The sequence below is a fragment of the Pseudorhodobacter antarcticus genome (genome assembly GCF_900110135.1).
Classification (GTDB): Bacteria; Pseudomonadota; Alphaproteobacteria; order Rhodobacterales; family Rhodobacteraceae; genus Pseudorhodobacter; species Pseudorhodobacter antarcticus.
Map to the genome: position 1 here is coordinate 1 of NZ_FOCO01000003.1, position 57,671 is coordinate 57,671.

Annotated in this window: 53 protein-coding genes and 1 tRNA gene (1 of these 54 running past the window's edge); 14 read left to right on the plus strand and 40 right to left on the minus strand. The window is 58.6% G+C overall.

Annotated features, from left to right (window positions below):
* The 4 genes from BMY36_RS01805 to BMY36_RS01820 form a co-directional block, all read right to left on the minus strand.
* The coding region (locus BMY36_RS01805; protein ID WP_175469230.1) for a transposase at positions 1–253 on the minus strand (253 nt) is incomplete at its 3' end.
* A gap of 227 nt (positions 254–480) precedes the next feature.
* The gene (locus BMY36_RS01810; RefSeq protein ID WP_050520290.1) at positions 481–1,065 is read right to left on the minus strand and encodes an HNH endonuclease; all 585 of its coding nucleotides are present in this window, start codon (positions 1,063–1,065) and stop codon (positions 481–483) included.
* A 166-nt stretch (positions 1,066–1,231) separates the two neighbouring features.
* Positions 1,232–1,891 (minus strand): alpha/beta hydrolase, encoded by a 660-nt coding sequence (locus tag BMY36_RS01815; RefSeq protein WP_050520289.1) that lies wholly within the window; start codon positions 1,889–1,891, stop codon positions 1,232–1,234.
* On the minus strand, positions 1,888–2,517 hold the full coding sequence (locus BMY36_RS01820; protein ID WP_050520288.1) for a DNA-3-methyladenine glycosylase family protein: 630 nt from the start codon (positions 2,515–2,517) through the stop codon (positions 1,888–1,890). Before BMY36_RS01820 ends, BMY36_RS01815 begins: the two co-directional genes overlap by 4 nt.
* A gap of 138 nt (positions 2,518–2,655) precedes the next feature.
* On the opposite strand from BMY36_RS01820, the gene BMY36_RS01825 reads away from it, so the two are divergent.
* Positions 2,656–3,885 carry an MFS transporter gene (locus BMY36_RS01825; protein WP_050520287.1) on the plus strand — a complete coding sequence of 410 codons (1,230 nt, stop codon included), beginning with the start codon at positions 2,656–2,658 and terminating at the stop codon, positions 3,883–3,885.
* A gap of 84 nt (positions 3,886–3,969) precedes the next feature.
* Here the strand turns inward: BMY36_RS01825 and BMY36_RS01830 are convergent, their stop codons facing one another.
* From BMY36_RS01830 to cysS, 5 genes are all read right to left on the minus strand, one after another.
* The gene (locus BMY36_RS01830) at positions 3,970–4,758 is read right to left on the minus strand and encodes a bestrophin-like domain (RefSeq protein ID WP_050520286.1); all 789 of its coding nucleotides are present in this window, start codon (positions 4,756–4,758) and stop codon (positions 3,970–3,972) included.
* A 30-nt stretch (positions 4,759–4,788) separates the two neighbouring features.
* A complete protein-coding gene (locus tag BMY36_RS01835) occupies positions 4,789–6,033 on the minus strand; it encodes a lytic murein transglycosylase (RefSeq protein WP_050520285.1) in 1,245 nt (414 codons plus the stop codon).
* A gap of 79 nt (positions 6,034–6,112) precedes the next feature.
* Positions 6,113–6,889 carry a phytoene/squalene synthase family protein gene (locus BMY36_RS01840; protein ID WP_050520284.1) on the minus strand — a complete coding sequence of 259 codons (777 nt, stop codon included), beginning with the start codon at positions 6,887–6,889 and terminating at the stop codon, positions 6,113–6,115.
* Positions 6,859–8,487, minus strand: a complete 1,629-nt coding sequence (gene cimA / locus BMY36_RS01845) for a citramalate synthase (protein ID WP_050520283.1) — start codon at positions 8,485–8,487, stop codon at positions 6,859–6,861. The genes BMY36_RS01840 and cimA overlap by 31 nt, the downstream gene beginning before the upstream one ends.
* Positions 8,488–8,581: 94 nt before the next feature.
* Positions 8,582–9,973, minus strand: coding sequence for a cysteine--tRNA ligase (cysS, locus tag BMY36_RS01850; RefSeq protein WP_050520282.1), 1,392 nt, complete (start codon positions 9,971–9,973; stop codon positions 8,582–8,584).
* 132 nt (positions 9,974–10,105) lie between these two features.
* On the opposite strand from cysS, the gene BMY36_RS01855 reads away from it, so the two are divergent.
* Positions 10,106–10,990, plus strand: coding sequence for a TPM domain-containing protein (locus tag BMY36_RS01855; RefSeq protein WP_050520281.1), 885 nt, complete (start codon positions 10,106–10,108; stop codon positions 10,988–10,990).
* Positions 10,991–11,041: 51 nt separating this feature from the next.
* On the opposite strand, the gene BMY36_RS01860 is transcribed toward BMY36_RS01855, so the two are convergent.
* The 3 genes from BMY36_RS01860 to ndk form a co-directional block, all read right to left on the minus strand.
* On the minus strand, positions 11,042–11,641 hold the full coding sequence (locus BMY36_RS01860) for an outer membrane protein (protein ID WP_050520280.1): 600 nt from the start codon (positions 11,639–11,641) through the stop codon (positions 11,042–11,044).
* 178 nt (positions 11,642–11,819) lie between these two features.
* On the minus strand, positions 11,820–13,631 hold the full coding sequence (locus BMY36_RS01865; RefSeq protein WP_050520279.1) for an ABC-F family ATP-binding cassette domain-containing protein: 1,812 nt from the start codon (positions 13,629–13,631) through the stop codon (positions 11,820–11,822).
* Positions 13,632–13,713: 82 nt separating this feature from the next.
* The gene (gene ndk, locus BMY36_RS01870; protein WP_050520278.1) at positions 13,714–14,136 is read right to left on the minus strand and encodes a nucleoside-diphosphate kinase; all 423 of its coding nucleotides are present in this window, start codon (positions 14,134–14,136) and stop codon (positions 13,714–13,716) included.
* 128 nt (positions 14,137–14,264) lie between these two features.
* Here ndk and BMY36_RS01875 point away from each other — a divergent pair, with 128 nt between their 5' ends.
* From BMY36_RS01875 to BMY36_RS01885, 3 genes are all read left to right on the plus strand, one after another.
* Complete coding sequence (locus BMY36_RS01875; protein WP_050520311.1) at positions 14,265–16,109, plus strand: ABC-F family ATP-binding cassette domain-containing protein; 1,845 nt, start codon at positions 14,265–14,267, stop codon at positions 16,107–16,109.
* Between the two features lie 82 nt (positions 16,110–16,191).
* On the plus strand, positions 16,192–16,809 hold the full coding sequence (locus BMY36_RS01880) for a MarC family protein (protein WP_050520277.1): 618 nt from the start codon (positions 16,192–16,194) through the stop codon (positions 16,807–16,809).
* A 41-nt stretch (positions 16,810–16,850) separates the two neighbouring features.
* Entirely contained in the window at positions 16,851–17,423 is a 573-nt protein-coding gene (locus tag BMY36_RS01885) for a retropepsin-like aspartic protease family protein (RefSeq protein WP_050520276.1), read from the plus strand.
* 9 nt (positions 17,424–17,432) lie between these two features.
* Here BMY36_RS01885 and BMY36_RS01890 read toward each other — a convergent pair.
* The 10 genes from BMY36_RS01890 to iscR form a co-directional block, all read right to left on the minus strand.
* Positions 17,433–17,509: transfer RNA gene (locus tag BMY36_RS01890), tRNA-Arg, on the minus strand.
* A 68-nt stretch (positions 17,510–17,577) separates the two neighbouring features.
* Positions 17,578–18,798 carry a cysteine desulfurase gene (locus tag BMY36_RS01895; RefSeq protein WP_050520275.1) on the minus strand — a complete coding sequence of 407 codons (1,221 nt, stop codon included), beginning with the start codon at positions 18,796–18,798 and terminating at the stop codon, positions 17,578–17,580.
* Positions 18,799–18,801: 3 nt separating this feature from the next.
* Complete coding sequence (locus BMY36_RS01900; RefSeq protein ID WP_175469232.1) at positions 18,802–19,365, minus strand: Yip1 family protein; 564 nt, start codon at positions 19,363–19,365, stop codon at positions 18,802–18,804.
* 33 nt (positions 19,366–19,398) lie between these two features.
* Positions 19,399–19,827: a YIP1 family protein gene (locus BMY36_RS01905; RefSeq protein WP_082224880.1), complete on the minus strand. Its 429-nt coding sequence runs from the start codon at positions 19,825–19,827 to the stop codon at positions 19,399–19,401.
* A 48-nt stretch (positions 19,828–19,875) separates the two neighbouring features.
* On the minus strand, positions 19,876–21,168 hold the full coding sequence (gene sufD, locus BMY36_RS01910) for a Fe-S cluster assembly protein SufD (RefSeq protein WP_050520272.1): 1,293 nt from the start codon (positions 21,166–21,168) through the stop codon (positions 19,876–19,878).
* Entirely contained in the window at positions 21,168–21,923 is a 756-nt protein-coding gene (sufC, locus tag BMY36_RS01915; protein WP_050520271.1) for a Fe-S cluster assembly ATPase SufC, read from the minus strand. Before sufC ends, sufD begins: the two co-directional genes overlap by 1 nt.
* Positions 21,924–21,943: 20 nt before the next feature.
* The gene (locus BMY36_RS01920; protein WP_082224879.1) at positions 21,944–22,693 is read right to left on the minus strand and encodes an FkbM family methyltransferase; all 750 of its coding nucleotides are present in this window, start codon (positions 22,691–22,693) and stop codon (positions 21,944–21,946) included.
* On the minus strand, positions 22,693–24,213 hold the full coding sequence (gene sufB, locus BMY36_RS01925; protein WP_050520270.1) for a Fe-S cluster assembly protein SufB: 1,521 nt from the start codon (positions 24,211–24,213) through the stop codon (positions 22,693–22,695). Before sufB ends, BMY36_RS01920 begins: the two co-directional genes overlap by 1 nt.
* A 40-nt stretch (positions 24,214–24,253) precedes the next feature.
* Positions 24,254–25,297, minus strand: a complete 1,044-nt coding sequence (locus tag BMY36_RS01930) for a cysteine desulfurase family protein (protein ID WP_050520269.1) — start codon at positions 25,295–25,297, stop codon at positions 24,254–24,256.
* Between the two features lie 81 nt (positions 25,298–25,378).
* Positions 25,379–25,852 (minus strand): Fe-S cluster assembly transcriptional regulator IscR, encoded by a 474-nt coding sequence (iscR, locus tag BMY36_RS01935; RefSeq protein ID WP_050520309.1) that lies wholly within the window; start codon positions 25,850–25,852, stop codon positions 25,379–25,381.
* Positions 25,853–26,045: 193 nt separating this feature from the next.
* Here iscR and BMY36_RS01940 point away from each other — a divergent pair, with 193 nt between their 5' ends.
* The 4 genes from BMY36_RS01940 to BMY36_RS01955 all read left to right on the plus strand — a co-directional run bounded on the left by BMY36_RS01940 (position 26,046) and on the right by BMY36_RS01955 (position 29,418).
* Positions 26,046–26,705, plus strand: a complete 660-nt coding sequence (locus tag BMY36_RS01940; RefSeq protein WP_050520268.1) for an alpha/beta hydrolase — start codon at positions 26,046–26,048, stop codon at positions 26,703–26,705.
* The gene (locus tag BMY36_RS01945) at positions 26,702–26,968 is read left to right on the plus strand and encodes a hypothetical protein (protein WP_050520267.1); all 267 of its coding nucleotides are present in this window, start codon (positions 26,702–26,704) and stop codon (positions 26,966–26,968) included. The genes BMY36_RS01940 and BMY36_RS01945 overlap by 4 nt, the downstream gene beginning before the upstream one ends.
* 2 nt (positions 26,969–26,970) lie before the next feature.
* Entirely contained in the window at positions 26,971–28,110 is a 1,140-nt protein-coding gene (locus BMY36_RS01950) for an HD domain-containing protein (protein WP_050520266.1), read from the plus strand.
* Between the two features lie 93 nt (positions 28,111–28,203).
* Positions 28,204–29,418 (plus strand): NADP-dependent isocitrate dehydrogenase, encoded by a 1,215-nt coding sequence (locus BMY36_RS01955; RefSeq protein ID WP_050520265.1) that lies wholly within the window; start codon positions 28,204–28,206, stop codon positions 29,416–29,418.
* A 63-nt stretch (positions 29,419–29,481) separates the two neighbouring features.
* Here BMY36_RS01955 and BMY36_RS01960 read toward each other — a convergent pair whose 3' ends face one another.
* Complete coding sequence (locus BMY36_RS01960) at positions 29,482–30,279, minus strand: FkbM family methyltransferase (RefSeq protein ID WP_139193905.1); 798 nt, start codon at positions 30,277–30,279, stop codon at positions 29,482–29,484.
* Positions 30,280–30,436: 157 nt separating this feature from the next.
* Here BMY36_RS01960 and typA point away from each other — a divergent pair, with 157 nt between their 5' ends.
* Complete coding sequence (typA, locus tag BMY36_RS01965; RefSeq protein WP_050520263.1) at positions 30,437–32,254, plus strand: translational GTPase TypA; 1,818 nt, start codon at positions 30,437–30,439, stop codon at positions 32,252–32,254.
* 45 nt (positions 32,255–32,299) lie between these two features.
* Here typA and BMY36_RS01970 read toward each other — a convergent pair whose 3' ends face one another.
* From BMY36_RS01970 to recA, 5 genes are all read right to left on the minus strand, one after another.
* Positions 32,300–32,713, minus strand: coding sequence for a VOC family protein (locus BMY36_RS01970; protein ID WP_050520262.1), 414 nt, complete (start codon positions 32,711–32,713; stop codon positions 32,300–32,302).
* A gap of 36 nt (positions 32,714–32,749) precedes the next feature.
* Positions 32,750–33,544, minus strand: a complete 795-nt coding sequence (locus BMY36_RS01975) for a class II glutamine amidotransferase (RefSeq protein WP_050520308.1) — start codon at positions 33,542–33,544, stop codon at positions 32,750–32,752.
* Positions 33,545–33,724: 180 nt separating this feature from the next.
* Positions 33,725–34,015 carry a DUF1330 domain-containing protein gene (locus BMY36_RS01980; protein WP_139193906.1) on the minus strand — a complete coding sequence of 97 codons (291 nt, stop codon included), beginning with the start codon at positions 34,013–34,015 and terminating at the stop codon, positions 33,725–33,727.
* Entirely contained in the window at positions 34,016–36,673 is a 2,658-nt protein-coding gene (gene alaS, locus BMY36_RS01985) for an alanine--tRNA ligase (RefSeq protein WP_050520261.1), read from the minus strand.
* A gap of 138 nt (positions 36,674–36,811) precedes the next feature.
* Positions 36,812–37,885, minus strand: coding sequence for a recombinase RecA (gene recA / locus BMY36_RS01990; RefSeq protein WP_050520260.1), 1,074 nt, complete (start codon positions 37,883–37,885; stop codon positions 36,812–36,814).
* A gap of 403 nt (positions 37,886–38,288) precedes the next feature.
* Here recA and BMY36_RS01995 point away from each other — a divergent pair, with 403 nt between their 5' ends.
* On the plus strand, positions 38,289–38,891 hold the full coding sequence (locus tag BMY36_RS01995; RefSeq protein WP_050520259.1) for a hypothetical protein: 603 nt from the start codon (positions 38,289–38,291) through the stop codon (positions 38,889–38,891).
* A gap of 6 nt (positions 38,892–38,897) precedes the next feature.
* Here BMY36_RS01995 and BMY36_RS02000 read toward each other — a convergent pair whose 3' ends face one another.
* From BMY36_RS02000 to BMY36_RS02045, 10 genes are all read right to left on the minus strand, one after another.
* Complete coding sequence (locus BMY36_RS02000) at positions 38,898–41,177, minus strand: hybrid sensor histidine kinase/response regulator (protein ID WP_050520258.1); 2,280 nt, start codon at positions 41,175–41,177, stop codon at positions 38,898–38,900.
* Positions 41,178–41,304: 127 nt separating this feature from the next.
* Positions 41,305–42,468, minus strand: coding sequence for an RsmB/NOP family class I SAM-dependent RNA methyltransferase (locus BMY36_RS02005; protein WP_050520257.1), 1,164 nt, complete (start codon positions 42,466–42,468; stop codon positions 41,305–41,307).
* A gap of 3 nt (positions 42,469–42,471) precedes the next feature.
* Positions 42,472–43,920: an IMP dehydrogenase gene (guaB, locus tag BMY36_RS02010; RefSeq protein ID WP_050520256.1), complete on the minus strand. Its 1,449-nt coding sequence runs from the start codon at positions 43,918–43,920 to the stop codon at positions 42,472–42,474.
* A 102-nt stretch (positions 43,921–44,022) separates the two neighbouring features.
* On the minus strand, positions 44,023–45,015 hold the full coding sequence (locus BMY36_RS02015; protein ID WP_050520255.1) for a TDT family transporter: 993 nt from the start codon (positions 45,013–45,015) through the stop codon (positions 44,023–44,025).
* A gap of 91 nt (positions 45,016–45,106) precedes the next feature.
* Entirely contained in the window at positions 45,107–45,967 is an 861-nt protein-coding gene (locus BMY36_RS02020) for a hypothetical protein (protein WP_050520254.1), read from the minus strand.
* 166 nt (positions 45,968–46,133) lie between these two features.
* On the minus strand, positions 46,134–47,219 hold the full coding sequence (locus BMY36_RS02025; RefSeq protein WP_050520253.1) for an ABC transporter ATP-binding protein: 1,086 nt from the start codon (positions 47,217–47,219) through the stop codon (positions 46,134–46,136).
* Between the two features lie 18 nt (positions 47,220–47,237).
* On the minus strand, positions 47,238–48,860 hold the full coding sequence (locus tag BMY36_RS02030) for an alpha-amylase family glycosyl hydrolase (protein WP_050520252.1): 1,623 nt from the start codon (positions 48,858–48,860) through the stop codon (positions 47,238–47,240).
* A 10-nt stretch (positions 48,861–48,870) separates the two neighbouring features.
* On the minus strand, positions 48,871–50,001 hold the full coding sequence (locus tag BMY36_RS02035; RefSeq protein ID WP_050520251.1) for a carbohydrate ABC transporter permease: 1,131 nt from the start codon (positions 49,999–50,001) through the stop codon (positions 48,871–48,873).
* A complete protein-coding gene (locus BMY36_RS02040; RefSeq protein ID WP_050520250.1) occupies positions 50,001–50,993 on the minus strand; it encodes a carbohydrate ABC transporter permease in 993 nt (330 codons plus the stop codon). Before BMY36_RS02040 ends, BMY36_RS02035 begins: the two co-directional genes overlap by 1 nt.
* A gap of 70 nt (positions 50,994–51,063) precedes the next feature.
* Entirely contained in the window at positions 51,064–52,416 is a 1,353-nt protein-coding gene (locus BMY36_RS02045; RefSeq protein ID WP_050520249.1) for an ABC transporter substrate-binding protein, read from the minus strand.
* Between the two features lie 253 nt (positions 52,417–52,669).
* Between BMY36_RS02045 and BMY36_RS02050 the strand changes: the two genes are divergently transcribed.
* The 3 genes from BMY36_RS02050 to BMY36_RS02060 are packed head-to-tail and all read left to right on the plus strand — an operon-like array spanning position 52,670 to position 55,997.
* The gene (locus tag BMY36_RS02050) at positions 52,670–53,701 is read left to right on the plus strand and encodes a LacI family DNA-binding transcriptional regulator (protein ID WP_050520248.1); all 1,032 of its coding nucleotides are present in this window, start codon (positions 52,670–52,672) and stop codon (positions 53,699–53,701) included.
* Positions 53,702–53,704: 3 nt separating this feature from the next.
* A complete protein-coding gene (locus BMY36_RS02055; RefSeq protein ID WP_050520247.1) occupies positions 53,705–55,033 on the plus strand; it encodes a GH1 family beta-glucosidase in 1,329 nt (442 codons plus the stop codon).
* A 10-nt stretch (positions 55,034–55,043) separates the two neighbouring features.
* Positions 55,044–55,997 (plus strand): glucokinase, encoded by a 954-nt coding sequence (locus BMY36_RS02060; protein WP_050520246.1) that lies wholly within the window; start codon positions 55,044–55,046, stop codon positions 55,995–55,997.
* A 159-nt stretch (positions 55,998–56,156) separates the two neighbouring features.
* Here BMY36_RS02060 and BMY36_RS02065 read toward each other — a convergent pair whose 3' ends face one another.
* Both BMY36_RS02065 and BMY36_RS02070 read right to left on the minus strand, forming a co-directional pair.
* Complete coding sequence (locus tag BMY36_RS02065; protein ID WP_050520245.1) at positions 56,157–56,939, minus strand: FAD binding domain-containing protein; 783 nt, start codon at positions 56,937–56,939, stop codon at positions 56,157–56,159.
* Positions 56,940–56,950: 11 nt separating this feature from the next.
* A protein-coding gene (locus tag BMY36_RS02070) for a xanthine dehydrogenase family protein molybdopterin-binding subunit (RefSeq protein ID WP_050520244.1) crosses the window boundary here: on the minus strand, positions 56,951–57,671 show its 3' end. 1,655 nt of this gene lie beyond the right edge of the window; 721 of the gene's 2,376 nt are visible here — the last part of the coding sequence; its start codon lies beyond the right edge, outside the window — the gene reads right to left on this strand; the stop codon is at positions 56,951–56,953.

Genomic DNA, 57,671 nt, shown 5'->3' on the forward strand with positions numbered 1-57,671 from the left:
CGATCAGGTGCAGGAGGCTCTCGACAAACCCCGTCGTCTGCCGCAGCGCCATGCCGAACAGTACTTTCATCGTCAGACATGTCTGGATCGCAGCGTCACTGTAGTCGGGCTGTCGGCCACGTTTTCCGGTCGGCGCAGCCTCCCAGGCCATGGTGGGATCGAACCAAATCGTCAGCGAGCCACGACGCTTGAGCGCTTCGTTATAGGCGGACCAGTTCCTGGTCTTGTAGGCGAGGGGTGTGGGTTTACTCATACCACACAGCTACCATGCTGGATTCACAAGATGAATCCCTCATGGGATTTGTGCAACAGAGCCCCTATTATGGTCACCTTTACAATCAGACGTTTGCTCCCCAGGGATCTCATTCAGATACAACACAAAAGTATGGGCTGTTAATCCGATGCATCATTTCTGACATAAGAACCACCGTTTTGGTGCCTATTATGATCACCTCTACACAACGCGCCTGCAAACCCTGTTCAGGCGTCCAATTCTGCATCCCAATACAGAAAGTCCAACCAGCTTTGATGCAAATGGTTTGGCGGAAAGCGGCGGCCCGCTGCATGCATCCCTTCGGGCGACGGTTGGCGGGGCTTGCGGTTCAACTGCAACCCACAATCACGCAAAGACCGCGCCCCTTTGCGCAGGTTGCACGGGCTGCACGCAGCCACCACATTTTCCCAACTGGTCACCCCCCCCAGCGCGCGCGGCACCACATGGTCAAAGGTCAAATCGCCTTTGCCACCGCAATATTGGCAACAAAATTCGTCGCGCAAAAACAGGTTAAACCGGGTAAACGCCACGCGCTTTTGCGGTTTTACGAAATCCTTCAGGACAATCACAGACGGGATGCGAAACTCATCCCTTTGGCTGCGCACCGTCTGCTCATACTCGGCCACGATTGTTACACGGTCCAGATAGGCCGCTTTGATCGCATCTTGCCACGGCCACAGCGACAGCGGGTAATAGGACAACGGCCGATAATCCGCATTCAACACCAGCGCCGGAAAATGCCGCAACGCCACAGGTTCACGCACAAAATTCGTTCTGAAATCACCATCCATCGTCTTGACAAAATCCCCCAGCGGCGTCCAATCACAGGCGCAGCCGGGGTTAAGGGGCCCGGCCCCTGCCCATCAATTATATATCGCAGTTGCCGACTGACAAGCCCCTTATCTGCCCCGTTCCCTGCACCACCTGCGGCGCATCCGCACGGGGAACGGGCAGCGGTTATTTGGGCAAACGGTCGTTCAAAAACGCCAAGGTTGCCTGCAAGCCATCGGGCGCAATTCCATGCGCCGTACCCTTCATCACATGGCCGAACACTTCAAACCCTGCGGTGACCAAGGCATCCCCGGCAAGCCCCATATCGGCAAAAGGCACCACAGGGTCTTGATCGCCATGGATCAACATCACGGGCGGTTTTACCACCGCCTCCCCCAGTAATTCGGGGGCCAACAGCCGCCCCGAAATCGCCACCAAACCCGCCATCGCAGGGCTGCGGCGCGGGGCCACATGCAGGCTTATCATCGCGCCTTGCGAAAAGCCCACCAGCACCAGCGCGGCAGGTGTCAGCCCTTCTTCGGCCAGTTTGGTATCCAAAAAGGCGTTCAAATCATCGGCTGCGGCCAACAGGCCCGCGCGCGCTACCGCCTCGGATGATCCGTCAATCCACGGAATCGGAAACCATTGCCGCCCCATTGGCGCGCCGTTGCATGGTTCGGGCGCATCGGGCGAATAAAACACCGTCCCCGGCAAATGCGGTGCCAGCGGGTCCGACAGCCCCATCAGATCATCCCCATTGGCCCCGTATCCATGCACAAACACGACCATAGAGGTTGCTTTGCCATAGGCGGCACCCATGCGGGCGGAATTTAGGTTGCGTGTCATCGAATACCCTCATGTGCGGTTGAAACGCGGTAATAGGCCCAAAGCAGGGTCGCCGCAACCGATTGCCACGGTGACCATTGGGCCGCCATCGCGCGCATCGGTTTTTCCTTTGGGCGATCGGGCAGGTCAAACAGCCGCCGTGCCGCCTCTTGCAAAGCCAGATCACCGGGCGCGAACACATCGGCGCGCCCCAAACTGAACATGGCGTAAATCTCGGCGGTCCAGGTGCCAATGCCGGGCACCGCCGTCAGCACCGTCATCACTTGGGCATCGGGCAAATCGCGCAAGCCCGTATAATCAATCCGTGCCGCCGCCAGCGCGTGCGCATAGCGGATTTTTTGGCGCGACAGCCCGCAGGCGCGCAGCTCCTCTTCGCTTGCTGCCGCCACCCGCGCCTCATCGGTCAGGCCCGCTGCGGCAAGCCGCGCCCAGATTGCGGCGGCCGATTGCGTGCTAACCTGCTGGCCGATAATGGCATCCAACAGCGCCCCAAACCCATCCGGTTTCAACCGCAGCGGCAACGGCCCCGTCAGGGTCAGCGCATGGGCAAAGCGCGGATCATGGGCAGCCAACCACGCCGCCCCCTCTGCCACGCAAGCATCGCCTTGAATAAGTCGCCCAACCATCGCCACCTCCGCTTTGCGCAACGCTACCCCCGCAGGCGGTGGCTGAGAACCCCTGAAAACTGCGCGCGCTTTGGCCCCAATTGTAGCAATCACAATTTCTCCCTTGCCCCAAGGGCCGCGCCGGGCTTACGACAGATCATGACCCAAACAGACACCCTCCCCGCCTCCGACGCTCAATCTCGCCGCAACGTCTGGGTGCTGGTTGCTGCCCAAGCGATCCTTGGCGCGCAGATGCCGATGATTTTCACCATCGCGGGGCTGGCGGGGCAAACGCTGGCATCAAACGCGTGCTGGGCCACGCTGTCGATTTCGATCATGGTGATCGGGTCGATGTTTTCGGCCACGCCGCTGTCGGCGATCATGCAAAAATATGGCCGCCGCGCAGGGTTTTTGATTGGCACCACGGCGGGCGCGCTGGGGGCGGGCATCGGGGCTTATGGGCTTTATTCCGCCAGCTTTCCTATTTTCCTGTTCGGCGCGTTTTTCTCGGGCACTTATATGTCGGCCCAAGGGTTCTACCGTTTTGCCGCCGCTGACACTGCGAGTGAGGCGTTTCGGCCCAAGGCGATTTCATGGGTGATGGCGGGCGGTTTGTTGTCCGCGATCATCGGGCCGCAGCTGGTCAAAGTGACCGCGCAAGCCTTTGTCGTGCCGTTTATGGGCACTTATATTGCAGTGATTGTGCTGAATTTGGTCGGGTCGTTTCTGTTTTTGGGCCTGAACATCCCCAAGCCTGCCGTCCCCAAGCCGGGCGATGATAAGGGGCGCACCCGCTGGGAAATGATCAAGGAACCCCGCATCGCGGTGGCGGTGATTTGTGCGACCGTGTCTTATGCGTTGATGAATTTGGTGATGACATCGTCGCCGCTTGCGGTGGTGGGGTGCGGGTTCAAAACGGCGGATGCTGCCGATGTGGTCACGATGCATGTGCTTGCCATGTATGTGCCGTCGTTTTTCACCGGGCATTTGATTGCGCGGTTCGGGGTGGAAAAAATCATCGCCCTTGGCCTGACCATTTTGGCTGCGGCGGGTGCTGTGGCCTTGACGGGGGTGGAGCTGGTCAACTTTTTTGCCGCTTTGGTTTTGCTGGGCATTGGTTGGAATTTCGGCTTTATCGGGGCCACGTCGATGCTGGTTGGCACCCTTGCCCCGAGCGAGCGGGGCCGCATGCAGGGTTTGAATGATCTGTTGGTTTTTGGCGGCGTGACCATGGCATCGCTGTCATCGGGTGGGTTGATGAACTGTTCGGGCGGGTCGGTGGAGGAAGGCTGGGCGGCGGTGAACATCGCGATGCTGCCGTTCTTGGTGTTGGCGGGGGGCGCGTTGATTTGGCTGGCGCTGCAGCCCAAAGAAATGCGTGCGAATTGAGGTGAAAATCGCGCGCGATGCGCCGGGCAATGCGTTGAAAACATTGACTTTTGGTTTTTCTGTTAACCACATCGTAAGGTTTGATCAGCGCTGCATCGCACCCACAGCAGCGGCCAAAGGCGATTGATCCACCGCGATCAAGCCCCGGCGCGGGCGGTCCAGATCAATGATCAAAAACACCAAAACAGCGATAAGCAAGGTCATGGCATAGACCGGAACCCCCGGTCGCACGCCCGATATGGCCGATGAAAACCCAATAACCGCGCCCAAGACCACAAAGGTGCCGAACAGCAAAAACAGCACCAATTCCGGCACATGGCGGTCAATCGCGGAATTGCGGGTCGACAGCGCGTCGATCATATCATTCAGGCTGGCGGCAAACCCCATCGACACCGGGGTGGGAAATTCGCGCGCTTCATCCGCTGCGATTTGCCACAAAACATCGAACACCACGGCGGCACGCTGCACCATTTGGGCACGCGCGACATGATCGGCGGCCGAGATTTCGACCGCTGCCAACCGCGCATCACCGTATTGGCGCAGCAGCCCCTTGGCCGCATCGCGGCGCTTTTCGCTGATCAAATCGCTGCGCAGATAGGCCGTGCCCATTGTATTCGCCTCATGCACCACCGCGACGCTGCGTTCATCAAACCGCGACAACGACAGCGAAAAGGTAAAGCCAAGCAGCAAGGCTAACAGACCCAAAAGCGAGCCTTGGACAGCGCTGGCTTGTGCCACCGCTTCAGCGTCTGTGTTTAGTTGCACGCGTTTGCCCCAACCGCGCGCTACCATGCCCGCAAGGACCATGAGGCAAAACACCGAAACGGCGATCACATAGGATGGGATGTCATAGATCAATTCAGATTGTCCCATCCCATAGCCCTTTCACAGCAGGGCGTGCAGTTACCGCAGGCTGGCCAGCAAATCAAGGCTGGGTTCGCCCGTCACGCCCATGCCGCGGCTGGTTTGATAGGCGGAAATGGCAGCGCGGGTTTTGGCCCCGATCACCCCATCGCTGCCGCCTGTGTCAAACCCTTTGGCGGTCAGCAGCATTTGCATTTGCTTGCGGTCGTCAATGGTCATGCCGGTCGCATCGGGCGGGAACGCGCCGCGAATGGCGGGGCGGCCAAGGATACGGTCCGACAGATGCCCAACGCCAATCACATAGCTTTCGGAATTATTGTAGCGGGTGATGGCGGTGAAGTTGCGGAAGGTCATGAAGGCCGGGCCGCGCGCCCCTTCGGGGATAATGATCGAGGCTGCGCCATGGTTGGGCACGGTGCCCCCATCCATATCGCGCACGCCCATTGCCGCCCATTCGGACGGGGAGCGGGTGGATTTGCGCCCGGCAAGGCCTGCGTTAAACCCAGCGGGCAAGCGCACCTCGACGCCCCAAGGTTGGCCGCGTGTCCAGCCGGATTTGGCGAGGTAGGCGGCGGTGGAGGCAAGGCTGTCGGCGGGATCATCGGACCAGATGTCGCGCCGCCCATCGCCCGTGAAATCCACTGCGAACAGCTCGTACGATGTGGGGATGAATTGCGTGTGGCCCATCGCCCCCGCCCATGATCCCACCATGCGGTTTGCCGAAATATCGCCATTTTGCAAGATTTTCAGCGCCGCGATCAGTTGTTTTTCAAAAAACGCGCCGCGCCGCCCTTCATACGCCAGCGTGGCCACGGCGGAAATCACCGGAATATCGCCGCGCCGTTCGCCAAAGAAACTTTCCAGCCCCCAGACGGCGGCGACCACATGCCCTTCGACCCCATAGCGACGCTCAACCGCGTCCAGCGTGGCGCGCTGGCGGGCATAGGCCGCACGGCCCTTTGACACGCGTTCATCCGAGGCGGCGATGGCAAGGTAATCTTGCAAGCTGCGTTTGAATTCGGTTTGGTTGCGGTCGCGTTCAATCACCTCGGGCAGAAAGCCCACATTGGCGAAAGCGGCGGTCATGGTGGATTGGTTGATGCTGGTGGTGCGGGCGCGAAAGGATGCGACCCACGCATCGAACCCGGCGTTGGGCACGGGGGTGTAGGTGGGACCGGTGCTGGTTCCTATGCGCGCGGCCACTGGGCCGGAGCCGCCGCCCACGCATCCGGTAAGAAAGGCAGCGCCAAGCGTGGCTAAGGTGGTGCGGCGGGTGATCTGCATCGGTAACTCCTCAATTCCATGCGGGGCTTTGCCCGATTGCCTGCAAACTATCCGAAATCATGGGAGGGGGGAAGCGGGGTTACCAGCGGTGGGTGAAAGCTTGCCACAACAGGCGGCCCCGGCGGGAAAATTCGGACAGCTGCAGCGCCCCTTCGCCCACGCGGCCCGGTTCCGCCACCGCCATCTGCAGCAGGGGTTTGGCCTGCCAACCTGCCAGCAAAGCGGGATGGGCGTTGCGCAAAATGCCTTGGTTGCGGGCGGATTGCAGGCGGTCAAGGCCGCGCTGTGCCAGGGCCGCGATGCCCGCATCCCGCCCATCCAGCAGGGGGATGCGGCCGCGCTGTGCCAGTTCGGGCACCGCTTGCAGGTAGGTCGCAAGGCCAGCCGCCCAGCCGAAATCGCGCAAAGCGCCTTCATCCGTGCTGCCAAGCGTTTTGCCGGACAGCCACATCAAGGCGCCGCCCGTGTCATCCAAATAAGCGTCCATCGCGGTTTGATTTTCAAACGCATCTTTGTAAATATCCCAGCGCCGCGCCCCTGCCATACGGTCCAGCACCTCCAGCGGCAGGTCGTGGGCGGTGATCAGATCGGCCAGCGGTTGCATGATTTCATGGCCGCGAATGGTGCCGCGCGCCGTATCCTCCACCGCGTCACGCCACCATTGCAGGCGCATTTCGGCGATCATCGGCTCTTTGCTGGCCCAAGGCGCGCGCGAGATTTCGATGTTATAGACGTACAGCGTGGCAAGGGGCGCGCGGCTGTGCGGGGGGGCGGCCATAAGGGCGGCAAAACGAGTGGGGTCGGCGCGTTCGATATGGTCCAGCATCACGGCGCGCCATCGCGGATCAGCTTCCATGTCACCGCCTCCAGCAGCGCCTCAAAGCTCGCGTCAACGATATTGGCGGACACGCCGACGGTGGACCAGCGTTTTCCCTGCGCATCCTCGCTGTCGATGATCACGCGGGTCACAGCCTCGGTGCCACCTTGGGTGATGCGGACTTTGAAATCCACCAAGCGCATGTCGTTGATGTAGGATTGATAAGGGCCAAGGTCCTTTGCCAGCGCTTTCCACAGCGCGTTGACGGGGCCACGGTCGGTGCCGGTGGCGTCCATCGACTCGCTGACCGACAGCATCTTTTGGTCGCCGATTTTGACGACCACGACAGCTTCGGACAGGGTAATCATCTGATCACGCTTGTTTTTGCGACGTTCCACCGTGACGCGGTAACGTTTGACTTCAAAAAACGTGGGGCACAGGGTTAGGGCGCGCCGCGCCAGCAACTCGAAACTGGCCTGCGCGCCGTCATAAGCATAGCCCTGATCTTCGCGCAGTTTAATATCGTCCAAAATTCCGGCCAAACGCGGGTCTTTCGCATCAACCACAATCCCCGCCGCCGCAAGCCGCGCGCGCAAATTCGATTGCCCGGCTTGGTTTGACATGGGGATAATGCGCGCATTGCCGACCAAATCCGGCACAATATGCTCATACGTCGACGGATCTTTCAAAATCGCCGAGGCATGCAGCCCCGCCTTATGCGCGAATGCCGACGCGCCAACATAGGCCGCCCCCCGCTGCGGCACCCGGTTCAAAATATCATCCAACATCCGGCTGGTGCGCAAAATACCCGCCAGCGCGGCATGGCTGACCCCGGTTTCAAACCGACTGGCATAGGGGGCTTTCAACAACAAAGTCGGAATCAGCGAAATCAAATTCGCATTGCCGCAGCGTTCGCCCAACCCGTTCAACGTGCCTTGGATTTGGCGCGCGCCCGCATCGACCGCCGCCAGCGAACAGGCCACGGCATTGCCGGTATCATCATGGCAATGAATGCCCAAACGCGCGCCGGGAATACCTGCGGCAATCACCTCCGCAGTGATCCGCCCCACCTCCGCAGGCAAAGTGCCGCCGTTGGTGTCGCATAAAACAATCCACCGCGCGCCTGCATCAAACGCCGCGCGCAGGCACGACATGGCATAGGCGGGGTTCGCCAGATAGCCGTCAAAAAAATGCTCCGCATCAAACAACGCCTCACGGCCCTTGGCGACCACATGCGCAAAACTTTCCGCAATGGCCGCGCGGTTTTCCTCCAACGTCACGCCAAGCGCGGTGGTCACATGAAACTCATGCGTTTTGCCCACCAAACAGACTGATGGCGTGCCCGCGTCCAACACCGCCGCCAAAACATCGTCATTTGCCGCCGATCGCCCCACCCGCTTGGTCATCCCAAACGCCGTCATCACCGCGCGCGTGTCAGGCCGTTCAGTAAAAAACTCACTGTCGGTCGGATTGGCCCCCGGCCAGCCCCCCTCAATATAATCCACCCCCAACGCATCCAGCGCCCGCGCAATCTGCACCTTTTCAACCGTTGAAAACTGCACGCCTTGCGTTTGCTGCCCATCGCGCAAGGTGGTGTCATACAGATAAAGCCGTTCCTTCATCCCCGCCCCCCACATTCATCTTGGCAAAAATACCTTCGGGGGGGCTGCGTTGCTTTGCAAAGCAGCCTTGGGGGCAGACAGCCCCCAGCGCCGGCCACACAAACACACATCACTTCAACGCCTCCACCTTCGCCGCATCAAAGCCAGCTGCGGGTGTCAAAACCACACCGTCGCGACCCATTTGCACCAAAACACCGGCTGCCGCCAAATCCGCCTTCATCGCATCCACCGCACTGAAATCTTTCGATTGTTTTGCCGCAGCCCAAAGCACCTCTAGCCGTCCCCCCAATCCGCCCAAATGATATGCATCAACCCAATCCCCCATCCCGTCTTCCAACAACCCCATCAAACGGGCGGAGGCTAACAGCCCCGTATAATCGCCCTGCCCCGCTGCCACATGCAAAGCCGCCAGCGCCCCCGCCGTGTTCAGATCATCAGACAAAGCGTCGATCACAGGGCCCAACGGGTTTGGGGCGGGCTCAATGCCCTCCACAAACCCGCGCCACTTGCGCAACGCTGCCTCTGCCTGCGCGGCCTTCTCCGCCGTCCAATCCATCGTTTTGCGGTAATGCGTGCCCAAAAATACAAACCTGATCACTTCACCTGGCACACCCTGATCCAGCAAATCGCGCACGGTGAAAAAATTGCCCAGCGATTTGGACATTTTGCGCCCCTCTACCTGCAACATCTCATTGTGCAGCCAATAATTGGCAAAGCCCGCATCCGGGTTGGCGCAGCAGCTTTGCGCCACCTCATTTTCATGGTGCGGAAAGGTCAAATCGGACCCGCCGCCGTGAATGTCGAACGACGGGCCCAGCAGTGCCTGCGACATTGCGGAACATTCGATATGCCAACCGGGGCGGCCCCGGCCCCACGGGCTGTCCCAGCCCGGCGTCACGGCATCGGACGGTTTCCACAGCACGAAATCCATTGGGTCGCGTTTGTACGGGGCCACCTCCACCCGCGCGCCCGCGATCATATCATCGACCGACCGCCCCGACAGTTGGCCATAAGCCGGATAAGACCGCACATCAAACAGCACATGGCCCTGTTCGCCGTAGGCATGACCCGAGGCAATAAGGCGTTCGATCATCGCGACCATTTCCACGATATATTGCGTCGCGCGGGGTTCATGGTCTGGGCGCAGGTTTCCCAGCGCGTCCATATCGGCGTGATACCACGCGATGGTTTCCTCAGTCCGCTGGTGGATCAATTCCTCAAGGCTGCCCGGCTCGCCGGCTTGTTGGCGGCGCAAGCCTTCGGCGTTGATCTTGTCATCAACATCCGTAAAATTGCGCACATACGTGACATGATCTGCGCCGTATTCATGGCGCAGCACCCGGTTCAGCACGTCAAACATAATCACATTGCGCGCATTGCCCAGATGGGCGCGATCATAGACCGTTGGGCCGCACAGATAAATCCGCACATTGGACGCGTCAATCGGGGTGAAATCCTCTTTCACGCGGGATTTGGTGTTGTGCAGTTTGATCTTGGCCATGGGGCACCTTTACGCAGTCTTTACAGCTTTGGCATATCAACATCAGGCCCGATTGGAAACGGCTTACTGGCCCTTTGCAGGTTGCGCCTTGCTGTTGTAGACCCGCGCAAACCGCCGCAAAAGGATGCGCCCATGATCCGCCTGTTGATTTTGCTGTTGTGGCTGCCTGTTGGTGCAATGGCCCAGCCTTATCCTGCGCCCGTGTCGGATACGGTCAGTGATTACGCCAACTTGCTGCCGCCCGCAACGCAAGCGCGGATTTCGGCCAATCTGCAAGCGGCGCGGAATGAAACCGGGGTGCATATCGCCTTGGTCACCATCGCGCGCATGGCCGATTACGGCGGCGCAGGGCCAAACGCCACGCGGCGGTTTGCCGATTTTGCCACGGGCTGGTTCAACGCTTGGGGCATTGGGGACGCCGCGCGCCATGATGGGATTTTGATTTTGGTGTCGCAAGGCGATCGCGAAATGCGGATTGTTTTGGGCGATGCGTATGATGTGATTTGGGATGGGCGCGCGCAGCGGGTGATTGATACCGCCATGTTGCCCGCGTTTTCCGCAGGTGATTATCCGCGCGGCCTAGAGGCGGGGGCGCAATCGGCCATTGACCGTCTTGCGCGCCCTTTTGCCACGGGTGCGGCGGTGACGGCGGATAGCGGGTTTGCGCAGGACTCCGTTTGGGCGGGAATTACGGGCGTTTTGATCATCTTGGCCGCGGCGTTTGCAATGATCTGGATGATCTTTAAATCCAAATTGCGCGATCTGTTGGTGCGGTTGCGCGCGTGCCCCAACTGTGGCGCGCGCAAATTGCGGGTGAAGCGCGGCGTGACCGTGCCACCAAGTGAGGATATTGGCGGAACCGGCCAACGGACGCAGCGCTGTGACGCCTGCAATGATACCCGCGTTGAGGCGTATAATATCCCTTCAAGATCTGTGGCGCGGGCGGCAAAATCATCCAGCAAGCGGGGGTTTGGCGGGGGCCGTTCGGGCGGGGGTGGTGCTTCGGGCAAGTGGTGAATGGGGGCAAATGGTGAGGGGGGCAAGGTTTCCCCTGCCCCGCCCGTTACATCAGAATTTATAGCCGACTTTGATTTGCACCAAATTGGCGCGCAAATCGGCCCCGCTGTTGTCAAAGTTGTTAAAGCGGTGATGGGTGAATTCGCCGCCAACGGTCCACGCATCATTCAGCGCGTAATCCATGCCGACACCCAAAACCAAGCCGTTGTCGGACCGGCCAACGCCGCTCAAGGTCGCCTTGGCATGCGCGCCGCCCACTGTGGCATAAACCAAGGTTTGGCCCAGATCATAGCCGCCCATCAGTTTCAACTGGGTGACGCTGTCCAATTCCCCAACCGCGCCAAGGTCGATGTTTGCCGCGTTATACGCAAGCTCCACGCCCGTTACGAACTGGCCGTAGTCATATCGGTAGCCAGCATGGACGCCGCCGATCGCGCCATTGCCATCAAGGCTGACGGGGCCGGGCAGATCACCCGACAAATCGCCGTAGCCCAGCTGCGCGCCCGCGTAAAACCCAGTCCAATTGCCGGTTGGTGCGGGGGCGGTATAGACGGGTGTGATCATCGGCTCGGGGGTGGGGGTGTTCATGCCGCCCGCAAAGGCCGGCGCGCTGATCGCGGTCGCAAGGGCAAGAGATGTGATAAATTTCATGGGATTACCTTTCGTGTGGGTCCACGGCTTTGTGCCGCTTGTCCCATCAACGCATAGATAACCCTTTGGTTCCGTAGGGTTTAGCCCCCCTCACAGACCTGTGACCGCGCGTGTGTGTGACGGGGGAAATTCCGCCGATGCCGCGCGGATGTTCGGCGCAATCTGGCCTGTTTGGGGATTAGATCGCAGCCTTTTCTTCTAGCGCCATCCATTCCGCCTCTAGTGCTGAAAGTTGGGTCTGTCGTTCGGCCATCATCTCGGACGCTTTGCGGAATTTCACGGGTTCGCGTGAGAACAAATCATCCGCCTCCAGCAATTCGCCCAGCTTGCTGATTTCGACCTCCATCTTGGCGATCAGATCGGGCAGGTTTTCAAGGCGTTTGCGTTCGGTAAACGACAGCGTATCGGCGCGTTTGGTGTTTGATTTTTGCGCGGGCGCTGCGGCGGATTTGGCGGTAAATGTCGCCTCCGGCGCCCATTCGATGTCGCGCTGGGACATATAATCGGTCCAGCCGCCGGGGAACACGCCCACGCGGCCCTGCCCCTCCAGCGCCACGGTCGAGGTCGCCACACGGTCGATGAAATCGCGGTCGTGGCTGACCAGCAGCACGGTGCCATCGTAATAGCCAAGGATATCTTGCAGCAAATCCAGGGTTTCGACGTCCAGATCGTTTGTCGGTTCGTCGAGGATGAGCAGGTTCGACGGTTTTGCCATGATGCGGGCCAGCAAAAGCCGCGCCTTTTCACCGCCCGACAAGGAGCGCACGGGGGCGCGCGCCTGCGCCTCATTGAACAGGAAATCCTTGAGGTAGCCGACGACATGCTTGGGGTTGCCGCGCACCATCACTTGGTCCGAACTACCCGACACCGACATCGACGGGTCATTGGTCAAGTTGTCCCACAGCGATGCGTTGGGGTCCAGCTGCGCGCGGGTTTGGTCGAACACGGCGATATCGAGGTTGGTGCCAAGGGTGATCGTGCCGCTGTCGGGGGTAATTTCGCCTGTCAGCATTTTCAGCAAAGTGGTTTTGCCAATACCGTTCGGCCCAACAAAGGCAATCCGGTCGCCGCGCAGCACACGCAGATCAAGGTTGTTAACGATTTGCTGGTCGCCAAAGGCCTTGAAGATGCCTTTGGCCTCTACCACGCGCTTGCCCGATGTGGTGCCCGATTCCAGCGCCATGGCGGCGGTGCCTTGGCGACGGATTTGGCCCGCGCGTTCGGCGCGCAGATCGGCCAGCGCGCGCACCCGGCCCTGGTTGCGTTTGCGGCGGGCCGAAATCCCTTCGACCGCCCAACGCGCTTCGGCTTTGATCTTGCGGTCTAGCTTGTGGCGCTGGTCGTCCTCCTCGGCCCAGACGGTTTCGCGCCATTCCTCAAACCCGTCAAACCCGCTTTCACGGCGGCGCACTTGGCCGCGATCAATCCATAGGGTCGCGCGGGTGAGCGCCTTCAGGAACGCGCGGTCGTGGGAGATGAGGACAAAGGCGGTGCGGGTCGATCGCAGCTCCTCCTCCAGCCATTGGATGGCTTGGATATCAAGGTGGTTGGTCGGCTCATCAAGCAGCATCAACTCCGGCGCTTCGGCCATCAACCGGGCCAATGCGGCACGGCGGCGTTCCCCGCCCGAGGCAGAGGCCACAGGCGTTTCGGGGTTGAATTTCAACCCTTCGGCCACCATCGCAACCTTATATTCCTCACCCTCAGGCAAATTGGCAGCGGCGTAATCGCCCAGCGTTTCATAAGCCGACAGGTCGGGGTCTTGTTCCATATAGCCCACGGTGACGCCGGGCGGCACAACGCGCGTGCCCGCATCGGGCAGCGTGAGGCCGGCCATCACCTTCATCAAGGTCGATTTGCCCGACCCGTTGCGGCCCACAAGCGCCACGCGGTCGCCGGGGTGAACGACCAGATCAAGGTTATCAAACACAGGGTCGCCGCCAAAGGTCAGCATGATACCGGAAAGTTGCAACAAAGGGGCGCGGGCCATGGGACTGCCTTGAATTTTAGGGATTGGAAAAAGCCGCCCCCATTGGGACGGCTTTGGGATGCGTTAGACCAGATTTAGGCGATCAGCCAACCAGTTCAAGACCGGAGAAGTAGAAGGAGATTTCGCGCGCCGCAGCTTCTGGGCTGTCGGAACCGTGGACGGAGTTTTCACCGACGGAGAGGGCGAAATCCTTGCGGATGGTGCCATCTGCCGCGTTTGCGGGGTTGGTGGCACCCATCACTTCGCGGTTTTTTAAAATGGCACCTTCACCTTCCAGCACTTGCACGATGATCGGGGCGGAACACATGAATTCGCACAGTTCGCCATAGAACGGGCGTTCTGCGTGTTCTGCGTAAAACGCGCCAGCTTGGGCTTGGCTCAGGTGGATGCGCTTTTGGGCGACGATGCGCAGGCCAGCCTCTTCGAACTTGGCATTGATTTTGCCGGTCAGGTTGCGGTTGGTGGCGTCGGGTTTGATCATCGACAGGGTGCGTTCAACGGCCATTGTACTACTCACTTTGAAATTGGGTGTTTGTGGCGGCCTGCTATCACGGGCGGGCGGGGTTGAAAAGCCCACGTGGACGCCCACGCTAACGGTTGACGCCGCGCGCCACATCGGGCAAGGCAAGCGCCATGTTACGCATCAATGATATCAGCTATTCCGTCGAAGGTCGCCCGTTGTTGGTGAACGCTTCTGCCACGATACCCACAGGCCACAAGGTGGGTCTGGTTGGACGCAATGGGGCGGGTAAAACCACCCTGTTCCGCCTGATCCGGTCCGAATTGGCGCTGGAGGGGGGGGATATTTCCATGCCCGCCCGGTCGCGCATCGGCGGCGTGGCGCAAGAGGTGCCATCGTCATCGACCACGCTGTTGCAGACGGTGTTGGAGGCCGACACCGAGCGTGAGGCCTTGATGAAAGAGGCCGATACCGCCACCGACCCGCACCGCATTGCCGAAGTGCAAGCGCGTTTGACCGATATTGATGCCTGGTCTGCCGAAGGGCGCGCGGCATCGATTTTGAAGGGGCTTGGGTTTGATGCCGAAGCGCAGCTGCGCCCCTGTTCGGATTTTTCGGGCGGCTGGCGGATGCGCGTGGCGCTGGCGGGGGTGTTGTTTGCGCAGCCCGATTTCTTGCTGCTGGACGAACCGACCAACTATTTGGACCTTGAAGGTGCGTTGTGGCTGGAAAGTTATCTGGCGAAATACCCGCACACTGTGATCATCATTTCCCACGACCGTGGGCTGCTCAATCGCGCCGTGCAGGGAATTTTGCATCTGGACGAAAAAAAGCTGACCTATTGGTCTGGCCCTTACGATCAGTTTGCGCGCCAAATGGCGGAACGCCGAGCGGTGTTGCAGGCCGAAGCCAAGAAGCAAGAGGCGCGGCGGGCGCATTTGCAGTCGTTTGTGGACCGGTTCAAGGCGAAAGCCAGCAAAGCCGTGCAGGCGCAAAGCCGCGTGAAGATGCTGGAAAAGATGGAGACGATCACCCCGCCCGAAGAAGCGCGCAAGCAGGTGTTTACTTTCCCCGAACCCGAGGAATTGTCGCCCCCCATCATCAACATGGACGGGGTTGCCGTGGGCTATGATGGGCCGCCGATTTTGCGCAACTTGTCGCTGCGCATTGACCAAGATGACCGGATCGCGCTGCTGGGCCGCAATGGTGAGGGCAAATCGACACTGTCCAAGCTGCTGGCAGGCAAGTTGAAGCCGGCGCATGGCAAAATGACGCAAAGTAGCAAGCTGCGCATCGGCTATTTCGCGCAGCATCAGGTGGACGAATTGTTCATTGATGAAACCCCATTGCAGCATTTGCAGCGGATGCGGCCCGCCGAAGGGCAGCCGCGGTTGCGCGCACGATTGGCGGGTTTTGGGTTGCTGGCGGACCAAGCGGAAACGGTGGTGGGGCGTTTGTCGGGTGGGCAAAAGGCGCGCTTGTCGCTGTTGCTGGCCACGCTGGACGCACCGCATTTGTTGATTTTGGACGAACCGACAAACCACCTTGATATGGAAAGCCGTGAGGCGCTGGTGGAGGCGTTGACGACCTATTCCGGCGCGGTTGTGCTGGTGAGCCACGATATGCACCTGTTGGGGTTGGTTGCGGACCGGTTGTGGTTGGTCAAAGGCGGGGCTGTGATGCCTTATGGCGAAGATCTGGAGGCGTATCGCAAGCAATTGCTGGCAGGCGATGACAGTGCAAAGCCAGTGAAACCCGTTGAAAAGGTAAAAAAAGCCAGCCGCGAGGATGTAAGCCTGCTGCGCGCGGATGTGCGCAAATGCGAGGACCGCCTGACCAAGCTGAATGAGATGAGCGATAAGTTGGCGAAAAAGCTGGCAGACCCGGCCCTTTATGAACCCGCGCGCTTGGGCGAGATGGAAACTTGGCAAAAGAAATACGGCGAAGTGCGCGAAGCGCTGGACCGGGCCGAGGCGATGTGGCTGCGCGCGCAAGAAAAGCTGGAAGCGGCGGCCTGACGCCAGCCCTTGGGGTTGGCGTTTGCAGGTATTTGGACCAAGATGAAATCAAAGGGCGGTATTCGCCCGAAAGGACGCCGTTTTGGAAACTGCCTTTTTGATCACCGCTTTTGCCACCTTGTTTGTGGTCATTGACCCGCCGGGGTTGATCCCGATGTTTATCGCGCTGACACCCGGCATGACCGCCGAGCAACGCCGGGTGATTGGCGGGCGGGCGTGTGTGATTGCGATTTTCATTTTGACCATGTTTGGCCTACTGGGGGAAGCGGTTTTGAGCGTTATTGGCATTTCCATGTCGGCGTTTCGGATTGCGGGCGGGATTTTGCTGTTTTTGACAGCGCTGGACATGCTGTTTGAACGGCGCACCCAGCGGCGCGAAGGGCAGACCACCAATGCCGACCATGACCCCTCGGTGTTTCCCATTGCTATCCCCCTGATCGCGGGGCCGGGGGCGATTGCCACCATGATTTTGCTGGTGGGTGAGGCGGGCGGCACATGGCAAGGCACATTGACCGTGCATTTGGTGATGATTTTCGTGGTGTTTCTGGCGTTTTTGCTGTTTTTGATCGCGGGGCCGTTGGAACGCTTGCTGGGCCGGGTGGGCACTGTGGTGATCACGCGGTTGCTGGGGATGCTGCTGGCCGCGCTGTCGGTACAATTTGTGATTGATGGGATCAAGGGCACAGGCTTGATCGGGTAAAAGCGTCCCCATCTTGGGTTGATGACACGGGAAGGGTTGGCATGGACGGCGATATGATTGCGCGCTTGGGGTATTTGGGGCTGCTGATTGTGGCAGTTGGTGGGTATCTGTTGGTCGAATTTCGCGGGCGAATGGGGCAACTTGCGCGCGGCGTCATGTCTTGGGGCTTGATCTTTGTCGGGGTCATGGCCGGGTACGGGCTGTGGCAGGATATGGGCGGGCAGTATGTTGGCGGGCAAACTGTCACGGCGGATGCGGTCACCCTGCCCCGCGCAAATGACGGGCATTATTATGTGACGTTGGATATCGACGGCACGGATGTTGATTTCATGATTGATACCGGCGCGTCCAACGTGGTGTTGACGCGGGGCGATGCGCAGCGTTTGGGGATTGACCCGGCAGGGCTGGCCTATTTGGGCACGGCACAAACAGCGAATGGGTCTGTGCGGATTGCGCGGGTGATGTTGGAAAATGTGACGCTGGGCGGCTTTGTGGATGACGCCCTGCCCGCCTATGTCAATGAGGGCGAGATGTTTGGCTCTTTGCTGGGTATGGATTATCTGCGCCATTTCCGGGTGGAAATTGCCGATGGGCAGATGATTTTGCGCAGGTGATAGGGGATTTGGCGCACCCAGCACGATTCGAACGTGCGACCTCTGCCTTCGGAGGGCAGCACTCTATCCAGCTGAGCTATGGGTGCGTTGGGATTTAAGTACCCAAAGCGGGCGGCAGTTGCAACGTGTTATTTGCGGGTTGTTCCCGCGCGGGTCAGCCGAACAGCTCGTGGCAAAATTCCAGCGCGTCGACCAGTTTATCCGCCTCATCCGTGGTGTTGTACATCGCGAATGACGCGCGGCAGGTGGCCCCAACGCCCAAGTGATCCATCAAGGGCATCGCGCAATGGGTGCCCGCGCGCACGGCAATGCCGCGTTTGTCCAGAATGGTGGAAATGTCATGCGCATGCGCCGCCCCTTGCAGGGTAAAGCTGAAAATCGCACCTTTTGTGGTTGAATTTCCCTGCACATTCAACCAGTTCAGGCCCGCCAGACGGTCGTGGGTATAATCGCGCAACGCGCCTTCATGGGCTGAAATCGCGTCCATGCCGATGCCCATCATATAATCCAGCGCAACACCCATGCCGATTTGCTGGATGATGCCGGGGGTGCCCGCCTCAAACTTCATGGGGGCTGTGTTATAGGTCACGGTGTCGCGCGTCACCTCGCGGATCATATCGCCGCCGCCAAGGAAAGGGCGCATTTCATCCATGCGGTCGCGGTGAATATAGATCGCACCCGACCCGCTGGGACCATAGAGTTTATGCCCGGTGATTGCGTAAAAATCGCAGCCCATCGCGGTGACATCGACCGACATATGCACCGCCGCTTGCGACCCATCGACCAGCGTGGCCACACCGCGCGCGCGGGCCGCGTGGCAAATCGTGGCGACATCAACCACCGTACCCGTCACATTCGACATTTGCGTGATCGCCACCAGCCGCGTGCGCGGGCCAATCGCATCAATCACCGCCTGCGGGTCCAGATCGCCATTGGCATCACAATCGACCCATTTCAACACCACACCCATGCGTTCGCGCAGAAAATGCCACGGCACGATGTTGGCGTGGTGTTCCATGATGGACAAGACCACCTCATCCCCCGGCTGAAACCGGGGGGCGGCCCAAGCATAGGAGATTAGGTTAATCGCCTCGGTGGTGCCTGTGGTGAACACAATTTCATCCTCGGACCCCGCGTTCAGGAAGCGGGCGACCTTGCCGCGCACCGCCTCATATTTATCGGTCGCAAGGTTGGACAGATAGTGCAAGCCGCGGTGAACATTGGCATATTCTTGGGAATAGCCGATGTTCATCGCATCAATCACCACTTGGGGTTTTTGCGCCGATGCGCCGTTGTCCAGATACACCAGCGGGCGATCATTCACCTTGCGCGCCAAAATCGGAAAATCACCGCGGATTTTTGTGATGTCAAACATCAATCATACTCCTTCGCTTGGCACGCCGACCAACAAGGTGATCACGATGCTGAGCAAAAACACCGCGACAAAAGATGTGATCAACACGCCCAAAAATGTCATCGCCAGCGATTTGAACCCGTGCAACTGGGCGATAAAATTGGTCAACAGCCAGAAAAACGCGACCATCCCAGCGGTGCCCAGCACGCCAGCCAAAGGCGGCAAAATCGCGTCTGCCAGCAATTGGGCGATTTGGAAAAGCAACAAGATGAACTGCAACCACGCGACCAAAACCACAGCACCGTTCAGCGTGCCAGTGCCCCCACGCCACGCGCCGACCCGGTAAATGGCATGCACCGATACCAGCAACACCACCCATTGCAGCATCGCCGTGCGCACCGGGCCCCCAAACAGACCCGCCCACGCCTCCCGCGCCTCGGGCGGCAGGGAAGACAAGCTAAGATGCGTCAAAATGGTCGATGCAACCGCCATCAACAACAACGCCATCCACCCCACAAGCGGCGAAAAACCAAGCCGCAGCAGATGCGCCGCCCCCGCGCGGGGATCGCGCAAGGTTTCAAGTAACATCTGTTTCAAAAAGGCCGGGGTCAGGTCCATAGCTTAGCGTTCCGCTTCAATCAGGTTCAAAATCCAAAAACTCACGAACATAACACCTGTGATGATCGTGACCGAGGTCAAGCCCGGGCCGGGGCCAATCATGCCCGCAACCAAACCTTGCAGCAACATCAGCGGGCTAACCGTCACCAACGCCCAAAACAGCGCCAATCGCGCGCCGTAATGGTCGCCCTGCCCGCCCAGCAGTTTCGCAATCCAATGGCTGATCGCGGCCAGCGCGTACCACGCCGGGATCAAGGCCAAAATCCCCAGCGCAATCGCCAGCAATTGCGGTTCCAACGGGACCGCCGGGTTTTCAAAACTGGTGCGGCTGGCGCCCGGCCATTGCGCGATAAACGCCATGATCATAAAAGCCACCAGCAAGGCAAACACCCACGGCTCTGACCGTTCGCGCGCCAAATGCGATAGCATCATCACGCGGGGGCGGCGCCAAGCGGAAACTATGTCATTGGTAACAGGCACTTATTTTCCCTCATGCCGCGCCAGCCAATCTTCCATGCGCGCGCGCACATCCTCGGCCAGCGCCTCATCGTCGATTTCGGCAATCGCCTCGGCCAGAAAGGCCAGCACCAACAGGCTTTGCGCCGCACGTTTTGGCACGCCGCGCGATTGCAGGTAAAACAGCGCGTTTTCGTCAATCGCGCCCGAGGTGGAGCCGTGGCTGCAAATCACGTCATCGGCATAGATTTCCAGCTCTGGCTTGGCCAAAAACTGGCTGTCATCATCCAGCATCAACGCTTGGCTGATTTGATAACCATCGGTTTTCTGCGCGCCTTGTTTCACCAATATTTTGCCTTGAAACACGCCCACTGCACCGTTTTTCAGCACTTTTTTGAACACTTGGCGGCTTTCGCAGCGTTCCGCGTCATGCGTCACGAACACTGTGTCGTCATGGTGGAAATTCCCATCCCCCACCGCAGACCCGGCAATATGGGCCGTCGCATCATGGCCGGTAAATTCGATCACCGCCTCGTTGCGGGTCAAACGGCCGTTCATCGACAAAGTAAAGCTTTTGAACAGCGCATTTTGCGCAAGGCGCGCAAAAATATGGGTCAGCAGGTGCTTGCCATGCGCGCGCCCTTGGGGGCGGATGTGGTGCAGCGTGCCATTCGCGGCGATCTGCACTTCCATCACCACATTGCTGCGCGCCCCTGCGATTCCCGTTTCCAGCAGGGTCAACGCGGCCCCGTCTTCAACCTTCACGCAATGGTGTAACATCACATCCGAAGTGTTTGATGTTTGACGATAAGATATGTGCAACGGGCGCGGCGCTTTGCCCGTCACACGGATCAACAGCCCTTCTTGGGCGGCGGCAGTGTTCAGGGCCGCAAAAGGGCGCGGAACCGGGGTCTGGCCCACAGCCTCTAGGGTGCCATACAGCGGTTTCGCCCAATGCACATCTTGCGCATCTGCTTGCGACAACAGCGTAATTTCGACCTGCGCAAGGTCCAGCGGGTCCGAGGCGGCGGCATCAAAAACCCCGTCCACGAACACAATCCGCACTTTGTCCTTGCCCGTGAAAATCGGGGTTTCGGCGCGCAGCGCGTCAGACGGCTGCGGGGCGACCGCGTTCAAGGCTGCAGGGTCGGTATAGCGCCAATATTCATCGCGCTTGCCCGGCAGGCCCATATCCGACAGCCGCGCCAAGGCCGCACCGCGCGCCTGCGCCGACCAACCGCCCTTTGGCAAATCCAACCCAGCCAGCCGTGCGGCCAACGCGTCTTGTTTTGCTTGTTTTGCGTGCAGCTGTGCCATCAAACCGCCTCAGCCACGATATCGGCGTAACCGTTTTCCTCAACCTCCAGCGCCAACTCCGGCCCGCCGGTTTTGATGATGCGCCCATCGGCCATAATATGCACGAAATCAGGTTTGATATGGTCCAGAAGGCGTTGATAATGTGTGATAACCAGAAATGACCGCCCGGCACCCCGCAGCGCGTTCACGCCTTCCGACACCAGCTTCATCGCATCCACATCAAGGCCGCTGTCGGTTTCATCCAAGATGCACATCTTGGGTTCCAACATCGCCATTTGCAAAATTTCATTGCGCTTTTTCTCACCGCCCGAAAAGCCGACATTGACCGGACGCTTCAGCATCTCGGCGTCAATTTGCAACGCTTTCGCCTTTTCGCGGATCACTTTCAAAAACGCGCCCGCCGACAGTTCTTCCTCGCCGCGCGCTTTGCGCTGTGCGTTCACTGCGGTGCGCAAAAACGTCATATTACCCACGCCGGGAATTTCGACCGGATATTGAAACGCTAGGAACAACCCCGCCGCCGCGCGCGCCTCCGGCTCCATCTCCAGCAGCTCCACCCCTTCCAGCGTGGCAGAACCGTCCGTCACCACATACCCGCCCTTGCCCGACAGCACATAAGACAGCGTCGATTTACCCGACCCGTTCGGCCCCATAATCGCATGCACAGTGCCGGGCGCGATGGACAAGTCGACCCCTTTCAGGATCACTTTATCCTCTTCCTCAAGTTTAACGTGCAGGTTTTTGATCTCTAACATTTTATTCCCTTTCGTCTGCTCTAGGCCGCAGCCGTAATCAGATAATTCTTGTTTGTTTTATAGCGGACGAAAACCTGCGCCACATCGTAATGATGCGCCTTCACCCAGGCCAAAAACGCTGCATCATTGCGGGTGTCCACTTCGATCAGCATCACAGGCTTGTGCGCCGCTACCGTTTCCTCCAACCCCGCAAGCACCTCAATCTCCATGCCTTCCACGTCGATCTTGATCATATTGGGGACCAGCCCCGCCAAAATATCATCGCCGCGTTGCACGTTGATATCACCTTCGCCGGGTAACATCTTGGCCGCACCCACATTTTTGGTCCGCACTTCCATTGCAAAACCACCCGCCGCCCGGTCGGATGCGCCAATGCCAAGGCCGCGCAGATCAAACGTTCCCACCAGCCCATTCGCCACGATATTGGCAAGCAGCAGCGTGTACGACACCGGGTTCGGCTCCACCGGAACCACCTTTGCAGCGTGCAAAAACAACGCCGCGAACAAGCTGTGATTGCCCACATTCGCGCCAATATCCACAAAAACCCCACCTTTGGGGAAATAGGGCCGCAGCGCGCGCAAATCCTTGGCTTCGTAAAACTGCCCGGTTTGGTGGTTGCGCAAGATCGGATCGGGCACATCGCGGGTGCAAAACACCACCGCGCGGCCCCATTGCACCGACCGCGTCAGGCCCAGCGGCGGGAACGTCACCACCCCCGCCCCCAGCCCCGCGCGGGCCGCGTCCAAATCAATCGGCACGAACGCAGACATCAGCCAACGGACCCTTCCAAGGATATCGCAACCAGCGCTTGCGCTTCCATCGCGAATTCCATCGGCAAAGATTGCAGCACCTCTTTGCAAAACCCGTTCACAACCAGCGCCACGGCCTCTTCCTCATCCATCCCGCGCGACCGGCAATAAAACAGCTGGTCATCATCGACTTTGCTGGTTGTCGCCTCATGCTCCACGCGGCTGGAATTGTTTTTAACTTCAATATAAGGCACGGTATGCGCACCACAATTGCTGCCAATCAGCAAGCTGTCGCATTGGGTATAATTGCGCGAATCCAATGCTTTGGGGTGCATTGTTACCAACCCACGATAAGTATTCTGCGCCCGCCCCGCCGAAATCCCCTTGGACACGATGCGCGACTTGGTGCGCTTGCCCAAATGGATCATCTTGGTGCCCGTATCGGCCTGCTGGGCGTTGTTCGCAATCGCGATCGAATAAAATTCACCCTGACTGTCATCGCCGCGCAAAATGCAGGATGGGTATTTCCACGTAATTGCCGACCCAGTTTCAACTTGTGTCCACATCACCTTTGCCCGGTCGCCCCGGCAATCCGCGCGCTTTGTCACAAAGTTGTAAATCCCACCCACGCCATTTTCATCGCCCGGATACCAGTTTTGCACGGTGGAATATTTCACCTCCGCGTCCTCCATAATCACAATTTCGACCACGGCCGCGTGCAGCTGGTTGGTGTCGCGTTTCGGCGCGGTACACCCTTCCAGATAGCTCACATAGGCGCCCTTGTCGCAAATGATCAGCGTACGCTCAAACTGTCCGGTGTTTTCGGCATTGATGCGGAAATAGGTCGACAACTCCATCGGGCAGCGCGTGCCGGGCGGAATGTAAACGAACGACCCATCCGAAAATACCGCCGAATTCAACGTCGCAAAATAGTTGTCCGTCTGTGGCACCACCGACCCGATATATTTGCGCACCAACTCTGGATGCTCGCGCAACGCCTCGGAAATCGAACAAAAAATCACGCCCGCGCGCAACAATTCGGCCTGAAACGTGGTGCCCAGTGACACAGAGTCAAACACCGCATCCACGGCCACTTTGCGCCCATCGGCGGGCGCGCCCTCTGCCCCTTCAATCCCGGCCAGGATCATCTGCTCGCGCAGCGGAATCCCCAATTTCTCATATGTTGCCAATAGCTTAGGGTCCACCTCGTCCAGCGACTTCGGCTTGCCCTCCATGCTCTTGGGCGACGCGTAATAGTAGATATCTTGATAATCAATCTTGGGATAGCTGACCATCGCCCAGTCCGGCTCTTCCATTTCCTTCCAGCGCGCAAAGGCCGCCAAACGCCATTCCAGCATCCACTCCGGCTCGCCGTTTTTGCCCGAAATCAAGCGCACAATATCCTCATTCACGCCTTTGGGCGCGAAATCCATCTCAATCTCAGTCTCCCAGCCGTATTTATACTTGCCGGCCATCGCGTTCACGGTTTCCACGGTTTCGCGGTCCACGCCGTCGCGCACTTCGATATCAAGCTGTGTCATATCGCAAACTCCTTTTTCGGGCGTCAAACCCGCAATCCTTTCAAGCGTGCCGCGCGCGGTGCTTGTTATACTGTTTCGCCCAAATATCCGCAAACCGCAGCACTTGGTCCTCCGTCACCCCCGGCCCGATAGAAATGCGTACCGCTTGCGCGGCCAATTCCTCCTCAAACCCCATCGCACGCAACACGCGGCTGGCCCGCACCTTGCCCGATGAACACGCAGACCCTGCCGACACCGCGAACCCCGCAAGGTCCATCTGCATCACTTGCGTCTCGCCTTTCCACCCCGGCGCAATGAGGCACAGGGTGTTGGGCAAGCGCGCAGCGCCTTTCCCGACAAAAATAGTATCATTTGTCTGGGCAGACAATGCCTTTTCTAGAATATTTCTAAGTTGGGCCACTTCTTCCCAAATTCCATTGGCCAAATCGCGGGCTGCTGCCTCTGCCGCCGCCCCAAATCCCGCGATGCCAATGATGTTTTCGGTGCCTGCACGCCGCCCCATTTCTTGGCCGCCGCCCTTAATCTGCACCGCCAAATCCACACCGGGGCGCAGCGCCACCGCCCCAATCCCTTTGGGCCCACCCAGCTTATGCGCCGATACCAACCCCGCATCGCACTCCAGCCAATTGAACGAAAACGCCACCTTGCCAAAGGCTTGGGTTAAATCCGCGACCGCCACCCCTTGGGCCAATTCCTGCATCACCCCGGTTTCCGAATTGGCCAGCTGCACGGCCGCACACCCCGGCTCAGGCACCGCCACCGCGCCCAACGCGTCCACGCCCAAATCCGCCACACACCACGCGCTCACCGCGTCATGCTCCACATCCGAACAATGCAACCCCCGCCCCGCACAAGCCAGCGCAGCACCTTCGGTGGCCGATCCCACAAACACAATATCCGCGCCTTGCGCGCCCAACGCCTGCGCCACCTGCCCCCGCGCGCGCTCCAAAACCGCCTTGGCCCCGCGTCCTTCGGCATGCACAGATGATGGATTGCCCACCACATCCATCGCCGCGATCATCGCCAAACGCGCCTCAACCCGCAGCGGCGTGGTCGCATTCCAATCCAAATAAACCCGCTCCACCGCGCCTTTTTCCTTTTTCTGTTCTGAAATATCCCGGGGGGAATTGGCCGCAAGGCCAAGGGGGGCAGCGCCCCCGCGTCCCTAGTCCTCATCCACCACGCGAAACAGCGCAGGCACGGCGGGGCACGGCTGCATCTCGTTGCGGATCACATCCGACAATCGCGCTTGGTGCAAAAACACATAAACATGCGCCGACAGCCCTTCCCACAACCGATTGCTCAACGATTGCGCCCGGCTGCCCGACACGCCCCCCGATGCGCCCGCACCCGAATGCATCGCGCTCACCGTCTCTTCCACCGCTTCCAAAATCTCGCTGATCCGCACCTCCGCCGGGGGCCGCGCCAACCGATACCCCCCGCCGGGTCCGCGCACCGCCTTCACCAACCCCGCCCGGCGCAGCTTCACAAACAACTGCTCCAAATAGGGCAAGGAAATATCTTGCCGCTTGGAAATCTCGGACAGCGACACCAACTCCTCGCCGCCCGATTTGCCCTGCGCCAGCGCCAAATCCGTCAGCGCCACCATCGCATAGCGCCCTTTGGTCGAAAGTTTCATGCCCCATCCCCGCCAATTGCCCAAAAACACTGCACATTCGCACAGCATTTCCACCATACGCATTGACCTGCACCACCGTCGCGCTTAACTCAAGCCGAACCGCAGGCGTGGCAACAGGCCTGTTTTGAACCGTTCTAAATATGCGCACCCGCTTTGTCCACCAAAGCCGCCGCAGGAAAGTGACAAGGCCACGATGCCCGAAGTGATTTTTGCCGGCCCCGAAGGCCGCCTCGAAGGCCGCTACCACCCCCAAAAGGAACGCGACGCCCCCATCGCCATCGTGCTGCACCCGCATCCGCAATTTGGCGGCACCATGAACAACAAGGTCGTCTACAACCTGCATTACGCATTTTACAACATGGGCTTTACCGTGCTGCGCTTCAACTTTCGCGGTGTGGGCCGGTCCCAGGGCGAATATGATCAGGGCATTGGCGAGTTGAGCGATGCGGCATCCGCACTCGATTATCTACAATCCATGAACCAAAACTCCAAACATTGCTGGGTCGCGGGCTTTTCCTTCGGCGCTTGGATCGGCATGCAACTGCTGATGCGCCGCCCCGAAATCACGGGCTTTATTTCGGTCGCCCCGCCCGCCAATATGTACGACTTTTCGTTCCTCGCGCCCTGCCCCTCCTCGGGCCTTGTGATCAACGGCACCGCCGACAAAGTCGCCCCGCCAAAAGATACCGTGAACCTCGTGAACAAACTGCATGAGCAAAAGGGCATCACCGTGACCCACACCCAGATCGAAGGGGCCGACCATTTCTTCAAAGATGAAGTGTCGCACATGACCCCGATGATCGACACCGTCACTGGCTACGTCCGCCGCCGCATCACGGAACAAACCAGATGAATGTGGTAGAGGAGCTGGGCGATGCGTTGGCCAAATCGACGCTAGAAGCGATGGAAACCATTGATGATGATCGCTTTTATGAAAAGGTTAGCCGGGTGGTGGGCGCATCGTCCCCCACCTTGCAAGAGGCGTTTTTGACAGCGGTGCGCGTGCGCATGGCCGAACGCCGGGGCCGCGAATTTCTGGCCAAGGCGCTGGCCGCAGCCCAAACAGGTGCCGCAGCCCCCGACGCGCCCAAAGATTATGAAACGGGTGGCCACTAACGGTGCTAGATGCCCAATTCGCCTTCCTGAACACCGCAGACCGCCTGAAATCCGTCTTGCGCGCCAACGACCTGTTGGACGGCACGCGGCCTGAAAACAGCGCCGAACATTCTTGGCACGTTGCCCTGTGGGCGCTGGTGTTTGCGCATGACGCGCCCAACGGCGCCGACATTCCCCGCGCCATCACCATGCTTTTGCTGCACGATCTGGTTGAAATTGATGCGGGCGATCACCCTATCCATTTGCCCAACCCCGGCCAATCGCTGGCCGAGGCGCGCGCGGCCAAACGCCTCTTTGGCCTGCTGCCGCCCGCGCTCACCACCCTCACCTCCGATCTGTGGGCGGAATTTGAGGCGGGCGTGACCCCCACCGCCCGCTATGCCAAACAAATCGACCATGCCCAGCCGATGTTTCAGGCCCTTTGCGCCGCCACACCGCGCCCCGATCATGTGCAAATCGTGCGCGACAATCTCGCCACGGGCCGCGCGCGCGACATGGCCACCCGCTGGCCCGCAGCCCATGCCGCAGCCCTCATGCGGCTTGATAACATCCGCCCAGAACCCTCTGATTTTGAACGCACCCTTGATTTTCTGAACCAAGCCGATCAGCTTAAATCAGTGAACCGCGCCACCACGCTGTGCGACGGCTCCCGCTTTGAAAACTCTGCCGAACATTCATGGCACATCGCCCTTTACGCCCTGATCCTCGCCGATCAAGCAGGCGCAAACGTCGACATCGCACACGTCATTCAAATGCTGTTGCTGCATGATCTGGTGGAAATCGACGTGGGCGATGTGCCAATCCATTCCGCAGGCGGCACCGCGCACAGCTCCGCCGATACACTCGCGGCCGAAGCAATTGCCGCAAAACGCATATTTTCCCTTTTTCCCAACCCTTTGGGCGACACTCTTCATGCCTTGTGGCAAGAGTTTGAGGGCAATCAAACCCCCAGCGCCCAATTTGCCAAATCACTGGACCGCGTGCAACCCGTGATGCAAAACATCCAATCGGGCGGCGGGTCGTGGATTGAATATAACGTCACATTTGCGCAACTCGAATCCCGCGTTGGCGATAAAATCGCGCGCGGTGCGCCCCAGCTTTGGCCCTATATCCGCGCCCGCGCCTTGCCGTTCTTCAAATAGATCAAACGGTATACAATCGCATACCGCATCTTTCCAAACCTGCAAAAACCCGCTAAACCCGCGCCAAACCGAACCCATAAAAAGGCGTGACACATGACTAAGATCAAAGTCGCAAATCCCGTGGTCGAACTCGACGGCGATGAAATGACCCGCATCATCTGGGATTTCATCAAACAAAAACTGATCCTGCCACATCTTGATATTGATCTGAAATATTACGATTTGGGCATGGAAAGCCGCGATGCGACCGATGACCAAATCACCATTGACGCGGCCCATGCCATCCAAAAATACGGCGTCGGCATTAAATGCGCGACCATCACCCCCGATGAAGCGCGGGTGGAGGAGTTTGGCCTAAAACAGATGTGGCGCTCGCCCAATGGCACCATCCGCAACATTCTGGGCGGCGTTATTTTCCGCGAACCGATTATTTGCAAAAACGTGCCGCGCCTTGTGCCGGGCTGGACCCAACCGATCGTCGTGGGCCGCCACGCGTTCGGCGACCAGTACCGCGCCACCGATTTCCGCTTTCCGGGGCCGGGCAAGTTGACAATCAAATTCGTCGGCACTGATGGCGAAGTCATTGAACGCGAAGTGTTTGATGCCCCTTCCGCCGGCGTCACCATGGCGATGTACAACCTTGATGACAGCATCATGGATTTCGCCCGCGCCAGCCTGAACTATGGCCTAACCAAAGGTTGGCCGGTGTATCTGTCCACCAAAAACACCATCCTCAAGGCCTATGATGGCCGCTTCAAGGATTTGTTCCAACAGGTTTATGACACGGAATTTGCTGATAAATTCGACGCGGCGGGCATCACCTACCAGCACCGTTTGATCGATGATATGGTGGCATCGGCGATGAAATGGTCTGGCGGTTACGTTTGGGCCTGCAAAAACTATGACGGCGATGTGCAGTCCGATACCGTGGCCCAAGGGTTCGGCTCGCTTGGCCTGATGACCTCCATCCTCATGTCGCCCGATGGCCAAGTGGTGGAGGCGGAGGCCGCGCACGGCACCGTCACCCGCCATTACCGCCAACATCAGGCAGGCAAAGAAACCTCCACCAATTCCATAGCGTCCATTTTTGCGTGGACAGGCGGCCTGAAACACCGCGCCAAACTGGACAATAACGCAGAATTGGCGCAATTCGCCGCCACCTTGGAACAGGTTACCGTGCAATGTGTGGAGGATGGTCACATGACCAAAGACCTTGCGCTGCTGGTTGGTCCCGATCAAAAATGGCTAACCACGATCGGATATCTGGAAAAAGTGGCGCAATATCTCGACAAGGCGATGAAACCCTAACCAATTCGTCTTGGCTTAAATACCTAACGCTGGGGGGCACAAAGCCCCCCCGGCGCGCGCGCCTTAAACCGCCACCCGGAATAAAAAGTCATTGCGCGCCAACCGCTCGGCGGCATAGCCAAACCCAGCCAAATACGCCGCAGTCTCGTCAAACGCTGCGTCTTTTTGCAGCAATTCGACCCAAATCGCCGGGTGGCGCGCCGCGAGTATCCCCGCCGCCCCTTGCAAAACCGGGATTTGCATCCCCTCCACGTCAATCTTGATCAGGTCCAGCGCCGCCACCTCTGTAGCACTCAAAACCGCGTCCAAAGCCAGCATCGGCACCGTGCCCGCAGCATCTGCGACAAAGGATGTGCCACCCAAATTGCGCACATTGAACGCCGCCAGCGCCCCCATCCCCGCCTGCGCCCCCACCAAAGCGTTATGCGCCACCACGCGGTCGCCCAACCCGTTCAGCGCGATATTGGCCTGCAAAACCGCGTGGCAATGGCGCTGCGGCTCGAACGCAATCACCTGCCCCGCCCCCATCATAACGCCAAAATAAACAGTATGATTGCCAATATTCGCGCCCACATCACAAACCACCGACCCCGGCCCCACAATCCCCAACGCCTGCACGCGCGCCAAAATCTTGGCCTCATAAAACCCGCGGGTCTGCAAAATCACGCCTTGCACAAAGTCATCCACCGCGTCCGGCAGGCTCATCGCGATCCGCGCCATGCCCCCCGCGTTGAACCGCAAAATATGCCCATCCTCCAGCAACGCGACCCGGCTTAAATGCACCTGCTGCGTCATCACCCGCAGCAATTGCCCCATCACCTCGCGCGCGCCACCCGCATCCTCGACTGGCATTTTCGCCATAAATCCATCCTCAACTGCACCCAAAAACGCTACATCTTTGCAGCCCCGCGCGCAAACCCCCTAAAAATAGCGCAAGCCGCAAGGTTCCTCTGGCCTTTCCCGCCAACCTGCGTTACCTGCGCCCCAACCCTAATGAACTGAAAAAGAGATATCTCCGATGGAGCTTCGTAACATTGCCATCATCGCCCACGTCGACCATGGCAAAACCACATTGGTCGATGAGCTGCTGAAACAATCCGGCACCTACCGCGACAACCAATCCACCACCGAACGCGCGATGGACAGCAATGACATCGAACGCGAACGCGGCATCACCATTCTGGCCAAAGCGACCAGCGTGGAATGGGGCGGCATGCGCATCAACATCGTCGACACCCCCGGCCACGCCGATTTCGGTGGCGAGGTGGAACGCATCCTGTCGATGGTGGACGGCGTTTGCCTGCTGGTGGACGCGGCCGAGGGCCCGATGCCCCAAACCAAATTCGTGCTGGCCAAAGCGCTGGCACTGGGCCTGCGCCCCATCGTCGTGTTGAACAAAGTCGACAAGCATGACGCCGAACCTGACCGCGCACTGGACGAATGTTTCGATCTGTTCGCCAACTTGGGCGCAGATGACAAACAACTCGACTTCCCGCATCTTTACGCCTCGGGCCGCTCCGGCTGGGCCGATACCGAACTCGACGGGCCCCGCAAAGACCTGAACGCGCTATTCGATCTGATCGTAAAGCACGTTCCTGCCCCCGCGCAGGTCGCCCAAGCGAATGAACCGTTCAAAATGCTGGCCACCACCCTGTCCGCCGACCCGTTCATCGGCCGCATCCTGACAGGCCGTGTCGAATCTGGCACACTGAAAATGGGCACGCAAATCAAGGCCTTGTCGCGTACGGGCGAAAAGATTGAACAGTTCCGCGTCACCAAAATCCTCGCCTTCCGTGGTCTGAGCCAGCAACCGATTGAGGAGGCCGTCGCAGGCGACATCGTCACCATCGCGGGCATGACCAAGGCGACCGTGGCCGATACCCTCTGCGATCTGGCCGTTGACGAAGCGATTGAAGCGCAGCCCATTGATCCGCCCACAATCACCGTGACCTTTGGCATCAACGACAGCCCGTTGGCGGGCAAAGATGGCACCAAAGTCCAATCGCGCATCATCCGCAAACGTCTGATGGATGAGGCCGAAACCAACGTAGCCATTAAAATCGCCGACACAGCGGGCGGTGAAGCGTTCGAAGTGTCGGGTCGTGGCGAACTCCAGATGGGTGTGTTGATCGAAAACATGCGCCGCGAAGGGTTTGAATTGTCAATCTCGCGCCCCCGCGTGATCTTCAAAGACGAAGGCGGCGTGCGGATGGAGCCTGTTGAGGAAGTCACCATCGACGTGGATGATGAATATTCCGGCGCTGTGATCGAAAAAATCACGGGCGAACGCAAAGGCGATTTGCTGGAAATGAAACCCGCCGGCGTGGGCAAAACCCGCATCGTCGCCCATGTCCCTTCGCGCGGTCTGATCGGCTATCACGGCCAGTTTTTGACCGACACCCGCGGCACCGGCGTTCTGAACCGCCTGTTCCACTCCTGGACTCCGCACAAAGGCCCAATTCAGGGCCGGCGTCAGGGCGTTTTGATCTCGATGGAAAACGGCACTTCGGTATCCTACGCGTTGTGGAAGCTGGAAGATCGCGGTAAATTCTTCATCGGCGCGCAAGAAGCAGTGTATCAGGGCATGATCCTTGGCGAACATTCGCGCGACAATGATCTGGAGATTAACCCGCTGAAAGGCAAACAGCTGACCAACGTGCGCGCCAGCGGCACGGACGAAGCGGTGCGCCTGACAACCCCGGTGCGCATGTCGCTGGAGGAATCCATCGCCTATATCGCCGATGATGAATTGGTCGAAGTCACGCCCAAAAACATCCGGCTACGCAAACGCTTCCTCGACCCGCATGAACGCAAGCGTCAGTCGAAATCAGCCTGAATTGGAAAAGCCCGCAGCGATGCGGGCTTTTTTAGGGGCGATCAATTAATTCGTCCGTGACGGCTCCGCTGAATTGTTGCAAAACAGCGCGACTTTGTTGCCCTGCGGGTCGCGCAAATAGCCCACATAAAACCCAGCACTATAAGCGGGCCGAAATCCCGGCGCGCCTTCATCGCTGCCACCCGCCGCAACCGCTGCGGCGTGCATCGCGCGCACGGCTTGTTGGCTGGGCACTTCAAACGCGACCATCGCGCCATTCCCCGCAGACGCAGCATCTCCATCGAGCGGCGGTTTGACGTAAAAATCAGCGGGCAGATAGCGATTGTCGCCCGCCGGAACCGAAAAACTCAAACCTGCGTCCGACTCCGATAATACGAAACCAAGCTTGGGTAAAAACGCGGAATAAAACGTCTTTGCGCGCGCGATGTCATCAGCACCAACAGTGACATAGCCGATCATTTAATTTTCCTTTATACAAACGAAATCGAGGGCCCCTCACGCCGCCACCGCCACCCGCCCTGGCTCAAACGGCTGCATCGCCACACTCTCCCCATCGAACGTGCAAAACATCCCCGGCGGCACCAATTGCCAATCGGTCTCGTCCGTCTCCAATGGCTCGGACACCACGGCGCGGCCCTGATGCGTGTCGGACCAGCGGTGGTACAGCGTTGGCGCTTTATTATCGGTGGCATAGCGCACGGCGTACAGTTTTTTGCCGTCCGAAAACGCCGCCGTCATTCGAATATGCGGCGATGTTCCGCGCGCACGGCTCAGCGCCTCAAACCGCGCGGTGGACCGTTCCAACGCACCGCAAGGGTCCGCGTCCATCCCCTCCGACAGGGCCACCAAAAACAGCGCCTCACTGTCGGTCGCCCCGCGCCGTTCGCCATAAAACGCGTCCGGTATCATCATATCTCCCGCGCGGCGGAAATGTTCAAACCCGCCAACCTGCCCATTGTGCATGAACGACCATTGCTTGCTGGTGAACGGATGGCAATTGTTGCGGCTGGTCGCCGTGCCCGTCGAGGCCCGCACATGGGACAAAAACAGCCCCGACCGGACCTGCTGCACCAAGCTTTTCAAATTGCAATCAGACCAAGCTGGCGACACATCGCGGTACTGCCCCGGCTCGTCGCGCCCGTCATACCACGCCAGCCCAAACCCATCCGCATTGATCGCCGATTTACATTCGGTCGCACAATGGCTTTGGTGAATTAACGAATGGCGGGGGCGGCTGACCACCTCCTCCAGAAAAATCGGTTTGCCAATATAGGCGGCCCAACGGCACATATCACACCCTTCCTGCCACGCGCGGTCTGTCGCCACGCTATGCTGCCAGCATATCGCAAAGGAAGTGTTGACAGAAGGGGGAGAATTTCGCGCGATCCAAATATTAAAAAAGGGTAAAGGGAAAACACCTTTACCCCTTAAATCAATGGCTTAGTCGCCGCATCGCGCGCGATGCGCAGGCTACTCTGCCTCCTCCAGCACCATCAAATCGCGAATGCTGGCCCCTTTCGCATGGGCCAGCGCCGCCTGATATTCCGCCGAGCGGTAGCAGGCCACCCCCGCCTCTAGGCTCGGAAACCGCGCCACCACGTTGCGGGGCCGATCATTCCCCTCCAGCTGCACATACCGACCGCCGCGCGCCAAAAACACGCCGCCATGCGCCAAAATTGCAGGGCCAGCAAGGGCCGCATATTTCGCGTAAGCCTCCGCATCCGTCACCTCAACATGGGCAATCCAAAGGGCTGTCAGCATTTATTTCCCCTCCAAAATTGCTTCCACGGCGGCAATCGCAGCGTCCGCGCCCGCAATATCCGCGCCGCCCGCCTGCGCCATATCAGGCCGCCCGCCGCCGCCTTTGCCACCAAGGGCTGCCGCCGCCACTTTGACCAAATCGACCGCCGAAAGGGTCGCGGTCAAATCATCCGTCACCCCTGCCGCCACCGCAGGTTTGGCCCCAGTATCAGCGATCAAAACCACCGCACCCGACCCAATCCGCGCTTTCATCTCATCAATCAGCGCTGGCAAATCCTTGCCCGAAACCCCGGTCAACACCTGCGCAATCAGTTTGATGCCGCCAATTTCCTTCACCTCCGGCCCAGCAGCCGACCCGCCCATCGCCAGCTCGCGGCGCAGCTGCGCCACTTCATTTTCCAGCTTGCGACGCTCCTCTTGCAAGGTTTTCACCCGTCCGGGCAAGTCCGCCGGGACCGACTTCATCAAACTTGCGACATCATTCAAATGCCCCAGCTGTTCCTTCAAATAGGCCAGCGCCCCTGCCCCGGTCAGCGCCTCAATCCGCCGCACCCCGGCCGAGGATGCGCTGTCGCCCAGCAGAATAAACAGCCCAATTTCGCCCAATTGGCCCACATGGGTGCCGCCGCACAGTTCCAGCGAATAGGTCCGCCCATCGGCCCCTTTGCCAGACCCGTCAAGCAGCCCCATCGAAACCACCCGCACCTCATCGCCGTATTTTTCCCCAAACAAGGCTTGCGCGCCCAAAGCGCGGGCATCATCCGGCGTCATAATCCGCGTGGAAACAAGGCTGTTTTGGCGAATATACGCGTTCACCTCCGCCTCTACCTGCGCAAGTTCCGGCGCAGACAGACCTTGCCCGTGGCTGAAATCGAACCGCAAACGGTCCGCCGCATTCAAGGACCCACGCTGTGCCACATGATCGCCCAAGGCGCGGCGCAGCGCCTCGTGCAGCAAATGCGTTGCGGAATGGTTCGCTTGGATTGCCGCGCGGTGCGCAGGATCGACCGTCAACGTGGCCCCTTGCCCCGCCGAAATTTCGCCCTGCGTCACCTCTGCGATGTGAATGAACAAGCCTTGGCTTTTCTTGGTGTCGGTAATTTTTGCAGCACCGGTTGCGGTGGTCAAAATGCCCTGATCACCAATTTGCCCGCCCGATTCCGCATAAAACGGCGTCTGATTCAGAATGATTTGCACCGACTGGCCCGTGGCAGTTTTCGGCACCGCGGCCCCCGATTGCACCAAGGCAAGCACCTGACCTTCGGCAATTTGCGTATCATAGCCCAGAAATTCCGTGGCCCCATGCGCTTCGGCCAGATCATACCAAATCGCAGCATCCTTGGTTTCACCCGAGCCAGACCAACTTGCCCGCGCTTTGGTCTTTTGTTCGGCCATCGCCGCCTCAAACCCGGCGGTATCGACTGCGCGGCCTTGTTCGCGCAGCGCATCTTGGGTCAAATCCAGCGGGAACCCGTAAGTATCATACAGCTTGAACGCGGCTGCGCCCGGCAGGTTTGCCCCTTCGGGAATTTTTGACAGCTCATCATCCAGCAGCTTCAAACCGCGATCAAGCGTCTGGCGGAATCGGGTTTCTTCCAGCCGTAGCGTCTCCTCAATCATGGCTTGGGCGCGGGTCAATTCAGGGTAAGCGCCGCCCATTTGGCGCACCAAAGCAGGGACCAAACGGTGCATCACAGGGTCTTGCGCGCCCAATTGATGCGCGTGGCGCATGGCCCGGCGCATGATGCGGCGCAACACATAACCACGCCCCTCATTCGAGGGCATCACGCCATCGGCGATCAAAAAGGAGGTGGAGCGCAGATGGTCGGCAATGACGCGGTGGTGGGTTTTGCCCGGACCATCGGGATCGGAGCTGGTGGCATGGGCCGACGCCTCAATCAAACTGCGCATCAAGTCGGTGTCGTAATTGTCGTGCTTGCCTTGCAACAGCGCGCCAATCCGTTCCAACCCCATGCCCGTGTCGATGCTTTGTTTTGGCAACGGCGTCATGGAACCATCGGCATGCTGTTCGTTTTGCATGAACACGAGGTTCCAGATTTCGATAAAGCGATCCCCATCTTGATCCGGCGAACCCGGCGGGCCACCCCAGATTTTGTCGCCGTGATCAAAGAAAATCTCGGTACACGGCCCGCAAGGTCCGGTTGGTCCCATGCGCCAGAAATTGTCATCATTGTCGATGCGGATGATGCGGTCATCACTTAGGCCGGCCACCTTTTTCCAAAGGTTCGCCGCCTCATCATCGGTGTGATAGACGGTCACCAAAAGCTTGTCTTTGGGAATGTCAAAATCGCGGGTCAAAAGTTCCCAAGCATATGGGATTGCGTCAGATTTGAAATAATCGCCAAAGCTGAAATTGCCCAGCATTTCAAAAAATGTATGGTGGCGGGCAGTGTAGCCGACGTTATCAAGATCATTATGCTTGCCACCCGCGCGCACACATTTCTGGGCTGTCGTGGCACGGACGTAATCGCGCTGTTCCACCCCGGTAAAACAGTTCTTGAACTGCACCATGCCCGAATTGGCAAACATCAAGGTTGGGTCATTGCGCGGCACCAAAGGGCTGCTGTCCACAATGCGGTGCCCGTTGCGGTCAAAATAATTCAAAAACGTTGTGCGGATTTCGTTTAGCGATGGCATGAGGCGGCCCCTTGTCCAGCAAATTGCAGGTTGCATTTCATTTAGCGGGCCAAAGGCGCGGTGTCCACTGTCGCGGTGGCGCAAAAGAAAAGGCCGGGAGCGTGTCCCGGCCGATGATCTTGCTATTTGGCGGTCGTTTCATTCGTCCAGCACGGGATCGCTGGTGCCGGATTCGTCCATGTGAAAATCAAGCCCATGCGAGGCGCGAATTTTATCCTCTATCTCTTGGGCGACACCTGGGTTTGATTTCAGGAATTGTTTTGCGTTTTCGCGGCCTTGGCCGATCCGCTCATCCCCATAAGAATACCAAGAGCCCGACTTTTCAACCACGCCAGCCTTCACACCAAGATCGACCAACTCCCCAGTTTTGGAGATGCCTTCACCATACATGATGTCAAATTCGACCTGTTTGAAGGGCGGGGCAACCTTGTTTTTCACAACCTTAACGCGGGTTGAGTTGCCAACAACTTCGTCTCTGTCTTTGATAGCACCGATGCGACGGATATCCAAGCGCACAGACGCATAGAATTTCAAAGCATTGCCGCCCGTCGTGGTTTCCGGGCTACCAAACATCACACCAATCTTCATCCGGATCTGGTTGATGAAAATCACCATACAATTACTGCGACCGATGGATGCTGTCAATTTACGCATGGCTTGGCTCATCAAACGGGCTTGCGAACCCATTTGCATGTCGCCCATATCCCCTTCGATTTCAGATTTTGGCACCAATGCCGCCACAGAATCGACAACGATAATGCTTACCGCGCCTGAACGAACCAGGGTGTCCACAATCTCCAGCGCTTGTTCACCCGTATCTGGCTGGCTGATCAACAGCTCATCAAGGTTAACGCCAAGTTTCTTTGCATATTGCGGGTCAAGCGCATGCTCTGCATCGACGAACGCACAAACGCCGCCTTTCTTCTGCATTTCGGCCAGAACATGCAGCGTAAGGGTGGTTTTTCCCGAACTTTCAGGGCCATAAATTTCGATAATCCGGCCTTGCGGCAAGCCGCCAATCCCCAGCGCGATGTCAAGGCCAAGCGACCCTGTCGATGTCGCTTCAACATCCATGACAGCGTTTTCAGACCCCAGCTTCATGATTGAGCCTTTGCCGAATTGCCGTTCAATCTGCGCCAAGGCGCTTTCCAGCGCTTTTGCCTTATCCATCTCGCGTTTTCCGTTCAGATCCAAAAGGTTTGCCGTTGCCATTTCTATACCCTTTTATTTCACAGCCGCAAGATCACGGCAATCATGTCATTTTGTTCCCCTATTGTTCCCACAAAGCGCATGGGGAAACAAGAGCATTTGCAACAAAGTTTCACTCTAACGATTGAGTAAGGCGCGACTGGACGTGATCTTACTGCTTATCGTTTGTTAACCGTAGCAATTGCTGGTTAAGAATTGGTAAATCAGGCACAGACAGTGCGCGGACATCCGTTTTTCTGTGGCAATGTTTTGCGAACATCGTAAATCTGCGCCGCAAGGTGGCAATTGCGGCAGTCATGCTACGTTTTCGAAAAAATTATTGTTATGTTGCATTGAGTTGGGCTATGTGGCCCTTCTTTGCAGTATGCAACATTCACGAGCAAATCCAAAGTCGCAGGGAGACATAATGTTAGTATTTTGGGATCAGCGTTTGGCTTTTCTTGCGACGCCGAAAACGGGTTCAACCGCAATCGAAGCTGCTTTAGAATCACTTTCGGCAGTTGTTGTTCAACGCCCACCAATTTTGAAGCACACCAGCGTCCAGCGGTTTCACCGGTTCCTTGGCCCTTATCTTGAGGTCGCTTCTGGTCATCCCTTCACTGTCGCCGCAATGATGCGTGAACCGCGGGATTGGTTGGGCAGTTGGTTTCGCTATCGGCAGCGGGAAGATGTGACGGACGCCAAAAAAAGCACCCTTGGCAAAAGCTTTGATGAGTTTGTCACAGCATATTGTGACCAAGATCCGGCGGAATTTGCGGCCGTCGGGTCGCAATCGCGCTTTTTAAAACCTCGGAAAGATCGCGGCGTCGATCATCTGTTTCGCTACGAAGATATAGACAGCTTTGTCGCTTTTTTAGAGGAGCGCCTTGGCTGCGAAATCAATTTGCCGCGCCTGAATGTTTCGCCCCCAGGCAGTTTGGAACTTCACCACAAGACTGAGCAGATGTTGGAGAAATTCGCCGCTGAGGATTTTACGCTTTATTCTAGTATCTTAAAGACGTCGGGGTGAGGAGGGCTAGTGCAAAATCTGGTCTTGCACGACTGTCGCTAACTCATTGAGTGAAAAGGGTTTTGCCAAAAATACTGAATTTGGAATTCTGGCTTGATTTTCAGAAAGGCAATCCTCGGCATAACCTGACACAAAAACAACGCGGACGTCAGGGCGCGTTTTCAGCGCTTCGCGGACCCAAGCGGGGCCATCCATGCCCGGCATGACAACATCCGTTACAAAAACATCGACCTCCAATGTCGGGTCTTCCAATGTTTTAAGCGCCACTTCGGCATTTTCAGCCTCCAAGACTGTGTAACCCCGCAAACGCAAAGCGCGTGAGGCAAAGGCGCGAACGGGCGCTTCATCCTCGACCAGCAGGACAACCCCCTCGCCTGCTTTGGCGGATTGCACGGTCTTGGCGATCTGTGACAAAGTTGCGATCGGCAAATCTGCTTCGTTTACCGGAAAGTAGAGCGTGAAAACGGCGCCTTGCCCAACTTCGCTGTCGACGAACACAAACCCACCAGATTGCTTGACGATCCCGTAAACGGTGGACAGGCCAAGCCCAGTCCCCTTGCCGACGCCTTTGGTTGTCACAAACGGTTCAAATATCTTTTGCAACAGGTCGGCGGGAATACCGCAGCCTTCGTCCAAAACACGTACCACGGAATAGTCACCCGCAGGAATCAAAACCCGTTCGCGCGGCATGTCGTGCGCCAAGGTGACGGCTTCTGTTTCAATGCGGATAAGACCATTGTCAGACATCGCATCACGCGCGTTGACGACCAAATTCATCAAAACCTGTTCAAGTTGGCGTTTGTCAGCGCGGATCATGCCCAAATTCGGCGCATGCGTCAGTACCAACTCTACACGTTCCCCAACCAACCTGTTCAAAAGATGCGTCAAATCTGACAGCACATCCTGCAAATCAATGTGTTCCGGTTTCAATGTTTGCTTGCGCGAGAAGGCTAAAAGCTGCCCCACTAGGCTGGCTGCCCGGTTCACGTTCTGATGGATTTGCACAAGATCAGCATATTCGGGATCGGTCTGCGTATGACGTAGCAAAAGCAAGTCGCAATGGCCTGAAATGGCCGTCAGGAGGTTATTGAAATCATGTGCAATGCCGCCGGCAAGTTGCCCAATTGCTTGCATTTTTTGGCTTTGGACAAATTGCGCTTCAAGCGTTTTCAGTGCAGTCGCATCTTGCAAAATCGCCAATACGCCAGGGCGGCCATTCTCGACGATGCGGCGCAGAGCCACTTGCGCGAATTGTTCAGGACCATCGCGGTGCAAGCGCATCATTTCAGACGCGCCCGGCACCCGTTCGGTCAAAACGTCATTCATCCAATCGGAAACTGATCGACCAAGCCCTTCGAAAAGGTCATGAATCGGGAGCATTTCATCATCCGACAGGCGTGTCAAATCACGCGCATAAGCATTGGCCGACCGCATGGACCCATCAGCCCGAAACTTGATCAGCGCAATTGGCAAGTTTTCAAAATCGGCGACCATTTCTGTCCCATCGGGACGTTCGCGGACCGGAAGCAGATAGATTTCACGCCGTTCACCTGCCCCTGTGATTTCGGCAAGAATGGCCCGCACCGGGCCTTCAACCGACGCCACCTCAACCTCTTCGCCAGAGCGTAGCGTGGTGACAGTGAACACTCGATCGACCCGCTTTGGCCGCGCGCCGAGAAGCCGGCGCATCGCCTCATTTGTGAACAAAACAACGCCGGATTTGTTGGCAACCATCATGGGCAAGCTCAGCATTTCGGCGCCGCGCCCGGCGTGGGACCTGTCCACAAATTCCTCAAGGCGCCACAAGAAACGATCTGGGGCGAGGGCGTGAACGGAAAGGCGGGTGTGGCCGCGCCGTGTAACCACATCTTCACGCCCCGTGCCGGTGCTGCGCGCGCGACTTTGCAGTCGAAATAAAACCGAGGCCGGACTGGCAAAATGGTCTTTCAGCTTTGCGATCAAAGTGCTGCCTTCGATGCCTTCAAAACGCTCCTTGGCGGCGGTATTCATGAATAATACCTGCCCGAGTTCGTCTGTCGAAAAGCAAGGTGTCGCGTCTTTTCCAACCAGTTCTTGCAAGCTGCGCGCCCGCAACCTGTCGCCGCGGTCAGCGCCGTAAACCAACGCGCGCACCAACAGAACCACTGTCACCAAAGCGATGCCCGCAGCGGCAGCCGTTTGTCGATTGCCCTGATCTGTCGCCAGAACAGCAACGGCGACGCAGCCCAAGGCCGCAGCCACAAGCAACCACAGCTTTGCGCCAATATCGCGCGCAGCCTCGACCATGCCTTGCTTTATTTCAGAGGCTTTCGCCACAAACGCCGCTCCCCTACATCTTATGCCTGACAATAGCGGGCCATACGTTAACCAGCCCTTAATTCAGACAAAAAACAAGCTTGGGTTGCAGCCAGCTTTAAATTTTCCGCTTCAGACAGGCAATAAAGAACCCATCGCCCCCTTCCAAAGGGGTTAAGACACGCGCTTTTTTCAGGGTCCAGCCGGAATGACGGCCCAAAAACGCTGTGATCTGATCTTGATTCTCCATTTTAAGGAGCGCGCAGGTCGCATAAGCCAAGGTGCCACCTTTCGCCACCAGCGCGGCGGCATTATCCATAATCTGGGCTTGCAAGGCGCAAAGTTCGGTCAAACGGGCCTGCGACAGCGCCCATTTCGCCTCGGGCGCGCGCCGCCAACTGCCCGAGCCAGAGCAAGGAGCATCGGCCAAAACCAAATCAAAAGGCTCAGCCTTGGCCAAGGCGGCACTGGCCAACACCGTAACCTGCACGCCAGCCCGTTTTGCCCGCGCGGGCAGATCTTTCATCCGGGCGGGGGCGATGTCATGGGCGAAAAACTGCGCCGATGTTTGCGCCGCCATAGCCAGCGATTTGCCACCGCCACCCGCACAAAAATCAAGGACACGTTGCCCCGATCTGAGGGAGAGTTCATCAACAATGGCTTGCGATGCCGCGTCTTGCAGTTCCACCAAACCATCCAGATATGCGTTTGATGTCTGTACCTTGCGCGGGTTATTTAACACCTCTAGGGCGGTTGGTGACAAGGGGTTGGGCTGGGTTTCGATACCGTCAAGGGCAAGGGCCGCGACCGCACGCGCCATATCGCCTTTGCGCAGATTGACGCGCAAAAACACCGGGGCGCGCGATTGTAGCGTTTGCATCACGGCGGGGAAATTATCCCCCAATGATGCGAGCAGCGCCGGGGCCAACCAGTCGGGGCAATCCAGCGCATCCAGCCCTTCAGGCTGTGCGCCCGGCCCGTCTGCATCTGTCAAAGCGGCGGGGCCATAGCCTTGGCCCGTGAACACGTCGTCGGGCGCAATCCCTGCGGCACGCAAAGCGCCCAAGACCAACCCGCGCCCGGTTTTCGCCCCACCGCGCACGCCGTAAGACCGTTTGCAGCGCAGCACATCAAACACAATATCGCGCAGCGCGTGGCGATCGCCGGACCCGGCAAATCGGTTCGCGCGGGCCCAGTGGGTCAACGCTTTCTCCGCCGCCTCGCCCCGCAAAACCTTGTCCAGAATATCAATCGCGGCGGCATAGCGGGCGGCGGGGGTCATTGCTTACCCAATCCGGTAATTCGGGCTTTCGCGCGTGATTTGCACATCATGCACATGGCTTTCGCGCAAACCTGCCCCTGTGATGCGCACAAAGGTACAATTTTCGCGCATTTCGGCCACGGTGCGGTTGCCGGTATAGCCCATGGCCGCGCGCAAACCGCCGACCAATTGATGCACCACCGCCGCCGCCGACCCTTTATAGGGCACTTGGCCTTCAATCCCTTCGGGCACCAGTTTGTCGCTGGCCGCATCTTTTTGGAAATAGCGATCTGCCGATCCGCGCGCCATGGCGCCAAGCGACCCCATACCGCGATACGATTTGAAGCTGCGGCCTTGGTAAAGGATAACTTCACCGGGGCTTTCGTCCGTGCCCGCAATCGCCGAACCGACCATGGCGCAAGACGCGCCCGCCGCAATCGCCTTGGCAAAATCGCCGGAATATTTGATGCCGCCATCCGCGATAATCGGGTAATTGCCCGCCGCTTGTGCCGCATCCATGATGGCGGTCAGTTGCGGCACGCCCACACCCGCCACAATCCGCGTGGTGCAGATGGAACCGGGGCCAATGCCCACCTTGACCGCATCAGCGCCCGCACCAATCAAGGCGCGCGTCGCCTCGGCCGTGGCCACGTTGCCGGCGATCACTTGCACGGCGTTTGACAGTGCCTTGATGCGTTCCACCGCACGGGCCACCCCTTCGGAATGGCCGTGGGCGGTGTCGATCACGACCATATCCACGCCCGCGTCGATCAACGCGCAGCTGCGTTCAAACCCAGCATCGCCAACTGTGGTGGCGGCCGCCACGCGCAAACGCCCCATCGCATCTTTGCAGGCATTGGGGTTCAGCACCGATGTTTCGGTGTCTTTCAGCGTCAAAAGCCCGGTGAGTTTGCCCGCACCATCGGTGATCAACAGCTTTTCAATCCGCCGTGCTTTCATCAAGGAAATCGCCGCAGCCCGGTCCGCAGGTTCTTGCAAAATCGCCAAATTATCCGATGACATCATCACCTTAACGGGCGTGCGGTCATCAGAGGCAAAGCGCATATCGCGGTTAGTGACAATCCCCACCACGCGGCCCTGCGCGTCCACCACCGGAAAGCCCGTGACGTGATAGCGGTCTTGCAACGCCTTGGCATCCGCCAGCGTTTGGTCGGGGGTCAAGGTGATTGGCGCGTAAACGATGCCGGATTCGAACCGCTTGACGCGCCGCACCTCATGCGCTTGTTCTTCCACCCCCAGATTGCGGTGAACCACGCCAATGCCGCCCGCCTGCGCCATGGCAATTGCCATGCGGCTTTCGGTCACTGTGTCCATCGCGGACGACAGCAAAGGGATGTTCATCCGGATGGATTGGGTGACAAAGGTGGACGTGTCGGCGTCAGATGGCAGCACCGAACTTGCGGCAGGAACCAGCAGCACGTCGTCAAATGTCAAAGCCTCGCGAATCTCCATGAGATGCCTCCTTGGGAGCGGTCGTTTGACGATTTTCTGTTTCACGCATGGGGGGGGATGGCAAGCCCCAATCCCCCTTTTTGCGCGCAAGGCCCCACTGTTTCAGGCCGTTGCCGCGTTGGTTTTGGCGGCCAGCGTGCCCTTGGTCCACATCTGCAAAATGCGGATGGCAATGGCGGGCACGATGCCCAGACAGGCGATCAAGCAACCAAGCGCGGGCCATTCCAGCACCGGGTACGGACCCGCAAGCGCAAACAAAAGGCTGGTATAGGCCGCGAGTGGAAAGGTAAATGCGCCCCAAAGTGCCGAAAACCCCGAAACGGTAACCCAGCGGATGGTCACAACCAGCCCTGCCAAAATCACCGCGCCCAATACCGCAAACCCAACCGCCACGCCTTGCATCCCCAGCAGCCATGCCACCGTGCCCAACAGGCTGGCCGGGGCCAAGTGGATTGCCAATAACGGGCGCAGCGGCGCGGGCGGAATACGGCGGGCAAGCTGCACCAGACTGACGGCCCAAATGAGGGCGGCAACAATGGCACTGCCCACCAGCAGGGTCATGCCCAGCAGCCCGTACCCCAGCGGCCCCGCAACCAGCCCCGCGATGATAAAACCGACGAAATGCAAATGCCACGCGGGGGTGACATGGCGCCCTTCCTCGGGGCCTTTGGTAAGGACATACAGGATCAGCGCTGCGATCACGCCATGCAGCGCCAACCCGGCAAACATCAATGCAGCGGCCCCTTGGGGCATATAAGGCAGCAGAGTCGCGGCCAGCAGCAACAGCCCCAGCGACATCGCGGACAGGCCCGTGCGGCCTGGCAAAATCGCCAAATCGTCCAATATAACACCCGTGCGTTGGCGCAGTTTTACGCCATAAGCCAAAGTCGCTAGCACCCAAAGCAGGCTGACCCCGCCCAAGATCATTTCCGGCAACGCGGGCGGATAGCCGATCACATCAACCCCGCGCCGCAGCGCAAGCCCAAGGCCAAACAGACCCATGATGCCCGGAAAAACCGCAGGCGGCATCCGCGCAAAGGCGCGCGTTGGGGCGGGGGCAACAGGGGGCGGAGGGAAAAACGGCGCGCGTGCCATGTGGTGTCCTTTGATCAATATGCCGCATCCATATCCTATGGTGCGCAAAATGCCATCGTGGCGCGATGTCACCCCGCGTTGTCGCGGCAGATTACGGCAGCACCAAGCAAGTTGGCCCCGCCCATTGCACGCCTGCCCCTGTGCCCAGTTTGAACCGCGCAAGGCCTGCCCCCGCCTGCGTGTCAATTGCGCCCAAATTCAGGTCCATCACACCCCTGCCCCGCAAGGTTTGCGCCGCGTGCCACAGCATTGGCCCGTGGACAAAGGCCGCACGCGCTTGCGCAGACGCCCAAGCCAGAAAATAGCTGGCACTTTGCCCGTGGATCAAAAACACCATGCCCGCTTGCACAGCCCCTTTCCCCATCCATCCCAAAACCAGCTTTTCACCCGCCCAATGCTGCGCCAACGCACCCGGCAGATTTGCGTAACCGCGGGCCTGCCGCTGCGCGCCTTCCGCCGCGATAAGCTGTGCCAACTGGGTGGGTTTGCGCAGGTCGGTGATGCGGATATGGCGTTCCGCCACGGTCAGGCGATTGCGCCATTTGCCCCACATATTCTCGCGCAATTGCACAGGGTCGGGGCCAAGGTGCCAAACGGCATAGGCTTGTGGGGTGACGAATGGCACCATGCCAAAGCCGCCCAAGCCCGCGTCCGGCGTGGCAATCGTGGCCCCAAAATGGCAGGCAAGCCGTTGTAAAATTTGACGCTTTTGTGTTGTCGTCAAATCCGTCAGCCAAACCGGGCCTTGCGCCAACACCCGCAGCCCGCGCCGTTGCAACACCTGCACCAAGGCCAGTTCCACCCCGTTTTGCACCACCACCGCCCGGCCTACCGTGGCACCAAGCGCTGTCATTGCCTGCCCGTAAGCCCAATCTTGGCGCAGGCCAATCGCGCGGCCAGCAAGGCGCGCGTGCCAATCGGTGTGATCAAGATGGTTCCACAAAATCTGCATCTGTCGTTAAGACAGCATAAACCTTGATGCCCTATTAAGATTGCAGACCGCGCACAACAAAAAGGTGAACCATGCCCCCCATCCCTGCCCCGCGCTACACGCTGTGGCTGCCCGGATTGATCGCAACCGCGCTCAGCTTGCTGTTTCTTACGGCGCTGTGGCTGTTTTAGCGGTACAGCAGCGACAGCCCACCGTGAAACAGATGCACCTTTTTGGGGTCCGCGGTCATGTTCACCGTGGTCCGGCGCAGATTGGTATGGATGCCCGGCAGCTTGCCCACCACCTGCGCACCATCCCCCAGCCGCTTGAAATACAGCAGCGTCAATTCGCCCAAGGCCTCTGTGATCTCCACCTCGCCTGTGTAAATCGGGGCGGTGTTGGTGGCGACCCAATCTTCGGGGCGCACACCGATGTTGACCCGCATCCCCAAATCCGCCGCAAGCGTGGGCACCGCAGACAGGGCCACGCCGCCGCCGTCCAGTTTAATAGCCGTTTGCACCCCCGTCTGCGTCACCGCGCCGCCCAACAGGTTCATCGCGGGCGAGCCGATGAACTGTGCGACAAATTCGTTTTGCGGGCGTTCATACAGGTCAAGCGGCGTGCCAACCTGGCTGATGCCGCCGCCCGCCAGCACCACAATGCGGGTGGCCAGCGTCATCGCCTCCACCTGATCATGGGTGACGTAAATCATGGTGCTGTCAGGCATTTGTTCTTTTAACTGCGCAATTTCCAACCGGGTGGCCACGCGCAAGGCGGCATCCAAATTCGACAGCGGTTCATCAAACAAATACACTTTCGGGTCGCGCACAATCGACCGCCCGATCGCCACGCGCTGGCGCTGCCCACCCGACAGCGCCTTTGGCAAACGGTCCAAATAGGGGGTCAGTTGCAAGATCCCCGCCGCCTTATCCACCGCCGCCGCAATTTCCGCTTTGGTTTTCTTGGCAATTTTCAGCGCGAATTCCATGTTTTCGCGCACGGTCATATGGGGGTAAAGCGCGTAGGATTGGAACACCATCGCAATGCCACGTTGCGCGGGCGGCACATCATTGACCACCTGCCCGTCGATTTCCAGAACGCCGCCGGTAATCCGCTCCAATCCCGCAATCATCCGCAGCAACGTGGATTTGCCGCAACCCGACGGGCCGACAAACACAATCAACTCCCCCCGCTTGATATCAAGGTTGATGTTGGCAAGGACCTTCACCTCACCATATGATTTTTCGACATCGCGCAGTTGAAGATCGGCCATAGTTCCCCCCGCCTTCGTTTATTGCTTGACCGCAAGGCAGATTTGCCACGGACCCAAAGTGATCGCAGATGCCAACGTGTCGCCATTTTGCCCCTGCCACGCACCTTGCGGCAAGGCCACCTGCACTTGATCATCGCCAAGATTGAAGGCGCAAAACACAGCCCCTTCACTGTCGTGGCGGATGAACTGCAACAGATCACCCAGGGCCTGCATCGCTGATTGCGCGCCGTGGCGCAGCACCGGATACCGATTGCGCAGGGCCAGCGCCGATTGGTAATGCGCAAACAAACTGTCCGCGCCCTTTTGCCCCGCTTGGTTCAAATGCGCGGCGGGCACGGGCAGCCACGGCTTGCCCGACGTGAACCCGCCGGTTTGATTGTCCGATTGCCACACCATTGGCGTGCGGCAGCCATCGCGGCCTTTGAATTCTGGCCAAAACTCGATGCCGTATGGGTCTTGCAGGTCCTCAAAGGCGATTTCGGCCTCAGTCAACCCCAATTCCTCCCCCTGATACAGACAAGCTGATCCGCGAAGGCACATTAACAGTGTCGCATAAGCCTTTGCTGCATCAAGCGAAAGCGACCAGCGCGTGATATGGCGCTGCACGTCATGGTTGGAAAACGCCCAGCAGGCCCAACCATCAGGGGCTGCCGCGTCAAGGGCTGCAAACGTATCCACCACACGGGTGGGCGTTAACCGATCAGGGGCCAGGAATTCAAACGCATAGCACATTTGCATCCGGTCATCGCCGCGGGTGTATTCGCCCAAAATCTCCAATCCGCGCTGCGCATCGCCCACCTCGCCCACCGCCGCAGCGTTATAGGGTTTCATCACGGCGCGCAGTTTCTTCAAAAACTCGACATTCTCGGGCTGGCTTTTGTCAAACAGGTGCATTTGGTGGTTATAGGGGTTCACGGCGGGGGCGGTGTCGGCGTTGCGCAGTTCCGGCGGCAGGCCGGGATTGTCACGCAGGTATTTGTCATGGGTGTAAAAGTTAATGGTGTCCAACCGGAACCCGTCCACGCCCCGGTCCAACCAAAACCGCGCCACATCCAACAGCGCGTCCTGCACTTGCGGTTCGTGAAAATTCAGGTCTGGCTGCGAGGTTAGGAAGTTGTGCAAATAATACTGTTGCCTGCGCCCCTCCCATTGCCAAGCGGACCCGCCAAAGATTGACAGCCAGTTGTTCGGCGGCGTCCCGTCAAGTTTCGGGTCCGCCCACACATACCAATTGGCGCGGGGGTTGGTGTGGTCCACGCGGCTTTCCTTGAACCACGGATGTTGGTTTGAGGTGTGCGACAACACCAAATCAATCATCACCCGCAGGCCCAATTCATGCGCCGCCGTCACCACCGCGTCAAAATGGGCAATCGTGCCAAACATCGGGTCCACATCGCAATAATCCGACACGTCATAGCCGAAATCCTTCATCGGCGAGGTGAAAAACGGGCTGATCCAAATCGCATCGGCTCCCAGTTCGGCGATATGTGGCAAGCGCTGCACGATGCCCGCCAAATCGCCAATTCCGTCGCCATTGCTGTCTTGAAAACTGCGTGGATAGATTTGATAAATCACCGCGCCGCGCCACCAATCAACGTCCATTGCCCGCGTTGTGGCGTCCAATTTACTGTGCTGTCCCATCGTCTTATCCTTACTTTACAGACCCGGCCAACAGGCCACGGACCAGATATGTTTGCATGGCAAAGAACACGACCAACGGCACCGCAATGGTGACAAAGGCCGAGGTTGCCAGAATTTCCCAATCGCCGCCGCGCGACCCCATCAGGTTTTTCAATTGTCCGGTCATCACCAGTTGATCCTCGGAATTGCCAAGGAACACGATCGCGACCAGCAGGTCATTCCATGTCCAAAGGAACTGAAAAATCGCAAATGATGCCAGCGCGGGGAACGACAGCGGCAGGATGATTTTCAGGAAAATCTGAAAATCGGTCGCGCCATCGACCCGCGCGCTTTCAATAATCTCGCGCGGCAGGCCGATCATGTAATTTCGCAACAGGTATATCGCCAAGGGCAGGCCAAAGCCGGTATGCGCCAACCATATCCCGATATAGCTTTTGCCAATTCCAATCTCATTATGCATTTTTAACAGGGGGATAAGGGCCAATTGCAACGGCACCACCAACAGCCCCACCACAAGCGCCACGATCAACGCGCGGCCCGGAAACTCCATCCACGCCAGCGCATAGGCGGCAAAAGCGGCGACCAATATCGGGATAACTGTTGCGGGAATGGAAACAGTCATCGTGTTCAAAAACGCGCGGCCAATCCCTTCGGCCCCCATCACCCGGCCATAGTTTTCAAAGGTAAATTTGGCGGGCGTTACGGATGTGGCAAAAATCCGCATCCCACGTGTGCCTTCCATCGGGGCGGTCGATGAAATTCTGAAATCCCCGCTGCCTGCAACCGTGACCACTTCACCATCGTCCGTAACCACATCCGTCCCGACAATATGCGCACCGGGTTCGCGGATGGAGGTGCCAAAAGCGGTGACTTCGCCCGGCCCCCCATCAAAAATATTGCCTTCAATCACATAAAGCCCGTCGATCAGTTTTGCGGTATCGGGCCCCGCCGCACGGTATTGCACCGACGCCTCGGCCGGGAACATCGCCTTCCACCAACCGGAGGCGGAGATTTGGTCACGGTCGCGAAAGCTAGACACCAGCAGGCCAAAGGTCGGAAAGGTCCACAGCAAAACCAACACCAGCGCGCACAGGTTTACCGCCCAAACCAGCCGTGATTTCGTGCCAACAATGCCTTCCATCAGCGGGCCTCCCGTGCGGCGTTGCGAACGTTCCATATCATGATTGGCGTCACCATCAACATGATGACAATGGCCGCAGTCGAGGCACGCCCCGTGTCATTGCCACGAAACATCCAATCAAACATCAAGTTCGCCAACACCTGCGTGCCCCATTGCCCGTTGGTCATGGTCAACACAATATCGAACACTTTCAACACTGTAATGGTGATCGTGGTCCAAACCACCAAGATGGTGCCCCAAATTTGCGGCACTTTGATTTTCATAAAAATCTGCAAAGGCGATGCGCCATCAAGGATGCTCGCCTCGATCGTCTCTTCGGGGATGCCACGCAAGGCTGCCGACAAGATCACCATCGCAAACCCGGTTTGAATCCAGACCAGCACGATCATCAACAAAAACGAATTGATCACGGGTGAGGTGAGCCATGTCTGCGCCTCCCTCCCCATGCCCGTCCAAACCGCGTTCAAAATGCCGATCTGTTCTTGTCCATCGGGGCGGTATTCATAGACCAGTTTCCAGATCACTGCGGCGCCCACGAATGAAATTGCCATTGGCATGAAAATCATCGCTTTGGCAAAATTGCCCCAGCGAATGCGGTCGGTGACCGCCGCTGCGAGCAACCCGAAAAACGTCGAGGCAGCAGGCACAAATACCAGCCACAACGCATTATTCACCATGCTTTCACGGAATTTATCATCGGCAAACAACCAAGTATAATTGTCCGTGCCGACAAAATGCGTGCCTGTGGCATCCATAAATGACAGATAAATCGACACAAAAACCGGATACACCAAATATATGGTCAACAGCGCAAGGGCTGGAAACATAAACAGCCAAGGCCGGATTTGATTGGCGCGGTTGATGTTGCGGCCCGCATTGGGGCCGGTCGCCGGATAAATCCGGTCCAACGCCATATTCGACAAAAAGAAATAGCAGACACAGCCGAACACGCCGATCAAAATTGTCACAGCCGCCATTCCGAACTGTTCCATGCCGCCCCCCCCCCTTTTGCCGCGTAAAAAACCTGCCGCGCATCACCACGCGGCAGGCTCGAAATCAAATTTACTTAATGCTGTCCCAGGTTTTCTGAATATCGGCCGTCACAGTGGCCGCATCCTTGCCGGATGTATAATCGACCATCCCGGTCCAAAACACACCCGCCCCAATCGCGCCGGGCATCAGGTCCGAGCCGTCAAACCGGAACGTATCGGCCCCCAGCAAAATATCGCCCATTTTTTTCAAGGTTGGGTCGCCATAGGCATCCGGGTTCACGCCCTTATGCGGGGTCAGAAAGCCAGATTGCGCCATCCACACTTCATGCGCGATAGGGCTTTGCAAGAATTTCATGAACTCTTGCGCGACCGGGCTGTCTTGGGTGATCACAAACAAGGTGCCGGCGCCCAGAACCGGCCTACCCAAATCCTTGTCCGCATAGGCAGGGAAATAGAAAAAGTCGGCGTCTTGGCCCACAACCGTGCCTTCGGGGAAAAACGACGGGATAAAGCTGGCTTGTTTGTGCATGTAGCACGCGGGCGGCGAGGTAAACAAACCCTTGGGGCTGTCGCGGAAATCAGTGGACCCCACCGCCCCCGAACCGCCCGCCACATTGGCATCGGTCCGCGCGAACCAGCCAAAATCCTCAACCGCGGTGACCACTTTAGGGTCGTTGAATTTCATGTCATTGCTGACCCACGCATCATATTCCTGTGGCGTGTTGTTGCGCAGCATCATATCCTCAACCCAGTCGGTCGCGGGCCAACCCGTTGCGGGGCCGGACCCCAAACCGATGCACCACGGCGTGCCACCATCGGCCACGATTTGTTCGGTCAGCGCCTTCAGCTCCTCCATCGAGGTGGGGATGGCGTAACCTGCATCCTCAAAATTCTCGGGCACATACCAAACCAGCGACTTCACATCGACCTTGTAAAACATGCCATAGAGCGCCTTGGTGCCATCGGGGCCCGCATAGCTTGCCAAATCAACCCAAGACTGCCCAGCGGCATAGTTTTCCAACAACCACGCGCTGGTTTCGGCTGGCAATGGTGCGAGCTTGCCGCGTTTTGCCAAATCAGCGGCCAATCCAGGCTGCGGGATAACGGCGATGCCGGGGGGCGATCCTGCCTCCACATCAATCATCACGCGCTGTTCAAACCCGTCGCCGCCCGAATATTCAACATCTGCCCCGGTCGCCGCCTCAAAATAGGCGATCACGGATTCGAATAATTCCTTATCCACCCCACCCCAAGGCCCATCAATCTTCAAGCTTTGGCCCTTCAAATCCACCGATTTCAACGCTTCAAAACTGTCCCAATTGAACCGCGCATCTGCGCCCGGCTCAAACTTCAGGTCTTGCGCTTGTGCGGCCCCGGCCAGCAAGGCAATCGCCGCGGCCCCCATCAGATAGTTGGATTTCATCTCTTCCCTCCCGAAGAATTCACCCCCGACGTCTGCGCGTGGGCGATGTAGGTGTTGCCTAGCGGTAGAATCATATTCAAACCGCTTTGGAAGCCTTACCCTTATGGATTTGAAACACCAAGTCAATCCTGCGTTGCAGGGCATCGCCAATAAAACAGGGGATATTCTGCATTGCAGCAAGTCACTTTGGCTTTGACCCACTGCTTGACCGCCGTTAGGCTTACGTTAAATCCAAACCGCTTTGGGAACCTGCATGAACCTTAAGGACCTGTCGCAACACCTTGGCCTGTCGCCCACAACCGTCAGCCGCGCGCTGAACGGCTACCCAGAGGTGAATGAGGCCACGCGCGAAAAGGTCATGGCAGCGGCCAAGCGGCACAATTACAAACCCAACACCCGCGCCATTCGGCTGGCCACGGGCCGCGCGATGGCAGTGGGCCATGTTATCCCGATTGAAACCCGGCATGAAATTGTGAACCCGATCTTTGCCGATTTTATCGCGGGCGCGGGCGAGACTTATGCGCGGGCGGGATATGACCTAATCTTGTCGATCGTGCCGGACGGGGATGAGGCGCGCGCCTACCGCGAGATGAAATCGCGTGGCAATGTCGACGGTGTCATCGTCCATTCGCCGCGCCATGATGATTTTCGCATCGGTCTGCTGCATGACATTGCGATGCCTTTCGTGGTGCATGGCCGCGCGACCGGGGCCGCCCTGCCCTATGCATGGGTTGATGTGAACAACCGCCGCGCGTTTCACCGCGCCACAGACTTTTTGCTGGATTTGGGGCATCGCCGGATTGGGTTGATCAACGGGTTGGAATTTATGGATTTCGCCATCCGCCGCCGTGCAGGTTTTGTGCAGGCCCTAACCGCGCGCGGTATGACAGAAACCCCGGCCCTAATGCGCGCGGTAGAGATGACAGAGGCCAATGGTTACATCGCCGCGCGCGATATGCTGGCGCAAACTCCTGCCCCCACCGCGTTCCTTGTCTCGTCGATGATCATGGCCCTTGGCACCCGCCGCGCGATCGAAGAGCACGGGCTGATCATGGGCCGCGACATTTCGGTGATCATCCATGATGATGATCTGTCCTATATGCAAAACGGCGCGGATGTGCCGATTTTCACCGCCACAAGGTCTTCCGTTCGGGCGGCGGGGCGGTTGGCCGCGTCAATGCTGCTGGACACCATAGCGAACCCAACACCCACCCCCGCCACCCATCTGCTGGAAGCGGAATTGATCATCGGCCAATCGACTGGCCCCGCACCGAACAGGTCCTGACCCATGCTGCCCACCCGCGCTGATTTCCCCAAAGGCTTTTTGTTCGGGGCCGCCACCTCGGCCTATCAAATCGAAGGGCATGCCTTTGGCGGTGCAGGCCGCACCCATTGGGATGATTTTGCGGCCACCCCCGGCAATGTGGTTCGGGCGGAAAACGGCGCGCGCGCTTGCGATCATTATCACCAGTGGCAGGGGGATTTTGATTTGCTGCAAGCTGCGGGGTTTGATGTCTACCGTTTTTCCACCTCTTGGGCGCGGGTGATGCCAGACGGGCGCGGGGCGGTAAACCAAGCGGGCTTGGATTATTACGACCGCTTGGTGGATGGCATGTTGGCGCGTGGGTTGAAGCCTGCCGCTACCTTGTATCACTGGGAACTGCCTTCGGCACTGGCCGATATGGGCGGCTGGCGCAACCGCGATATTGCCGATTGGTTCGCCGATTACACGGCGGTGGTAATGGCCCGCATTGGTGACCGCATCTGGTCCGCCGCCCCGATAAATGAGCCGTGGTGCGTATCATGGCTGTCGCATTTTCTGGGCCACCACGCGCCGGGCTTGCGCGATATTCGCGCCACCGCCCGCGCGATGCATCATGTGGGGCTGGCGCATGGGCTGTCCATCGCCGTGATGCGCGAGCTTGGGATGGGCAATTTGGGGGCCGTGTGCAACATGGAATATGCCGCCCCCGCCGATGACAGCGCGGCATCGGCCGCTGCTGCCAGCCTCTATGATGGATATTACAACCGTTGGTTTTTGTCTGCGATGTTCAAAGGCGAATACCCGGCGGATGTGCTGGCGGGCCTTGCCCCCCACATGCCGCAGGGCTGGCAAGATGATATGGCCACCATCAACGCCCCGGTCGATTGGGTCGGCCTGAATTACTACACCCGCAAGCTGATCGCCGCCGATCCTGGCCCATGGCCACATCTGCGCGAGGTGGACGGCCCCCTGCCCAAAACAGAAATGGGGTGGGAGATTTATCCAGAAGGTTTGGAGCATTTCATCCGCCGCACCGCGCGGGATTATTCCGGCGATGTGCCGATTTATGTCACCGAAAACGGCATGGCGGGCGCGGACCGTTTGATCGCGGGCGCGGTGGATGATCACCCCCGCATTGATTATCTGGCGCAGCATTTGGCCGCAGTGCAGCGCTGCGCGGCCGATGGGTTGCCCGTACAGGGGTATTTCACTTGGTCGCTGTTGGACAATTACGAATGGGCGCTTGGATATGACAAACGCTTTGGCTTGATCCATGTTGATTTCGAAACCTTGCAGCGCACCCCAAAAGCATCCTATCACGCGCTAAGGGCCGCCTTGTCGCGCCCGAGTTGAGGAGCGTGCCATGACCCTGTCCCTTGTCGCAGATATTGGCGGCACCAACACCCGCCTGGCGCTGGCCAAAGATCGGACCTTGCAGCAAGGCACGATCCAGCGGTTTCGCAATGCGGATTTTTCGGGGCTGGAATCGATTTTGCGCGCCTATCTGGACGGATTGGGTGGCGCGGACTGTCACGGCGCTTGTGTGGCCGTGGCGGGACCTGTGGCAAATGGTGTGGCCACAATGACCAATCTGGATTGGAAAATTGATGGGTCCGTTCTGGCACGGGCCACCGGGGCTGCGACTGTGGCGATTTTGAATGATTTGCAGGCGCAGGGCCATGCTTTGGGGCATATTGATGCTGCAAATTTGGCCCCCGTGATGGGGGTTCCGGGGGATGGGACCAAGTTGGTGATCGGGGTCGGAACCGGATTTAATGCGGCCCCTGTCCATGAAACGCCTTGGGGGCGGATTGTGGCTGCGTCCGAATGTGGCCATGTGAACTTGCCTGTTCGCAGCGCGGAAGATTTGGCACTGGCCCAATTTGTGGCCGCCGCCCACGGCTTTCCGGGCGTAGAGGATGTGCTGTCGGGGCGCGGGTTGGAACGGTTGTTTGCCTTTGTTGCAGGCCAAGCGGGCGTGCCTGCGGAGCGCAGTGCCGCCCAAATTATGGACAGTTTGGCGACGGAGAATGGCACGGGTTTGGCATCTGATACCGCCCGTTTGTTCGTGCGGTTGCTGGGGGCCGTGGCGGGGAATTTGGCCCTGACCCACCTGCCTTTTGGCGGGATTTATCTGTGTGGCGGCGTGGTGCGCGCCTTTGCCCCCCGTTTGGCCGCGATGGGGTTTGAAACGGCATTTCGCGACAAAGGCCGGTTTGGCAGTTTTATGCAGCAGTTCAGCGTTTGTGTGATTGAGGATGATTATGCAGCGTTGACGGGCTGTGCTGTGTATTTGGATCGCGGTGCGCAAGAGTGAAATCGCGCGCGATGCGCGATGTAAAGTGCTGATTAAACACACAATCGTCTTTTATGTTTACTGAAAATTAACCCGTTATCGCAGTCCAAATGTGCAGTCCTGCGCCTTTGTGCGCAGCGGTTTGGTGGGCCCTTGATGGGCCCACCAAACCGGGCTGCTTCAGGCCGCCATCACGGCGCGTTTGACCATAACCCCGCACAGATGCGCGCGGTATTCGGCGGTGCCGTGCAAATCGCTGATCATATCATCCGCAGGCAGGGTCAACCCCATCAACGCTTTGGGCGCAAAATTGGCCGACAGCGCCGCCTCCGCCTCCGCCCAGCGGAATACGCCATTGTTCGACGCCCCGGTTATTGCCACCCGCACCCCGTCTGCAAATTGCGCCACGAACGCGCCGACAAGTGCGAAACGGGACGCGGGTTGCACGAATTTGATATAAGCGGCTTTTTGCGGCACCGGGAATTTAACGCCGGTGACAATCTCTCCCTCATGCAGCGCGGTTTCAAACATGCCGCGGAAATAATCATCCGCTGCAATTTCGCGCGTGTTGGTTTGAATGATAGCGCCGGAGCCAAGGGCCGCCGCTGGATAACACGCCGACGGGTCATTGTTGGCGATGGAGCCGCCAATCGTGCCCCGGTTGCGCACGGCGGGGTCGCCGATTTGGTTGGCAAGGGCGGCAAGGGCTGGGTAATATTTCGCAGCCTCCCGCGCCACAACCGCGTGCGGTGTGGCCCCGCCGATGATGATGCCGCCATCACCTTTGCACACGCCGTGCAATTCGGGGATGCCCGACAGGCTGACCAGCGTGCCGGGGTCCGCCAACCGTTGTTTCATCGTGGGCAGCAAGGTTTGCCCGCCCGACAGCGCTTGCGCGCCATCCGCGATTGCGGCCACCGCATCGGCCAGATTTTTGGGTTTTACCAGTGTAAAGTCATACATTTCGGCGGTCCTTATGCTTGGTTCATCGCGGCCCAAACGCGGGCGGGCGATACGGGCATGTCGATATGCGTGACGTGGCTGTGGCCCGCGCGGTGCAGCGCATCAATCACCGCATTCACCACGGCGGGGGGGGAGCCGATGGCCCCTGCCTCACCACACCCCTTGGCCCCCAGCGGGTTGTGCGTGCAGGGCGTGTTACAGCTGTGATCGACGGTGTAATAGGGCACATCGGACGCGCGGGGCATGGCATAATCCATGAATGACCCGGTCAGGAGTTGACCGTTTTCATCATAGGTCGTGTTTTCCAGCAGCGCTTGGCCGATACCTTGGCCCACGCCGCCGTGGACTTGGCCATTCACGATCATCGGGTTCATCACATTGCCAAAATCATCGGCGCAAGCAAAGGACGCGATAGTGACATGCCCGGTGTCTGGGTCCAGCTCCACCTCGCAGGCATAAGCGCCGGCGGGATAGGTGAAGTTGGCGGGGTCGTAAAACGCCGTCTCCTCCAGCCCCGGCTCGAGAGTTTCGAGTGGGTAGTTGTGGGGAACGTAAGCCGAAAAGGCGATTTCGCCAAAGGTTTTGGCCTTGTCGGTGCCTGCCACGCTGAACGATCCATCCTTGAATTCGATGTCGTTTTCAGACGCTTCCAGCATATGGGCGGCGATTTTCTTGCCTTTGGCGATGATTTTATCGACCGCCTTGGTCATGGCCGAGCCTGCCACCGACAAG

Coding starts and splice junctions, on each gene's coding strand:
- BMY36_RS02005 (WP_050520257.1), bottom strand. CDS start 42,468: ATGACCCCCGCCGCCCGCTATGCCGCCGCGATTGATATTCTGGACAAG.
- BMY36_RS02035 (WP_050520251.1), bottom strand. CDS start 50,001: ATGGAAGGCATTGTTGGCACGAAATCACGGCTGGTTTGGGCGGTAAAC.
- BMY36_RS01860 (WP_050520280.1), bottom strand. CDS start 11,641: ATGAAATTTATCACATCTCTTGCCCTTGCGACCGCGATCAGCGCGCCG.
- BMY36_RS01840 (WP_050520284.1), bottom strand. CDS start 6,889: ATGGAAGCTGATCCGCGATGGCGCGCCGTGATGCTGGACCATATCGAA.
- BMY36_RS01835 (WP_050520285.1), bottom strand. CDS start 6,033: ATGCAGATCACCCGCCGCACCACCTTAGCCACGCTTGGCGCTGCCTTT.
- BMY36_RS02025 (WP_050520253.1), bottom strand. CDS start 47,219: ATGGCCGATCTTCAACTGCGCGATGTCGAAAAATCATATGGTGAGGTG.
- BMY36_RS01855 (WP_050520281.1), top strand. CDS start 10,106: ATGATCCGCCTGTTGATTTTGCTGTTGTGGCTGCCTGTTGGTGCAATG.
- BMY36_RS02015 (WP_050520255.1), bottom strand. CDS start 45,015: ATGGCACGCGCGCCGTTTTTCCCTCCGCCCCCTGTTGCCCCCGCCCCA.
- BMY36_RS01865 (WP_050520279.1), bottom strand. CDS start 13,631: ATGGCCCGCGCCCCTTTGTTGCAACTTTCCGGTATCATGCTGACCTTT.
- BMY36_RS01940 (WP_050520268.1), top strand. CDS start 26,046: ATGCCCGAAGTGATTTTTGCCGGCCCCGAAGGCCGCCTCGAAGGCCGC.
- cimA (WP_050520283.1), bottom strand. CDS start 8,487: ATGTGGGGGGCGGGGATGAAGGAACGGCTTTATCTGTATGACACCACC.
- BMY36_RS02020 (WP_050520254.1), bottom strand. CDS start 45,967: ATGCAGATTTTGTGGAACCATCTTGATCACACCGATTGGCACGCGCGC.
- BMY36_RS01955 (WP_050520265.1), top strand. CDS start 28,204: ATGACTAAGATCAAAGTCGCAAATCCCGTGGTCGAACTCGACGGCGAT.
- BMY36_RS02065 (WP_050520245.1), bottom strand. CDS start 56,939: ATGTATGACTTTACACTGGTAAAACCCAAAAATCTGGCCGATGCGGTG.
- sufB (WP_050520270.1), bottom strand. CDS start 24,213: ATGACACAGCTTGATATCGAAGTGCGCGACGGCGTGGACCGCGAAACC.
- BMY36_RS01905 (WP_082224880.1), bottom strand. CDS start 19,827: ATGATGCTATCGCATTTGGCGCGCGAACGGTCAGAGCCGTGGGTGTTT.
- BMY36_RS02045 (WP_050520249.1), bottom strand. CDS start 52,416: ATGAAATCCAACTATCTGATGGGGGCCGCGGCGATTGCCTTGCTGGCC.
- BMY36_RS02030 (WP_050520252.1), bottom strand. CDS start 48,860: ATGGGACAGCACAGTAAATTGGACGCCACAACGCGGGCAATGGACGTT.
- BMY36_RS01980 (WP_139193906.1), bottom strand. CDS start 34,015: ATGCTGACAGCCCTTTGGATTGCCCATGTTGAGGTGACGGATGCGGAG.
- iscR (WP_050520309.1), bottom strand. CDS start 25,852: ATGAAACTTTCGACCAAAGGGCGCTATGCGATGGTGGCGCTGACGGAT.
- BMY36_RS01875 (WP_050520311.1), top strand. CDS start 14,265: ATGTTACGCATCAATGATATCAGCTATTCCGTCGAAGGTCGCCCGTTG.
- BMY36_RS01920 (WP_082224879.1), bottom strand. CDS start 22,693: ATGTCTGCGTTCGTGCCGATTGATTTGGACGCGGCCCGCGCGGGGCTG.
- BMY36_RS01995 (WP_050520259.1), top strand. CDS start 38,289: ATGTTAGTATTTTGGGATCAGCGTTTGGCTTTTCTTGCGACGCCGAAA.
- guaB (WP_050520256.1), bottom strand. CDS start 43,920: ATGGAGATTCGCGAGGCTTTGACATTTGACGACGTGCTGCTGGTTCCT.
- alaS (WP_050520261.1), bottom strand. CDS start 36,673: ATGCCATCGCTAAACGAAATCCGCACAACGTTTTTGAATTATTTTGAC.
- typA (WP_050520263.1), top strand. CDS start 30,437: ATGGAGCTTCGTAACATTGCCATCATCGCCCACGTCGACCATGGCAAA.
- BMY36_RS02040 (WP_050520250.1), bottom strand. CDS start 50,993: ATGGAACAGTTCGGAATGGCGGCTGTGACAATTTTGATCGGCGTGTTC.
- sufC (WP_050520271.1), bottom strand. CDS start 21,923: ATGTTAGAGATCAAAAACCTGCACGTTAAACTTGAGGAAGAGGATAAA.
- BMY36_RS01970 (WP_050520262.1), bottom strand. CDS start 32,713: ATGATCGGCTATGTCACTGTTGGTGCTGATGACATCGCGCGCGCAAAG.
- BMY36_RS01810 (WP_050520290.1), bottom strand. CDS start 1,065: ATGGATGGTGATTTCAGAACGAATTTTGTGCGTGAACCTGTGGCGTTG.
- BMY36_RS01945 (WP_050520267.1), top strand. CDS start 26,702: ATGAATGTGGTAGAGGAGCTGGGCGATGCGTTGGCCAAATCGACGCTA.
- BMY36_RS01960 (WP_139193905.1), bottom strand. CDS start 30,279: ATGGCGAAAATGCCAGTCGAGGATGCGGGTGGCGCGCGCGAGGTGATG.
- BMY36_RS01975 (WP_050520308.1), bottom strand. CDS start 33,544: ATGTGCCGTTGGGCCGCCTATATTGGCAAACCGATTTTTCTGGAGGAG.
- BMY36_RS01900 (WP_175469232.1), bottom strand. CDS start 19,365: ATGTTACTTGAAACCTTGCGCGATCCCCGCGCGGGGGCGGCGCATCTG.
- recA (WP_050520260.1), bottom strand. CDS start 37,885: ATGGCAACGGCAAACCTTTTGGATCTGAACGGAAAACGCGAGATGGAT.
- sufD (WP_050520272.1), bottom strand. CDS start 21,168: ATGGCACAGCTGCACGCAAAACAAGCAAAACAAGACGCGTTGGCCGCA.
- BMY36_RS02050 (WP_050520248.1), top strand. CDS start 52,670: ATGAACCTTAAGGACCTGTCGCAACACCTTGGCCTGTCGCCCACAACC.
- BMY36_RS01895 (WP_050520275.1), bottom strand. CDS start 18,798: ATGTTTGACATCACAAAAATCCGCGGTGATTTTCCGATTTTGGCGCGC.
- BMY36_RS01825 (WP_050520287.1), top strand. CDS start 2,656: ATGACCCAAACAGACACCCTCCCCGCCTCCGACGCTCAATCTCGCCGC.
- BMY36_RS01885 (WP_050520276.1), top strand. CDS start 16,851: ATGGACGGCGATATGATTGCGCGCTTGGGGTATTTGGGGCTGCTGATT.
- BMY36_RS01815 (WP_050520289.1), bottom strand. CDS start 1,891: ATGACACGCAACCTAAATTCCGCCCGCATGGGTGCCGCCTATGGCAAA.
- ndk (WP_050520278.1), bottom strand. CDS start 14,136: ATGGCCGTTGAACGCACCCTGTCGATGATCAAACCCGACGCCACCAAC.
- BMY36_RS02055 (WP_050520247.1), top strand. CDS start 53,705: ATGCTGCCCACCCGCGCTGATTTCCCCAAAGGCTTTTTGTTCGGGGCC.
- BMY36_RS02060 (WP_050520246.1), top strand. CDS start 55,044: ATGACCCTGTCCCTTGTCGCAGATATTGGCGGCACCAACACCCGCCTG.
- BMY36_RS01830 (WP_050520286.1), bottom strand. CDS start 4,758: ATGGGACAATCTGAATTGATCTATGACATCCCATCCTATGTGATCGCC.
- BMY36_RS02000 (WP_050520258.1), bottom strand. CDS start 41,177: ATGGTCGAGGCTGCGCGCGATATTGGCGCAAAGCTGTGGTTGCTTGTG.
- BMY36_RS01820 (WP_050520288.1), bottom strand. CDS start 2,517: ATGGTTGGGCGACTTATTCAAGGCGATGCTTGCGTGGCAGAGGGGGCG.
- cysS (WP_050520282.1), bottom strand. CDS start 9,973: ATGGCCAAGATCAAACTGCACAACACCAAATCCCGCGTGAAAGAGGAT.